Genomic DNA, 56,196 nt, shown 5'->3' with positions numbered 1-56,196 from the left:
CCAGCGCACCACTGGACAAGAAGCGATCCCGCAGCCCGATGCAAGATCGGCAATGCCGCACCTGTTTTTTACCCAACGGCTTTTTTACCCAACGGCGGAACTACAGCGGAGGGGCCGCGTTAACCCTCAGAAGGATAAGGCAGGACAGAAGCAGATGACCACAGCGCTTCCCTTTTTGCTCGCCCTCGCTGCCGTTGTTACAGCAATAGCGGTGCCGAAGCTTATCACGCGCGACATGCCGGTTCGAGTGGAACGGCAAAGATCACGCAGAACGCGCGTGAACAGGCACCCGTAAACGAAGGAGCCTCCGTTGAAGGGCGTACTTGCTTGGCTGATCGGTATTCCGATCCCCCTCATCATCATCCTCTATCTCGTTAACGTTTTCTGAGTGACCGAAGTGAATGTTGAGCCGCGCCTTTCCAAAAGGCGCGGCTTCTTCCTTCTTGCACAGCGCGTGGCTTTCCTCAGATGTGCAGCGCGTGGCCGAGCGCGCGAAGACAGGCCTCCTGCAGACCCTCGCCCTGCGTGGGATGGGCGTGAACCGTTCCCGCCACATCCTCCAGCAGCGCCCCCATCTCGATGGCCAGACCAAAGGCCGCCGCCAGTTCCGAAACGTCATGCCCCACCGCCTGGATCCCGAGGATCAGGTGATCGGACTTGCGGGCCACCACGCGGATGAAACCGTCGTCGCGCTCAACGGTCATGGCACGGGCATTTGCGGCGAAGGGAAAGCTCGCGATCAGCGTGGCGATGCCCTGCGCCTCCGCCTCCTCTGGCGAAAGACCGGCGGTCACCACCTCCGGGTCGGTGAAACACACGGCGGGAATCACCCGCTTGTCCCAGACGCGCCGCTCCCCCGCGACGATCTCGGCCACCATCTCCCCCTGTGCCATCGCACGATGGGCGAGCATCGGCTCCCCCGTCACATCGCCGATCGCATGGATCCCCCGCATGGACGTCCGGCACCCGTCATCCACCGCGAGGAACCGGCCGTTCCGGGTGAGCGACAGTTCCTCCAGCCCCCACCCCTCCAGTTGCGGCTTCCGCCCGACGGTCACCAGCACCTTCTCCGCCGCGATCTGCTCCACCTCGCGGTCGGTCTCCACGGTGAGTTGGCCGTTGCCGAACACCCGCGCCTTCGCCCCGGTGAGCACCCGGACGCCAAGCGCCTGCAACCGCTGCGCCACGGGCCTTGTAAGGTCCGCGTCGTAAAGCGGCAGGATGCGGTCGGCCATCTCCACCACCGTGACCTGCGACCCCAGCTTGGCGAAGGCCGTGCCGAGTTCGAGGCCGATATATCCGCCCCCCACCACCGCCAGCGTCCGTGGGATATCCGTGAGCGACAGCGCCTCGGTGGAGGAGATGACATCCCCGCCAAAGGGCAGGAAGGGCAGTTCCACCGGCACGGAGCCGGTCGCGATCACCACGGTTTCCGCGGTGATGGTGTGGCTCTCGCCCTCCGCCGTGGTCACCGTCACGGTCTTGCCATCCACGAAACGCGCGGTGCCCTCGATCAGCCGCGCCTTGGCCTTCTTCAGCAAAGCCCCGACGCCGCCGTTCAGCCGCTCCACTATGCCGTCCTTCCACGCCACCGTGCGGGAAAGGTCGATGGCGGGGTCGGCGGCGGTGATGCCCAACGTCCCCTCCGCCGCGAAGGTCCGCAGGCGGGCGAACTCCTCCGCCGCGTGGATCAGCGCCTTGGACGGGATGCAGCCGATGTTGAGACAGGTGCCCCCCGGCTTGCGCGGATCGACGATGATCGTGTCCACCCCCAGTTGCCCGGCGCGGATCGCGCAGACATAGCCCCCCGGGCCTGCCCCGATCACGAGCAGCTTGCAGGTCAGTTCGGCCATGTCATTCCTCCACGAAAATCATCGCAGGCGTTTCCAGCAGCGTCTTCAGCCGCTGAACGAAGACCGCCGCGTCCCATCCGTCGATCACCCGGTGATCGAAGGAGCAGGAAATGTTCATCATCTTGCGGGGCACGAATTCCGTCCCGTCCCAGAAAGGCCGGATCTGCATCCGGTTGACCCCGACGATGGCGACTTCCGGGTGGTTGATGATCGGTGTGGTCGCGATGGCCCCGAGCGGGCCAAGCGAGGTGACGGTGATGGTGGAACCGGAAAGCTCCTCCCGCGTGGCGCTGCCGTCGCGCGCGGCCTCCGCCAGCCGCAGCAGCTCCCCCGCCGCCTCGCGCAGTGTCAGCGCCTCCGCATGACGCACCACCGGAACCATCAGCCCGTTCGGCGTCTGGGTGGCGATGCCGATATGCACGCCGCCGAACTGCCGCACGACGCCCGCCTCGTCATCATAGAGCGCGTTCAGCGCGGGCTGCTCCCGCACCGCCCGCACGATGGCCTTCATGAGGAACGGCAGAAGGGTCAGCTTGGCCGCGCCCCTGCCTTCGGCGTTGAGCTTGGCGCGCAGGTCCTCCAGCCCGGTGACATCGACCTCCTCGATGATGCTGATATGGGGGATGTTGCGCTTGGCGAGCTGCATACGCTCCGCGATCCTGCGGCGCAGGCCGACGACTTTCACCTCCGTGACGGAGCCGTCGCGGCGATGGGCGGGGCGGCCCTCGGGCGCGCCCGCCTCTACATGCGCGGTCAGATCGTCATGGGTGATCCGCCCCGCTGGCCCGGAACCGCGCACGAAGCGCAGATCGACCCCCGCCTCCCGCGCCCGCTGACGGACGGAGGGCGTGGCGAGCGGCCGCTCCCCCTCCGGCCGGAGAGCGGCGGCGGGCGCAGGGCGCCCCTGCCCCCGGGGTTCGGGCCTTGCAGCCGCGCGCGAAGCCTCGCCGTTTTTGGCAGTCGGGGAATTGGCGACCGGGGATTTGGTGGCGGAGGATTCGGTGGCGGAGGATTCGGCAGTGGATTCGGCGGCCCCTTCGGCGGGCACACCCGCGCGCGGGGCTTCGTCCGCCCCGCTCCCTCCTTCCGCTGCTTTCGCCGCCCGCATCGGCGGCTCCGCATCGGCGGAGATGTTCCCCTCTCCTTCCACTTCCAGCCGGATCAGTTCCGCCTTCACGGCGATGCTGTCGCCCACCTCTCCGCCCAGCCAGACCACCTTGCCGGAAGCGGGAGAGGGGATTTCCACCGTCGCCTTGTCCGTCATCACGGCGGCGAGCGGCTGATCCTCCTGCACGATGTCTCCGGGTGTCACGTGCCATTCCACAAGCTCGGCCTCGGCGATGCCTTCGCCGATGTCGGGCATCCTGATCGACAGGGTTCCCATGCTCACGCCTCCATGATGCTTGTGAGCGCCGCGCCGACCCGCGCAGGCCCGGGGAAATAGCTCCACTCATGCACATGCGGATAGGGCGTGTCCCAGCCCGCCACCCGCCGCACGGGAGCCTCCAGATGGTAGAAACACTCCTGCTGGACCAGCGCCGCCAGTTCCGCCCCGAAGCCGGAGGTGAGCGTGGCCTCATGCACGATCACGCAACGCCCGGTCTTGCGCACGGAGGCCGTCACCGCCTCCAGATCAAGCGGGAGCAGCGTGCGCAGGTCGATCACTTCGGCATCCACACCCGTCTCCTCCGCCGCGGCTTCCGCCACATGGACCATGGTTCCATAGGTCAGCACCGTCACGGCGGAGCCTTCCCGCCGGATGGCGGCCTTGCCCAAGGGAACGGTGTAGTGGCCGGGCTCCACCTCTCCGAAGGGATGGTTCTTCCACGATGCGACCGGGCGTTCATGATGACCGTCGAACGGGCCGTTGTAGAGCCGCTTCGGCTCCATGAAGATCACCGGATCGGGATCCTCGATGGCGGACAGCAGCAGCCCCTTGGCGTCCTGCGGGTTGGACGGCACGACGACCTTCAGCCCCGTCACATGGGTGAACAGCGCCTCCGGCGACTGGGAATGCGTCTGCCCGCCGAAGATGCCGCCGCCCGTGGGCATGCGGATCACCATGGGGCAGGTGAATTCCCCGTTGGAGCGGTAGCGCAGCCGCGCGGCCTCCGACACGATCTGGTCATAGGCGGGATAGACGTAATCCGCGAACTGGATCTCCACCACCGGGCGAAGCCCATAGGCCGCCATGCCGATCCCCGCCCCGACGATGCCGGATTCGTTGATCGGCGTATCGAAACAGCGCGTCGGCCCGTATTTCTTCTGCAGGCCGGAGGTCACACGGAAGACCCCGCCGAAATATCCGGCATCCTCGCCGAACACGATCACGCGGTTGTCGCGGCCCATCGCCACGTCGAGCGCGTCGCGCAGCGCCTCGATCATCGTCATGCGCGCCATGGCTCAGTACCCCGCTTCCTGCCGCTGGCGCATCAGGTGCGGCGGCATCGTCTCGTATACGTCCTCGAACATCTCGCGCACGGAGGGGCGGTGGCCGGAATGCAGCGTGCCGATGGCCTCGGCCTCCTTCTGCGCGGCAACGACCTCGGCCATGATCTCCGCTTCCGCCTGGGCGTGACGCTCGTCGGACCAGATGCCTTTCAGGATCATGTGGTTCTTCAGCCGCAGGATGGGGTCGCCCAGCGGCCAGGCGGAGCTTTCCTCCGCCGGGCGGTAGGCGGAGGGATCGTCGGAGGTGGAATGCGCCCCCTGCCGGTAGGTGACATATTCCACCATCGTCGGCCCGAGGTTCCGCCGCGCCCGCTCCGCCGCCCAGCGCGCGACGGAAAGCACCGCGAGATAGTCGTTGCCATCCACCCGGAGAGAGGGAATGCCGAACCCCAGCCCCCGCGCGGCGAAGGTGCCCGACCCGCCCCGCGCGATACCCTGGAAGGTGGAGATGGCCCACTGGTTGTTCACCACGTTCAGGATCACCGGCGCCTTGTAGGTGGAGGCAAAGACCAGCGCCGCGTGGAAGTCGCTCTCCGCCGTGGAGCCATCGCCGATCCAGGCCGCGGCGATCTTGCGGTCGTTCATGATGGCCGAAGCCATCGCCCAGCCCACCGCCTGAATATACTGCGTCGCAAGGTTGCCGGAGATGGAGAAGAACCCCTGCGGCTTGTCCGAATACATCACCGGCATCTGCCGGCCGCGCATCGGATCCTCCGCGTTGGAATAGATCTGGTTCATCATCGTGCGGAGCGAATAGTCGCCCGCGATCAGCAATCCCGCCTGCCGGTAGGTGGGAAAGTTCATGTCGCCGGGGTTCAGCGCCTTGCGGAAGGCGCAGGACACCGCCTCCTCCCCCAGATGCTGCATGTAGAAGGAGGTTTTCTGCTGGCGCTGCGCCGTCAGCATCCGGGCGTCGAAGGCGCGCAGGATCATCATGTGCCTCAGCCCGTCGCGGAGCGCGTCATCGGACAGCTCGATGGCCCAGGGGCCGACCGCCTCCGCCTGCCGGTTCAGCACCCGGATGATGGTAAAGGCCATGTCCCGCATATCCTCGGGGTTCTCATCGATCGCGGGGCGGCGGACCGTGCCCGCGCGGGGGATCGTCACATGGCTGAAGTCCGGCTTGTCTCCCGGCCGGACCTCCGGGGCGGGAACGTGCAGGCTGAGCGGCGGCAGGTCGTCCATGGCGTCTCCTCAAGGCGCGGTCGCGCGGTATGGGAAGGGTTGGCCACGGCGTGCCGGGCGGCTCCTCTCCGCCCCCTCTCCCCGGTATGAGGATAATGCCGAGCGGCCAAAAGGAAATTCCGATCCTTGCGCATGGCGATTTTGTGTCAGAAGCTTCTTTCACGATCTGCGCCAATCCCGGCAGCATCTTTGGACACCATGCCCGAACCCAGCCGCATCCTTGATCGAATCGACCGCCGGATCCTCCGCGCCCTTCAGGGGAACGGCCGCCTGACCAATGCCCAGCTCGCAGACGAGATAGGCCTCTCGCCCAGCCCCTGCTGGCAGCGCACCCGGCGGCTGGAGGCAGAGGGCTACATCCGGGGCTATACCGCCGTGCTGGATCAGGAACGGCTCGGCATGGCGGAGACGGTCATCATCGAAGTCATGCTCGACCGCCATGATGACACCGCACTCGAAGCCTTCGGCAAGGCGATGGTCGCTCTGCCCGAGGTGCTGGAGGTCTATCTCACCACCGGCGAATATGACTATTTCATCAAGGTCGCCGCCAATGGCACGCGGGGATACGAGGACTTCCTCCGCCAGAAGCTGTTCCGCGTGCCGGGCATCCGCCATGCCCGGTCGAGCTTCACGCTACGTTGCCTCAAGCGGAGCCAGTCCGTCGTGCCGGAGATCTGAGCATTCATCGCGCGGAAAGGAAAAGAGCGTAAGCCGTGTCGAAAGCGCATGGGGAAGGCGCAAGGGGCGAAGGAGTTTGGGAAAAGTCTCGACGCTGGGCGAAACTGCACCATCTGTCGCGCGCCCGCCCTGGGTCAGTGGCGGAGGAGGAGCGCTGACGGAAACGGCGGCGGGAGACCGGCAACCGCCAAGCCGGTATCGGTACGCCCTCCCCCTCCGCACCGGGACCGGATCGCACAAGCGTGCTTGTCAGACAGGAACAGGACTATGGCCGGTCTCTTATTTTTCTGCGACAAGATGACCCGTATCCGGGCTGCCAAGAGCGGGTCTCAATGACCGAAAAGAATATGGAAATGCCGCGTCCCTCGCCTGAAAAGACGGGCGTTGCGAAGCTAGCCGTCCGACTGCTGGAGCCGCGGGTGGCGGGGCCGCTGATCGGCGCGGTCATCGCCGTCATCGCAACCGTGGTGATCTACAAGATCAGCGACGAGCTTCGGCTGGACGACATCAAGGCCGCCATCACGGGCACGCCCCGGATCGCGCTGGCGGAGGCTCTGGGCTTCACGGTGCTGAGCTTCTGCGCCCTCGGGCTCTACGACGTTCTGGCCTCGCGGCGCGTCGCGCCGGACAGGGTGCCCGTCCGGCTCGCGGCCTTTGCGGGCGCGGTGGCCTATGCGATCTCCAACGCCATCGGCTTTCACGTCGTGGTGGGCAGTTCGATCCGCTACCGCATCTATCAGGCGGCGGGGCTGGATGCTTCCGATGTGGGGCGCATCGTCGGCATATCCTTTCTGAGCTTCACTGCCGGGATCGGTGCGGTGATCGGACTGGCGCTGCTGCTCGACCCGGACGGCATTCCCTTCCTTCAGATCGTCTCGCCCATGGCGGACCGGGTCATCGGCGGGGTCATCGTCGCGGCGATCCTGGCCGCCCTCCTGTGGCTCTCTCGCAACCCGCGGGAGGTCATGCTGTTCAACTGGCGCCTGCCGCTGCCCTCCGCCCGGAACGCGACGGCCCAGATCCTCGTCGCCGCCGCCGATATCGCCGCCGCCGCCGCCGCGCTCTATGTGCTGCTGCCCGGCGATGTCACGCAGGGCTACGCGATGTTCCTGATCCTGTTCGTCGTGGCGCTGGTCATAGGCACGGTCAGCCACGCGCCCGGCGGCCTCGGCGTGTTCGAGGCGACGGTGCTGCTGGGGCTCGGCGCGGGCAACCGGCCGGATGTGGTGGCTGCGCTCGTTCTGTTCCGGGTGATCTACTACTTCCTGCCTCTGGCAATCGCCGGGATCGCCTTTCTGGGCTTCGAGGGCTACCGGGCGCGCCATGCCGTCCGGGCGGTAGCGGGGCGGGTCAGCCCTGTCGTGCAGCGGATCGTGCCGCCTCTGGCGGGAACGGCAACGCTGGTCGGCGGCTGCATCCTCCTGCTGTCCGGCAACGTCCCCGCTCTCGCCGATCGGGTGGGTCTGCTGAGCGGGCTGATACCGCTTCCCTTTGCGGAAGCCTCACACCTGATGGCAAGCGTCGCGGGCCTGTTCCTCATCGTCATCTCCCGCGGCCTGTTCAGGCGGATTGCCCGCGCCCGCCTGCTGGCGCTCTGCCTGCTCTGCGCAGGGGCGGTGTTTTCTCTCGCCAAGGGATTGGACTGGGAGGAGGCGAGCGGCCTGCTCGCCGCCGCCCTCTTGCTCGCTATGTTTCCGGGCGCCTTCTACCGGCGCGGGCGGATGCGATCCTTCCGGCTGACGCCCACCTGGCTCGCCCTGCTGATCGTCATCATCGCCTTCTTCACGCTGATCGGGCTGCTGGCCTACCGCCACGTGGATTACGAAAACAATCTCTGGTGGAGCTTCGACTGGGACGGGGACGCCTCGCGCTTCCTGCGGGCGACGCTGGCGCTCGTCATCATCACCGGGGCGCTCACCATCGACAGCTGGCTGAACCGGCCCACCGGGAGGCAGGTTTCCGGCCCGGTGGAGATCCCCGATGCCGTCCGGCGCATCCTGAAGACCACGTCCGCCACCCAGCCCAACGTGGCGCTGCTGGGGGACAAGTCCTTCATGGTTTCCGCCGACGAAACCGCCTTCCTGATGTATGGCGAGCAGGGCAACAGCTGGATCGCGCTCGGCGATCCGGTGGGCGATGCGGAAGCGGGTCGCCGGCTGATCTGGCGCTTTGCCGAGGCCGCCGATCGCAACGGCATGCGGGCCATCCACTATTCCGTCACCCCGGAATGGCTGGCCGTGTATCTGGAGCTTGGTCTCGCCCTCCTGAAGACGGGAGAGGTCGCGCGGGTGGACCTGCACAGCTTCTCGCTGGAAGGGCCCTCGCGGCAGGACTTCCGCTATGCCGACAAGCGCGCCACCCGTGAGGGGCTGGAATTCTCCGTCATCCCCGCGGCGGAGGTTCCTGCCGCTCTGGAGGATCTCCGCGGCGTGTCGGATGCCTGGCTGGAGACGAAGCATGGTGCGGAAAAGGGCTTCTCCCTCGGCCGGTTCGATGACGACTACATCAAGGAATTCGACATCGCCGTACTCCGCAAGGAGGGGGCCATCGTCGCCTTTGCCAATCTCTGGCGGTCCGGCGACAATCTGAACGAACTGTCGATCGACCTCATGCGTTACCGGCCCGGCGTGTCCAAGGTCATCATGGACGCGCTCTTCGCCCGGCTGCTGCTCTACGGAAAGGCGGAGGGCTATCGCTGGTTCAACCTTGGCGCGGCGCCTCTTGCGGGGCTGGCCGATCATCCGCTGGCCTCGACATGGAACCGGCTCGGCACCTTCATCTACCGGCGGGGCGACGAGTTCTACAATTTCGAGGGGTTGCGCGCCTTCAAGCAGAAGTTCGGGCCGGTCTGGACGTCGCAGTACCTCGCCTGTCCCGGCGGCTTCGCCATGCCGCAGGCGCTGATGGATGTGACGGCGCTGATCTCCGGCAATCCGATACGGGTGTTGAAACGATGACATATGCAAAATCTGTGCTGACGGCCCTTGTGGCGCTGCTCGCCATGACGCCCGTTCACGGTCAGGATGCGCCCCCCACGGTGAGCGCGGAGGGTTTGACCGACGTCCCGTTCCACATGCCGGCCCCCCTGCCGCAGGATGGGCCGAAAGCGGTCGTCGTCTATTTCTCCGACGCGGCGGGCTGGCAGGCGGCGGATGACCGGATGGTCGCGGCACTGACGGCAGAGGGGTCCATGGTCCTTGCGGTGGATTATGCCCGTCACATGCAGGAACTCGCGGCAGAGGAGGGCGACTGCCTGCCGGTGGACGGCGCGATCAGCGATCTGGCCCAGACGGCGGAGCGGCAGGCGGGGCTTCAGACCTACCTCCCGCCGATCCTCGCGGGGCGCGGCGCGGGGGCGGCGTTCGCCTATGCCGCCGTGGCGGAGGCGCCTGTCGCCTCCTTTGCCGCGGCGGTGGGCAGCGGCTTCGACGGCAAAACCGCCCTGCCCCGCCCGATATGCCGCCCGGATGACCTGCCCGCGCCCGGCCCCATGGGTTTCGACCCCGCCGTGCAGCGGACCGCGCATCTCTTTGCGCCGGAGGCAGTGCTCTCCGCCGTCGAAGAGGCCGCTTCCGGGCAGGAGGAGGTGACGGTGGAGGAGCTGGACACCGATGCGCCGGAGGCGCAGGTCGCCGCCGCCGTGAGCGACATCGCGGATTCGGTGAAGCCGTTCGGTGACCTGCCGGCTGTTGATGTTCCGGCGACCGGCGGCAAACCACGTGCGCTTGCCATCGTGATCTCCGGGGATGGCGGATGGCGCGACCTGGACAAGTCGGTGGCCGACTGGCTCGCCCAGCATGACGTTCACGCCGTGGGGCTGGACGCCCTGCGCTACTTCTGGTCCCAGCGGACGCCGGAGGAACTGGCCCGCGACCTTGCCACGATCGCCGCAAAGGCGGATCCCACGGGCAAGCTGCCGGTTGGGCTGATCGGCTATTCCTTCGGCGCCGATACGCTGCCCTTCGCCTGGCCCCTGCTGCCGCAGCCGCTCCGCGACCGGACGCGTCTCATCGGGCTGCTGGCACCCGGCCCCTCCACCTCGTTCCAGGTGACGGTGGGCGGCTGGCTCGGGCTCGACAGCACCGGCTACGACGTGCCGGCTGCCATCGCCGCGCTGCCGGCGGACAGGACGATCTGCGTTTCCGGCGACGAGGAGGAAGATACCGCCTGCAACGATCCGCGCCTTGCCGGCTTCGGCAAGATACAGACGACGGGCGGGCACCATTTCGACGGCGATTATGATGCGCTGGCCGCCAAGCTGATGGCAAAGCTGCTACCCTGATGACCCGCCGCCGGAGCCTGCCAGCATGCAAGGTTTCCGTCGCGAAGGCGGCGGTCCTTGGACTGCTGTTTCTCTGCCTCGTCCTCTTCGCGGCCCCTTCCGCAGAGGCTCGCACCCTGCGCGTCGTGGCCTTTGGCGACAGCCTGATGCAGAGCTTCGGCCTCCCCGCGCGGCAGAGCCTGCCGGTGCAGCTCGAAGCGTGGCTGCGGGCGCGCGGCTGGGATGTGCGGGTGGAGAACGCCGGCGTCGCGGGCGACACCACGCGCGGCGGGCGCGCGCGGCTCGACAGGGCCCTCCGTCCGAGACCCGATGCAATGATCGTGAGCCTAGGCGGCAACGATGCCTTCCGCGGCGTGCCCTATGACACCGCCGCGGCCAATCTGACGGCGATCATGGGAGAGATCCGGGTGCGCGCCATCCCGGCGCTGCTGGTCGGCGTGGAGATCCCCGGCATCCATGCCCCGGCGCTCCGCTACAATCGCCTGTGGTCAGAGGTCGCCGCCGCGCAGGACGTGCCGCTCTATCCCAATTTCTACCTCGGCATCCTCCGCCACCTCTCCACCCCGTTCGAGGCGCCCCGCTACCTGCTGGACGGCATCCATCCGAATGCGGAGGGCGTGGCACTGGTGGTGGAGGCGCTCGGCCCCGCCGTGGAGGCAATCCTGCCGCGCTGAAAGCGCCTCCGGGCAGCCGCTTTGCCACTCATGGTCCAGCGTCAGCGAAGCAGGCAGAGCACAGCGTCCGGTTGACAGCGGTGGGGCGCAGGCGTCAGGTGCCGCGCGAAACGGCGGGGGACATCGCATGGCACTGATCGACGCTCTTCGGGACATCACCGGCCCGGCCAACGTACTGACCGGCGACGAAACGGCACGCTACAGCCACGACTGGACGGGCAAATACGTCTGGACGCCGCTCGCCGTCGTGCGTCCGGCCAGCAGGGAGGAGGTGGCCGCCATCCTGCGGCTCTGCGCCGCGGCGGGTGTCCCGGTGGTGCCGACCGGCGGCGGCACGGGGCTGAATGGCGGCACCTTCGCGGAGGGCGGGGTCATGCTCTCGCTCGAACGGATGAACCGCATCCGCGAGATCCGCCCCGCCTCCCGCATCGCCGTAGTCGAGGCGGGCGTCGTCCTCTCGGCCATCCATGACGCGGCGGCGGAGCATGATCTGGCCTTCCCGCTGACCTTCGGCGCGCGCGGCTCGGCTCAGGTGGGCGGCTTTCTCTCCACCAATGCGGGCGGCTCGAACGTGGTGCGGTTCGGCAATACCCGCGCGCTCGTTCTGGGTGTGGAGGTGGTGCTGGCGGACGGGCGCGTGCTCGACCTCATGTCGGAACTGCGCAAGGACAACACCGGCTACGACCTGCGCGACCTGTTCATCGGGGCGGAGGGCACGCTCGGCGTCATCACGGCGGCGGTGCTGAAGCTGGTGCCCGCCGCCCGCGCCCATGCGACGGCGATGGTCGCGGTGCCGGGCCTTGCCGTGGCGCTCGACCTGCTCAACCGGTTGCAGGGGGAGACGGGCGGCGCGGTCGAGGCGTTCGAATACCTGCCCGCCGCCTATATGGAGCGGCTCGCCCGGCATCGCCCCGACCTGAAGGAACCCTTCGCCACGCGCTACCCCTCCACCCTGCTCATCGAGATCGGCGTGACCGCCCCGCATGAGGCGGAGCCGCTCGCCGACGGCTCGCTTCCGGTGGTGACACGGCTGGAGGATACGCTTGCCATGGCGATGGCGCGGGGTGAGGTGCTGGATGCCACGCTGGCCCGGACGGAGGCACAGCGGGCGGAGATGTGGGCGGTGCGGGAGGCCGCGGCGGAGATCACATTCGCGCAGAAGCCGCATGTCGATACCGACATCTCCCTGCCGCTCGACAGGATGCAGGACTTCCTCACCGCGATGACCGCGCGGCTCCATGCGCTCGATCCGGGCGCGGATGAGCTGGCCATCGCGCATCTGGGCGACGGAAACTTCCATTACACCGCCTTCCCCACACGCGATGACGCTCCCCTGCTCGCCGCGCTGCGCAACGCTGTGGCGGAAGAGGCAGTGCGGCTGGGCGGCAGTTTCTCCGCCGAACACGGGATCGGCCTGTCCAAGCGGCCCACGATGGCGGCCCACAAGGATCCCGTAGCACTTGATGTCATGGCCCGGATCAAGGCCGCGCTGGACCCGCAGGGCCTGCTCAATCCCGGAAAGGTGCTGCCCTGACCTCAGGGCGTCTGCGCCCGGAGGCAGTCGCGCGGCTCCCGGCCCGCGGGAACGCGTGTCTCCGCCCCGCAGGCCGCGCAGCGAAAGACGCGCTCGGTCGCGGTGGCATGGGCGCGATCCTCCCGCCAGCGGCAATCGCGGGTGAGCGTGCTGCCCCGGCGCGTCCACCACAGACCAACGATCACGGCGAGCAGAAGGAAGGGGATGAAGAAGATCATGTCTTGCACATATGTCCGGCTGGATGCGGAGGGCTTACGCCTCCCTCTCCGGCGCGGCAACCGGCTGACTTGACTTCTGCCCCCGCGTCGCGTTCACGGTCGGCGGAGGAGAGCCGCCATGACCAAGAAGATACTTCGTGCCCTCGCCGGGGAACGGCAGGATGTTCCGCCCGTCTGGATGATGCGGCAGGCGGGGCGCTACCTGCCCGAATACCGCGCCACGCGGGCGAAGGCCGGGGATTTCCTGAACCTGTGCTACACCCCCGACCTCGCGGCGGAGGTGACGCTCCAGCCGATCCGGCGCTACGGCTTCGACGCGGCGATCCTGTTTGCCGATATCCTCTTGGTGCCGCAGGCGCTGGGGCTCGACCTGCGCTTCGTGCAGGGAGAGGGGCCGCGTCTTTCCACCGTGACCGATGCGGCGGGGGTCGCGGCGCTCCGCCCGGCCGGAGCGGTGCATGAGACGGTCTCCCCCGTCTATGAGACGGTGCGCCTCGTGGCGCGCGCGCTGCCGCCGGAAGTGACGCTCATCGGCTTCGCCGGGGCGCCCTGGACGGTGGCCACCTACATGGTCGCCGGGCGCGGCACCCCGGATCAGGGGCCGGCCCATGCGATGATCGCGCGCGACCGGACGGCCTTCGCCGCGCTGATCGACCGGATTTCGGAGGCGACGGTCCTTTACCTTTCCGCCCAGATCGAGGCCGGTGCGGAGGTCGTCAAGCTGTTCGACAGCTGGGCCGGGTCGCTGAAGGGCGCGGATTTCGAGCAATTCGCCGTCGCCCCCGCCCGGCGCATCATCGCCGCGCTGAAGGAGCGCCATCCCGGCGTGCCGATCATCGCCTTCCCGCGGGAGGCAGGGGAGCGCTATGCGGGCTTTGCGCGGGCGACGGGGGCTGACTGCGTCGCGCTGGACAATTCGGTCGATGCCGAATGGGCCGCGCGGGCCGTGCAGGGGGATGGCTGCGTGCAGGGCAACCTCGCCCCTCACCACCTTGTCACCGGGGGGCCTGACCTCGTGGCGGAGACGCGGCGGATCGTACGCGCGTTCTCTCAGGGGCCGCATATCTTCAACCTCGGTCACGGGATCACGCCCGACGCCGATCCCGATAACGTCAGCCGGATGCTGGAGGCGATCCGGGGCTGAAGCGCCTCCCTCCGGCGCGGTGGCGCCTCGGCGCGGCCTGACGCCCTTGGGTTTCGCCGGCTGGCACCTCAGGGCTTCGGTCAGGGTTTGGGCGGGCTGACAGCGGGTTCGGGATAGGCGGTGGGCAACCACTGGCGGTCGATGAACAGCAGCGCATCGACGATGGTCTGCTGCCAGAGCGACCATGTATGCGCGCCATCGGTGATGCGCAGCTCGGAAGTCCGCTTCGCCGCCTGCAGCGTCTCATGCAGGTCCACCGCGCCGCGCCACAGACGGTAGCCGTCATCGTCGCCGCAGGTGATATAGGTGACGGGCAGCGGCTTCTCCGAGGCGACAGCGCCCTCGATCAGCGTGAACACATTCAGCCGGTTGAACCGCTCCGCATCGAAGGGTCGGCCGAAAGCCCCGTCGAAGTGATCGCCCACCGACGGCAGCGCAAGGGCGGAAGTCGGGTTCTTCAGGAAGGCCGATTCCTGCACCACCTGCAATTCCTCCGGCGTGTCGTCGAGATTGGGCGCGGTCACATTCTGCCAGATCGCGCCCGACAGGCTCGCCGCGACGACGTAGAGATCGTTGTGGCTGTAGGCGAGGCGGAGCGCCCCGAACCCACCCATGGAAAGCCCCGCGATGCCCCGGCCCTCCCTGTCCTTGCGGACGGGATAGCGCGCCTCCACGGCGAGCCGCAGGTCATGCGTGACGGCGGTCTCGTAATCCCCCGGCCCGCCGAGCGTCGCGCTGTCCACATACCAGCTGTTCCCGGCATCCGGCATGACGACGAGGAGCGGATCGATCCGCCCCTCCCCGATCAGCCGGTCAAGCGTCGGCTCGATATTCCCCAGATCGCGCCAGCTGTTCTGGTTTCCGCCATGGCCATGCAGCAGGTAGAGCACGGGCCAGCCGTTCGGCGGCGGGTCACCGTCAGGCACATAGACATTCGCGGGGATGTCGCGGTGCAGCGCGGAGCTGGTGAAGGTCTCGGGGCGCAGATCGGCCCGGAGCGGGGTGGCAAGGGTCAGCAGCAGGGCGGCAAGCAGGCGCAGGGTCATCTTGTCTCCAGTCGGCAGGGGCTGACCGGAAGGCTAATGATCCTGCGCGAAAACGCCAGTCCGCTCCCGCCCCTGCGGCGGAACGGCGCCCGTTCAGGGCGTGACTTCCACCTCGACCCCGAGCGCGCGGGCGACGGTGAAGATGTCCTTGTCCCCCCGCCCGGACAGGTTGACGACGATCAGGTGATCCTTCGGCAGATCGGGCGCGATCTTGATGGCATGGGCGAGCGCGTGGCTCGATTCCAGTGCCGGAATGATGCCCTCATAGCTGCACAGATCCTGAAAGGCGGAGAGCGCCTCCGCATCGGTGATGGAGACATATTCGACCCGGCCCGTATCGTGCAGCCAGGCGTGCTCCGGCCCGATGCCGGGATAGTCGAGACCGGCAGAGATGGAGAAACCTTCAAGGATCTGCCCGTCGGCATCCTGCAGCAGATAGGTCCGGTTGCCATGCAGCACGCCCGGACGCCCGCCGGTGAGCGAGGCGCAATGCTCCATCCGTTCATCCACGCCCTTGCCGCCGGCCTCGACGCCGATGATCCGCACGGAAGGATCGTCGAGGAACGGGTGGAAGATGCCCATGGCGTTCGACCCGCCGCCGATGGCCGCGATGATCGTGTCGGGCAGCCGCCCTTCCTGCGCCTCCATCTGGGCGCGGGTCTCATTGCCGATGATGTTCTGGAAATCGCGCACCATGGCCGGATAGGGATGCGGCCCCGCGACCGTGCCGATGCAATAGAACGTGTCGCGCACATTGGTCACCCAGTCGCGCATCGCATCGTTCATCGCATCCTTCAGCGTGCCGCGCCCAGAGGTGACGGCAACGACCTCTGCCCCCAGAAGCCGCATGCGGAACACGTTGGGGGCCTGACGCTGCACGTCATGCGCGCCCATATAGACGATGCACTTCAGCCCGAACTTGGCACAGACCGTGGCAGTGGCGACACCGTGCTGACCCGCGCCGGTTTCCGCGATGATCCGGGTCTTGCCCATGCGCCGGGCAAGCAGGATCTGGCCCAGCACGTTGTTGATCTTGTGCGCGCCGGTATGGTTCAGCTCTTCGCGCTTGAGGTAGATCTTTGCACCCCCCAGCGTCTCCGACAGACGTTCGGCGTAGTAGAGCGGCGAGGGGCGGCCGACGTAATGGGTCCAGAGATCGTTCATCTCCGCCCAGAACTCCGGATCGTGCTTGGCCCGCTCGTATTCCGCCTCAAGCGACAGGATCAGAGGCATCAGCGTCTCCGAGACGAAACGTCCGCCGTAATTGCCGAACCTTCCGTTCTCGTCCGGTCCGGTCCTGTAGCTGTTGCTCCCGCCTTGCATCGCGCGCCTCCCGTCAGGTCAGATCGCGTTTATAACCTATGTGGGATGGGGTAAAGCCAAGCCTGTCGTAGAAGGCATGCGCCCGGCTGCGGCTTTTATGTGTGGTGAGCTGCAAAATCCCCGCCCCGGCCGCGCGCGCCCGGGCCTCCGCATCCGCCACGAGCAATGCGCCCACCCCCTGCGAGCGCAGCTCCGCCGCCACGCGCACCGCTTCCAGCGTGGCACGCGTCCGGCCCGCATTGGACAGACCCGGCATGATCGCCAGCTGATAGGTCGCGACGACGCGCCCCTGCCGTTCGCCAACGATCAGATGCATGTCCGCCGAAGCGGCGATCCGGGCAAAGGCGGCCTCATAGGGCGCAAGCGTCGCGGATTCCCGCGCCGCGCCAAGCGGATCATCCGCCAGCAGCGCCACGATGGCGGGCACATCCTCCAGCCGCGCGGGGCGGAAGGTCACGCTCACAACTGCGTCGCCCGGATGAAGGCACGGATCAGATCGGGATCCTTCACGCCCGGCGCGCTTTCGGTGCCGGAGGAGACATCGACCTGCGCAGCCCCCGTGACGCGCAGCGCATCGGCCACGTTCGCGGGCGTCAGCCCCCCTGCCAGCATCCACGGCACCGGCCAGCGCAGGTTCCACAAAAGACCCCAGTCGAAGGCCACGCCGTTGCCGCCGGGCAGCGCCGCATCCTTCGGGGCCTTGGCATCGACGAGGATCTGGTCGGCCACCGGCCAGTAATCGGCAAGCCGCGCGATATCCTCCGGTCCGGCGATGCCGACAGCCTTCATCACCGGCAATCCGTAGCGCTGACGGATCTCGGCCACCCGCGCCGGTGTTTCCCGGCCATGCAGTTGCAGCATGTCGAGCGGCACATCCGCCAGGATGGCGTCCAGCAGCGCGTCATCCGCATCGACGACAAGTCCGACCTTGGCCAGACCGGCAGGAGCCTCCGCCGCCAGCATCCGCGCCTCGGCGATGCTGAGGGCGCGCGGAGAGCGCGGAAAGAAGACAAGGCCCGCATAGGCGGCGCCCGCCTCTGCGGCTGCCGCAACATGGGCGGGCTCGCGCAGGCCGCAGACCTTCACGCGCACAGATTTGGGGGGGATGCGAAGACGTGTCATCAGCCGCGGTTCTACCGCTTGCCGTTGCCAGTCTCAAGTAGGGCGACGATCTCGTCCTTCTTGCCGTTGGGGCGTCCGGTCTCCCGCCGGAGCTGAACGACTTCCTGCTCCAGCTTCGCGGCTTCCTTCGATTTCACGCGGGCACGTTTGCGGTGTCCATGCTCCCGGAACCATTCCCAGACGAAGCCGACAAGAACCCCGATCGTGATGCCCCCCAGCAGGATGACGAACATCGGCAGTTGCACCGCCCAGCTTCCGCCGAACGTCTGCGCGGCGGACACTGGCAGGAAGCGGAATACCACCGGATCGCGGTTCGCGACGGCAATGACGACAAGCACGATGCCCAGCACCGCGATCAATCCGTAACGGAAATAGCGCATCAGTCCTCAGTACCTTCCTTCCCGTTCAGCCGGTCACGCAGAAGCTTGCCGGCCTTGAAGAATGGCACTGCCTTCTCCTCGACTTCAACCGATTCTCCGGTGCGGGGATTGCGGCCAACGCGCGCGTCCCGCTGCTTGACGGAGAAGGCTCCGAAACCCCGGAGTTCCACCCGGTCGCCCCGCGCCATCGCCTCTATGATCTCTTCAAAGATCGTGTTGACGATACGCTCCACATCCCGCTGAAACAGGTGCGGGTTCTCTTCGGAAATCTTCTGGATGAGTTCCGACCGGATCATCCGTCCCCCCGTTTCACAAATATCGCGACTATTCCATCGGGACTATACGGTCTTTCGCAAGCGCGAGAAACAGGAAACCATTGGAAAGACGGGAGAAACCGGAAACATCCGGGCCGATATCCGCCTATTGAGTGATCGTGCGGAAATTTCGACACGGAATGAGCGAGTAAATCAACTCAGGCACGAAAACGGCCAACAATTTTTGCAAAGAAAAGCGCCCACCCCGAGGGGTGGACGCCCAAATCACTTGCAACCTGAAAAGGCTCAGCTGCGATCCTTGAGCGCGGCGCCCAGAATATCGCCCAGAGACGCGCCCGAGTCGGAGGAACCGTACTGCTCCACGGCTTCCTTTTCCTCGGCGATTTCGCGCGCCTTGATCGACAGGCCCAGACGACGGGTCTTGGAGTCGACGTTGGTCACGCGCGCATCGACATGATCGCCGACCTGGAAGCGCTCGGGGCGCTGCTCGGCGCGGTCACGCGACAGGTCGGAACGACGGATGAAGGCTTTCATGCCGTTGTACTCGACCTCGATGCCGCCATCCTCGATCGCGGTGACGTTGACCGTCACGATCGAGCCGCGCTTCACGCCGTCGATCGCCTCGGAGAAGGTGTCGTCGCCAAGCGCCTTGATGGAGAGCGAGATGCGCTCCTTGTCGATATCGACTTCCGTCACCGCCGCGCGGACGACATCGCCCTTGCGGTAGTTCTGGATGGCATCCTCGCCCCGCTGATCCCAGGAGAGATCGGAGAGGTGGACCATGCCGTCGATGTCGTTGTCGAGACCCACGAACAGACCGAATTCGGTGATGTTCTTGACCTCGCCCTCGATCTGCGTGCCGACGGGATGCGTTTCCGCGAAGACTTCCCACGGGTTGCGCATGGTTTGCTTGAGGCCGAGCGACACGCGGCGTTTCGCGCTGTCGATCTCCAGCACCATGACGTCCACTTCCTGCGAGGTGGAGACGATCTTGCCGGGGTGGACGTTCTTCTTGGTCCAGGACATCTCGGACACGTGGACCAGACCCTCGACACCCGGCTCCAGCTCGACGAATGCGCCGTAGTCGGTGATGTTGGTCACGCGGCCCTTGTGGACGGTGCCGATGGCGTATTTCCGCTCGACCGCATCCCACGGATCGTCCTGGAGCTGCTTCATGCCCAGGGAGATACGGTGGGTTTCCTTGTTGATCTTGATGACCTGGACCTTCACGGTCTCACCGATCGCCAGGATCTCGGACGGGTGGTTCACGCGGCGCCACGCCATGTCGGTGACGTGCAGCAGGCCGTCCACACCACCCAGATCGACGAAGGCGCCGTATTCGGTGATGTTCTTGACAACGCCGTCCACCACATCGCCTTCGGTGAGCTTGCCGATGACTTCGGCGCGCTGCTCGGCGCGGGACTCTTCAAGGATGGCACGGCGGGAAACGACGATGTTGCCCCGGCGGCGGTCCATCTTGAGGATCTGGAACGGCTGCTTCATGCCCATGAGCGGGCCGGCATCGCGCACGGGGCGGACATCGACCTGGCTTCCCGGAAGGAAGGCCACCGCACCGCCGAGATCGACGGTGAAGCCGCCCTTGACGCGGCCGAAGATGACGCCATCGACGCGCTGTTCGGCGGCGTAGGCTTTCTCCAGACGATCCCAGGCTTCCTCACGACGGGCTTTCTCGCGGCTGATGACCGCTTCGCCACGGGCGTTCTCGACGCGGTCGAGATAAACCTCGACCTCATCGCCCACGGCGATTTCCGGAGCCTCGCCAGGGGCTGCGAATTCTTTCAGATCGACGCGGCCTTCCATCTTGTAGCCCACGTCGATGATGGCCTGGCCCGCCTCGATGGCGATGACCTTGCCGCGGACGACGGAGCCCTCTTGGGGCGTGTCGATGGCGAGGCTGTCGTTAAGGAGGGCCTCGAACTCCTCCATGGTCGCTTTAGCGCACATAAATAAACAGTTTCCTTTGCATGTTATACGGGCCTGGCGGTTGGCTCCGCCGGTCTTTGTGTGGTGTCAGGTGGTATGACGTGGCGTCTTATGCAAGAATGGGGCGAAAGATCACTTCCGCCCTTTCCACTTCGACTCGATTGCCGCAATCGCCCTGCTGACGGCCGCGTCTATAGCGAGATCCGACGTATCGAGCAAGACTGCATCTTCCGCGGGCCTGAGCGGAGCGGTCGTCCGCTCGCTGTCGCGCCGGTCGCGGGCCAGCACATCGGCCAGCACATCCGCATAGTCGCGCCCTTCCTCGGCCTGCCGCCGCCGCGCGCGAACCTCCGGCGAGGCGGTGACATAGAGCTTCACTTCCGCCTCCGGGCAGATCACCGTCCCGATGTCGCGCCCGTCCAGCACGGCGCCTCCGTCCCGCCGCGCGAAGCGGCGCTGAAAGGCCACCAGCGCCGCACGCACCTCTGGAATCGCGGCGACGCGGCTGGCCGCATCCGCGATCTGCGGCTGGCGAAGATCGCCTTCCAGATCATCCGGCCCCAGCGTCTCTGCGGCGGCAACCGCATCCTCCCCGGCCAGCATCCGACGCCCGACCGCCCGGTAGAGCAGCCCGGTGTCCAGATGAGCGAGACCGAAACGCTCCGCGACCGCACGGGAGATGGTGCCCTTGCCGGCAGCCGCTGGCCCGTCGATCGCGACGGTAAAGAAGAAAGACGTCATTCCGTGGCGCATTCCATGAGGATTTCGAGGGGCACCACCTCCAGCGTTGCCGCATGGCAGGCGGCAAGGCGGATGCGCGGTGCGGCACCCTCCTCCCAGGCCTGAAGGAACCGGCCCGCGCAGAGACACCACTTGTCCCCCGGTTGCAGGCCGGGAAAGCCGTATTCCGGCCGTGGCGTGGAGAGGTCATTGCCGAGATATTTGGAGAGCGCGAGAAACTCCGCCGTCATCACGGCACAGACGGAGTGACGCCCGCCGTCCGCCGGTCCGGTATCGCAGCAGCCGTTCCGCCAGAAGCCGGTCATCGGACGGGTGGAACAGGTCTCCAGCGGCTCGCCCAGCACGTTGATCGACGGCAGCCGTCCGCTCTCACTCATCAGCGCGATCCCGGGAGCAGGCGGCGCAGCCGCTCGAAGGGACTGGCAGAGGGCTCCGGCGGGGCTGGCTTCGCGGCTTCAGGCGTCGCGGTCTGCGCTGCGGGTGCCCGTTTGGCCGCCGGTTCGGGCGAAAGCGCCGTCATGAAGCGGGAGGAGTTGCCCTCCGCCAGGTCCGGCGCGCCGCGTTCCACCCCGATCAGCACCTCCTCCAGCCAGGGCGCATCGGCCTTGGCGAAATCGGAGAGCACGTAGCCCGCCACCTTCTCCTTGTCGCCGGGATGGCCGATCCCCAGCCGCACGCGCGCATAGGCCTCGCCGATATGCTGGTGCATGGAGCGCAGACCGTTGTGCCCGGCATGGCCGCCGCCCGCCTTCATCCGCACCTTGCCGGGCGGCAGGTCGAGCTCGTCGTGGAACACCACGATCTCCTGCGGCGTCAGTTTGTAGAAGCGCATGGCCTCCCCCACCGACTGGCCGGAGAGGTTCATGAATGTCTCCGGCTTCAGCAGCACGACCTTCTCGTCGCCCAGACGCCCTTCGGTGATCTGGCCCTGAAATTTCTGCCGCCATGGCGCGAAACCATGGCTGGCGGCAATCCGGTCCACCGCCATGAAGCCGATATTGTGACGGTTTCCGGCATAACGCGATCCGGGATTTCCGAGACCCACGAAAAGTTTCACTGGCGTATCCTCCGGCTGGCCTTCACCTTAGCCGCGCCGCCCCGCCAGCGCAACGCGCCCGCCAGCCCCGCGGCTCCACAGCACGAGGATCTGACGACACATGTACCTGACGATGAATCGCTTCCGCATCAAGCCCGGCTCCGAAACGGTGTTTGAGGAAATCTGGAAAAGCCGCGACAGCCGCCTGAAGGAAGTGCCGGGCTTCATCGCCTTCCACCTGATGCGGGGACCGTCGAAGGAGGATCACACGCTCTATGCCTCCCACACCACCTGGGAATCGGAAGAGGCCTTCCAGGACTGGACCCGGTCGGAGCAGTTCCGCCATGCCCATACGGGCGCGGGCGGACATGCGGATATCTATCTTGGCCGGCCAGAGCTTGAGACCTTCACCGCCGTGCTGGCCGGTTGAGCCGCTCGCCAGCGGTAACGCCGGACCCGTGGAGCAAGGCTCCGCGAGGCGCGGGGGAATGGCGGGCAGCGCCCGCCTGAGCCCGCGCCTTCCCCCCGCGCATGTCGCGCATGTGGAGTGCGCCGCCCGCAGGTCGCCCTCACCCGGAGACCGGCCTGCTCCAGCGACCGGATGTCCAGCGAACACACATACGACCCGCCTTGACCGACCGGAACAGCGGGCCCGCCCTGCGGCGCCAAAGGAAGCCCTGCGGCGCCAAAGGAAAAGGGGCACCGGTTCCCCGATGCCCCTTCCCGAAGGTCGGCCCTTTGCGGGCCGGCTGCACGTCAGAGGCTCACGCCTCTTCCGCGGCAGCCTCCTCATTCTCTTCCGAACGCAGGCCCGACGGCGCGGAGATGTTCGCCACCACGAAATTCCGGTCGATCGTCGGCTTCACGCCGGCGGGGAGCGGGATGTCGTTGATGTGGATCACGTCGCCGATGTTGCTGCCCGACAGGTCCACGGTGATGTGGTCAGGAATGTCACCGGCGGTGACTTCCAGTTCCACTTCGGGACGCACGATGACCAGCGTGCCGCCGCGCTTGAGGCCCGGGGACGTTTCGTGATTCTCGAAGTTCACGTGGATGAACAGGTTGATGCGGCTGTTGCGGTGCAGGCGCATGAAATCGACATGCGTCGGCAGGTCCTTCACCACGTCGCGCTGAACGCCGCGGCAGATGACGCGCACGTCTTCCTGGCCTTCGACCTTCAGGTTGAAGAGCGTCGACATGAAGCGCCCGGCTTTCAGGTGCTTCAGCAGGTAGTTGTAGTTGAGGTTCAGCGCGAGCGGCTCTTTGCCGTCGCCATAAACGATACCGGGTACGTTGCCCTCACGACGAGCTTGACGAGCGGCCCCCTTGCCTGTCCCCGTCCGCACCTCGGCCTGAAGATTCGGGATCTCACCAGCCATAGGATACTCCATTGGTTAAATGCGGCCGCCCATCCTCCAAGGGTGCATGGACGGTCCAAGGTGGCGCCTCTACACGCAGCGGGCCTTTCAGACAAGCACAATCGCCCCTGTCAGGCCCATTCCCCCTCGAAATTCGCGGGCACGTAGAGATTGTGGCGCCCGAGATTCTTCACATCCCGCTCGCCGCAGAGCGCCATGGAGATGTCGAGTTCCCGGTGAATGACGTCGAGCGCGGTCTTGACCCCCTGCTCCCCCATCGCGCCGAGCCCATAGACGAAGGCCCGCCCGACGAACACGCCCTTCGCGCCGAGCGCCACCGCCTTCAGCACGTCCTGTCCCGAACGCACGCCCCCATCCATATAGACCTCCGTCCGGTCGCCCACCGCACGCAGGATCGGCGGCAGCCGCCGGATGGAGGACAGCGCGCCATCGAGCTGCCGCCCGCCATGGTTGGACACGATGATCCCGTCGGCCCCGAAATCGGCGGCGCGCTTCGCATCCTCCTCGTCCAGAACGCCCTTCAGGATGATCTTGCCGCCCCAGAGATCGCGGATCCGCTGGATCTTCTCCCAGTCGAGCTTCGGATCGAACTGCTCCGCCGTCCAGGAGGACAGGGAGGAGACATCGCTCACGTTCTTGGCATGTCCCACGATATTGCCGAAGGTGCGCCGCTTGGTCTGCAGCATCTCCATCCCCCACTGCACCTTCGTGGCGAGGTTCAGGATATTGGCGGGCGTCATCTTCGGCGGGGCGGACAGGCCGTTCTTCAGATCCTTGTGCCGCTGGCCGAGGATCTGCAGATCCAGCGTGATCACAAGGGCAGAACAATTCGCCTTCTTCGCCCGTTCGATCAGCCCCTCCAGAAACTCCGTGTCCCGCATGACGTAGAGCTGAAACCAGAAGGGTTTCACCGTATGGGCGGCGACATCCTCGATGGAGCAGATCGACATGGTGGAGAGGGTGAAAGGCACGCCGAACGTCTCTGCCGCCCGCGCGGCCTTGATCTCCCCGTCCGCGCGCTGCATCCCCGTCAGCCCGACGGGCGCCAGCGCCACCGGCATGGCGACGGGCTGGCCCAGCATCTCGGAGGCCGTCGTCCGCCCCTCCATGTTCACGGCAACCTTCTGGCGCAGGCGGATATCGGCGAAATCGGAGGAGTTCTCGCGGAAGGTCTGCTCGGTCCAGCTTCCCGATTCCGCATAATCGTAGAACATCTTGGGCGTGCGCCGCTTGTAGAGCCGCTTCAGGTCGTCGATCGAGGTAATCACGGTCATGTCAGTCTCCGGGATGGCTTCCTTTTCCTAGGGCCCGGAGGCCCGGGTTTCAACGTCTGTGGGCGCTTGGAACCCGAAGCGGGGCCTCCATGCCGGGCCGGCATTCGCTTTCCCGCCCGCTTTTCGCCGCAGCCACCTTCCCCGCGACCCACCATCCGGGCAGCAGAATGACCGGGAGGCCTAATGCTCCGCGCTCAGCCGCTGCACATGTAAAGTGCGCCTCCCACCGCCACGACAGTGACTGCCGCGCCCGCAAGCGCCACCGGGCCGCCGACGGTCGCCGCCAGCGCCGCGCCAGCCCCCTGAAGGGCGCTGGCGACATGGGCCGCCGTGCCCGACAGCACCACCGCGCCCGCCTGCTGAGCCAGCGCACCGAGCAGGCCCGGCGGTGATTGCTCCGGCGCGGCAGGTTCCTCCACCCGGATGCCCAGACCGGACACCGCCATGACCTCCCCCGCCGTCGCCTTCACCCCCCGGCAGATCAGGCCCGGCTTCCGGCAGCGGCCATACCCATCCCGCGCGCCGGTGGCGAAGCCCGTGTATTGCTCCGCCTCCGCATCCCAGACGGCGCAGAACACGCCCCGCTCCGTATCGTCGAGATCGGGCGTGAGCTGGCGGAGCACGATGAGGCCGGGACAGGTCGCCCCCTTGGCGAACCAGCCCTCCCGGTAGGAGGACCAGACCTCCTCCTCATCATCGAAGGTGAGCGCCACGGGCTCTCCGTTCACCCGCGTCTCGCAGGTGCGCAAGGCGGCATGGGCGGGGAGCGACGACAGCAACAGCAGGAGAAGAACGGCAGCGAATCGGAACATGGGGGAAAACGCCGGTTTTTCCGCTACATACCACAGCAGAGACGCTGCGGCAGGCCCTGCTTTCCCGTCATTCGCACAGCGGGTGGCTTGACTTTCGGGCCGCTTTGGACCATCTTCCGCCGATCCGTTCCGCTGCCGCGTGAGCAGGCCCGGCCAATGTGCCGCCCGGACGGATGAGATTTTCCCGGTTCCCATATCACGCAGGGGCGCCGCGTCCAGACGGCCCGCCGGTATCCGCCGGAGGGTGAGGCCTCGGACGCCACTCTTGCCAGCCGGCACCCGCGCTCCCCGCGGGGGCCTGACCGATGACGCGCGTCCGCGCCCGTTGCCCCGAAAGGCACAGATGACCCAGTTCGATACTCTCGGCCTCGACAAGAGGCTGCTCACCACCCTTGCCAAGCAGGGGCTTACCCAACCCACCCCGATCCAGTCGGGGGCCATTCCGCATGCCATGCAGGGCCGCGACGTTATGGGCCTCGCCCAGACCGGCACCGGCAAGACGGCGGCCTTCGGCCTGCCGATCCTGCACCGGCTCCTGAACATGGGCAAACCGCCCGCGCCCATGACGGTGCGCGCCCTGATCCTCGCCCCCACGCGGGAGCTCGTGAACCAGATCGCGGAGAACCTTGAACTCTACGCCGGCACCTCGCCCATCCGGGTGCAGCGCATCATGGGCGGCTCCTCGCTCCATGCGCAGGCGACCCGTCTGCGCCGCGGCACGGATATCCTCGTCGCGACGCCCGGCCGCCTGATCGACCTTCTGGAGCGGGAGGCGCTGACGCTGGAGCACACGGGCTATCTCGTGCTGGACGAGGCGGACCAGATGCTGGACCTCGGCTTCATCCACGCGCTGCGCAAGATCGCCCGTCACCTGCCGGTGCGCCGGCAGACGCTGCTGTTCTCGGCCACCATGCCGAAGCAGATGGAAGAGCTGGCCCAGACCTACCTGCGCGATCCGGTGCGGGTGGAGGTTTCGCCCCCCGGCAAGGCCGCCGACAAGATCGACCAGTCAGTCTATTTCGTGAATCAGGGCGACAAGGCGACGCTGCTGAAATCGCAGCTCGACAGCCATCCGGGTGAAATGGCGCTGGTCTTTTCCCGCACCAAGCATGGCGCGGAGAAGCTGATGAAGCATCTCGACGCCTCCGGCTATGCGGCCGGATCCATCCATGGCAACAAGAGCCAGAACCACCGGGAACGCACGCTGAAAGCCTTCCGGGACGGCGAGCTGAAGGTGCTGGTCGCCACGGATGTCGCGGCGCGCGGCATCGACATTCCGGGCGTGCGTCATGTCTATAACTACGACATGCCGAACGTGCCGGAGAACTATGTCCACCGCATCGGCCGCACGGCGCGGGCCGGGGCTGACGGGCGGGCCGTGGCTTTCTGCGCTCCTGCCGAGATCTCCGAACTGCGCGCGATCGAAAAGGTGATGAAGATCGCCATTCCCGTCGCAGGCGGCGAACCGCCCGTGGGCGAACCGCAGAAGCGGGCACAGGGCAGGCCGCAGGGAGGGGACCGTCGCGGGGGACCGGGGCGCAACCACGGCAACAGCAACGGCAACGGCCGTCCGGCGCGGCGTCCTTCGCGCCGCCCGAAGCGGGAACAGCGGGCCACCGCGGGGGCATGATCCCCTGGCGCGGCGCTGGGGGCCAATGTCTCCGCGCCGCGCAGCGCATCTGTTTCCGTGCCGCGCCTTTGTCAGGCCGCTGAAAGAGTCGGGCATTGGGCTTATGTTGAGAGCCAGGAAATCGGTACGGTCGAGAGCCAGAACTTGCGGTTTCTCAGACGATCTCCCCACAATGCGGGAACATCTCCGCCTCAGGGCAATCCCGGAATGCATTTTCAGCAGCCTGTCATGGCTTCGCGGCCGAGGGGCAGCGGGGCCACTACCCTATCCGCGGGGTCTCCTGCCCCGTGGGGCTGGACGTCATCAGGGGGGTGCTCCCCGCTGCATCTGCATGCCGGCCCGGAGTGTCGGCATGGCCCTGCTGCCCGCGACCAGGCGATCCTCACCCCGTAAATCCGCACTGAAAATCTGATGGCCAAGCTCTTTCTGCATTACTCGACCATGAACGCGGGCAAGTCCACCGCGTTGCTGCAGGCCGCGCATAACTACCGCGAACGGGGGATGGAGGTGTTGCTCCTCACCTCCGCCGTGGATGACAGGGCCGGCCCGGGGCGGATCGCGTCCCGCATCGGCATTTCCTCCGCCGCCGAATGCTTCTTGCCGGAGGACGATCTTTTCCACAGGATCGCGGAGCGCGCGCCCCTCGCCTGCGTCTTTGTCGATGAGGCACAGTTCCTGACGACACCGCAGGCCTGGCAACTGGCCCGCGCGGTGGACGATCTGGACATACCCGTGATGTGCTACGGCCTCCGCACCGATTTCCGGGGCGATCTGTTCCCCGGTTCCGCGGCGCTTCTGGCACTGGCGGATGAGATCCGGGAGGTCCGCACCGTCTGTCACTGCGGGCGCAAGGCGACCATGGTGGTGCGGCTCGGCCCGGATGGGGCGGCGCTGCGCGAAGGTTCGCAGGTGCAGATCGGCGGCAACGAGAGCTACGTCTCCCTCTGCCGCCGCCACTGGCGCGCCGCGATGGGGGACTGACGCCCGCGCGGCCGGAGAGCGAGGGCCTTCCCCCGCATGGCATTGGGCGCAGCCTCAGCCACCCTGACCCGGCCTAACACCCCTGCCCTAACACCCCGCGAATGCAGAGCCCCAAAAGCAAAGGGCCGCGCCGGGGAGGCGCAGCCCTTCACAAAGCACAAGATACGAAAGAACTCAGTTCTTGGCGTAGAATTCGACGACGAGGTTCGGTTCCATGCGGACCGGATACGGCACATCGCCCAGCTGGGGCGTGCGCACGAAGGTCGCGGTCAGCTTGGAGTTGTCGACTTCGAGGTAGTCCGGCACATCACGCTCGGTCAGCTGAACAGCTTCCAGAACGATGGCAAGTTGCTTGGACTTGTCGCGAACCGCGATCACGTCGCCTTCCTTCACACGGTAGGAGGCGATGTTCACCCGCTGGCCGTTCACGGTCACATGGCCGTGGTTGACGAACTGGCGGGCGGCAAACACGGTCGGAACGAACTTCGCGCGATAGACGACGGCGTCGAGACGACGCTCCAGCAGGCCCACCAAGTTTTCGCCGGTATCGCCACGGACGCGCTCGGCTTCCGCGTAGATACGACGGAACTGCTTCTCGGTCAGGTCGCCGTAGTAGCCCTTCAGCTTCTGCTTGGCGCGCAGCTGCGTACCGAAGTCGGAGAGCTTGTTCTTGCGACGCTGGCCGTGCTGGCCGGGGCCGTATTCGCGCTTGTTCACCGGGGACTTCGGACGGCCCCAGATGTTTTCGCCCATGCGGCGGTCGATCTTGTACTTGGCAGAGGTGCGTTTGGTCACCGCTGATCTCCTTCGATAGGGCCGGAAGGCCGTGAAGGGCGTTGTCCTTTCCCTTGCGGGCGACAGGATTCCCCTCGCGGGGTCCACCAACACCAATGATTCCGCACCCCTGAGGGGGCCGGACGCGGCGGCATATATCGCGGCGCCCGGTCTGTCAATGCGGGGGCAGTCGATTCATCCGGCCCTACCAGCGATACGCTGCGAAAAACCCGGCCGCGCGAAACCCCCGGCCGGGGAGGGAGTGTGCCTCACCCCGCCGAGGCCGCCTCCAGCGAAGCGATATCGAATTTCACCATCCGCATCATCGCTTCCGCCGTGCGCCTTGCGGCTTCCTTGTCCGGTTGGGACATCAGTTCGATCAGGCGACGGGGCACGACCTGCCAGGAAAGCCCCCAGCGGTCGCGGATCCAGCCGCATTCGACCGGCGTTCCTCCACCATCGGCGATGGCGGACCACAGCCTGTCCACCTCCGCCTGATCGTCGCAGAGCAGCGTGATGGAAAAGGCAGGGGTGAACGGCTCGCCATCCCCCGCTTCCATCGCCTGATACCGCTGATCGCCCAGATGAAAGGTCGCCACGCGCACGCTGCCCGCTGGTCCGGCGGGACTGTCGGCGGCCATGGTCCATTGGGTGTCGATGCCCGAGCCGGGAATGAGCGACGTGTAGAACGTCAGCGCGGCATCCATGCCGTTCGCGAACCAGAGGGTCTGCACCACCTCCATCACACGCCCCCCTTCGGGCCGACCAGTCCGAACGCCGCGCCCTCCGGGTCGCTGGCCACGACGATCCAGTCGCCGCCCGGCACCTCCACCGGGCCGACCCGCACCTTGCCCCCGGCGGCCGTCAGCCGCGCCACGGCCGCCGCCACATCATCCACGCCGAAGTAGAACAGCCACGCGGGCGGCGGCGCGGAAGCGTCACCGTTCATCACCGCGCCGAGCACCGTTTCACCCTGCTGGATGAAGCGGTAATCGCCCTGCTCGGGGGAGATGGGCATGCCGCCTCCCGCCGTCCAGCCGAACAGCGCCCCGTAGAAACCAAGGGCCGCCGTCTGATCGGAGGTGGTGAGTTCGTTCCAGCGGCAATGGCCCGGACTGTCCTCGAAAGCATGGCTTTCCCAGCCGTCCTGAAGGGACATGAGGGCGAACATTGCCCCCTGCGGATCGGTGAGGACCGCCAGACGCCCCGCCGCAGGATTGTCCATCGGTCCGGCCAGCACCTTGCCGCCCGCCGCCGCCGTCGATGCGGCGGCGGCATCCACATCCCCGACGGCAGTGTAGGACAGCCAGCCGACCGGCATCTCCGCCGTCGCCGGGAACAGACCGCCCACCATGTCCTCCCCGGCCAGCAGCAGGCGGTAGCCGGGGCGGCCCGCATCCGAGTCCCGGATGGTCCAGCCCAGCAGCGCCCCATAAAAGGCCGCTGCCCGCTCCGGCGCGCGCGTCAGCAGTTCATACCACACCGGGTCGCCATGACGGTTCGCCATGGTCAGGCCACGGTGTCGAGGATGACCTCGAAACCGCCGAACACCATGCGCTTGCCGTCAAAGGGCATGTTCTTTCCCATCTCCTCCATGCGGGGATCGGACATCATCTTTTCAAAGGCGGAATCCCTGACGGAGCGGGACGGGAATTCCATCCAGCTGAATACCACGTCCTCCCCCTCCTCCGCCTTGACCGCGCGGCGGAAGTCGGTCCACTTACCCTCCTTCACGTCGTCGCCCCACGCCTCCACGATGCGGGTCGCGCCGAACTGGCGCAGCAAGGCCGCGCCTTCCTCCGCGTGCTTGCGATAATCCTCCCGCCGGTCGGCGGGGACGGCCAGAATGAAACCTTCGACATAGGACATGACATCTCCTCCCTGAAGAATCGCTTCCCTTGACTTATTGAGTTGATATCAACATAACAACGTCATGTCAAAGAAAGTTCCGTTCCAGACCACGCTCGCCGTCCACGACAGTTGCCTTTGCCTGCATGTGCAGCGCGCGGCCCGCCGCCTTGCGCGGCGGTTTGACGATGCGCTCCGGCCCTTCGGGCTGTCCAACGGGCAGTTCTCCCTGCTGATGGCGCTGAACCAGCCCGAACCGCCGACGCTGGGCCGTGTGGCGGAGATCCTCGCCATGGACCGCACGACGCTTACCGCGGCGTTGAAGCCGCTGGAGCGGGACGGTCTGGCGACCAGCACTCCCGATGCGAAGGACAAACGGCAGCGGCGGCTCGCGCTGACCGAAGCGGGCCATGCACGGCTGCTCGCGGCGCTCCCCGTCTGGCACCGCATCCATGCGGAGCTGACATCGGCGCTGGCCGAGGAGGACGACCGTCTGCGCAGCCTGCTTGCCGCGCTCTAACAGGCTGCTGAAAACGTTCGGAAGTGTCGTTTCCATGCTCTGGAAATCGGGAAATCAGCCCGGAATATGTAGATTTCCGGCTGACCTTTACCAGAGCGCGAACGATCTCCGCTCCAACGCGGAGCCGAAAATCTTTTTCAGCGGCCTGCTAACCCGTGGAGAGGGCAAGGTCGATGCGGTGGCCCGGCGCGAAGAACTGCCGGACATGGGTGATGACCGCCGCCTCCCGCCGGGTGGAGCGTTCGACGACCAGCAGCGCCGCCCCTGCCGCCGCGCCCAGATGTCTGGCCACCTCCTCCTCCGCCGCTTCTGCGGAGATGCGCATGTCGCCCGCGCTGAAGGGGGTGTTCTCCACCAGCCATTCATTGGCGCTGACGCGCTCCAGATCGACGGCAAGAATCTCGGGCACGGCAGCGGGGTTGATCCAGCGGTCCTCGAACACATGCGGCGCATCATCCGCGAGATGCAGGGAGCGGAGATGCAGGAGCGCGCGCGCCGGATCGAGCCCGAGCCGCAGGGCCAGCGCCGCCGGTGGCGGCTCCGTCCTGCGGGATATCAGCCGATAGCCATAGGCCGCGCCGCTTTCCTCCACATCGCGGTGAAGGACGGGTATCTCGAGCTGCGCCCGGCCCGCGGGGGCCGCGGCGACGCGGGTGCCCGCGCGGCGGCGGCGTTCCAGCACGCCCGCCGCAGCAAGGTCGCGGAGCGCGCGGTTCACCGTCGCCCGCGCGCAGCCGAACTCCACGGCGAGATCGGCCTCGTTCGGGATGGAGGTGCCGGGTGGCCAGTCACGGGCGCGGATGCGGCGAAGCACTTCGTCGCGGATCGCCTGCCACGAGGCGCCGGAGCGTATCTGGGCGACGGTCAGAGCCGCGCCCTCAGCCGGGCCAGCGTCTCTCGGTAGCGGGCGGCGATCCGGTCCCGCGAAACATGCCGCCCCTCCGTCACCACATGCCGCCCGGCGGACCAGACATCGCTCACCATCCGGTCATCGCCCGCGAAGATGTAGCTGTCGAGGATCACATCCCCCCGCCGTCCATCCAGATCGACCGCCCCGCCGTCCAGCGCCACGAGATCCGCCCAGAGACCAGGCGCGATGCCGCCCGCGGCGCGGCCCGCCGCCTGGGCACCGCCCTTGACCGCGCCCTCGAACAGCACCCGGCCCGTGGACCGCTTCTGCTCCGCCAGCACCGCGCGGGCGCGGTCGCGCAGCCGCTGGGAATACTCCAGCGTGCGAAGCTCCTCCGCCAGCGCGATGCGGACGTTGGAGTCGGAGCCGACACCGAAGGCGCCGCCCGCGTCCAGAAACCGCCGCCCGTCGAAGATCCCGTCGCCGAGGTTCGACTCCGTGATCGGGCAGAGACCCGCCACCGCCCCGGAGCGCGCCATCGCCTCCGTCTCCGCCGGTTCCATCTGCGTGGCATGGATCAGGCACCAGCGCTCATCGACAGCGGCATTGTCGAGCAGCCAGCGCACCGGGCGGGCGCCGCGATGGGCCAGCACCTCCTCCACCTCTGCCACCTGCTCGGCCACATGGATATGTACCGGCCCATCGGGCGCGAGCGGTAGAACGGCCGCCAGCCCCTCCGGGTCCGCGGCGCGGAGGGAATGCGGCGCGATGCCGATCCGCGCATCGCCGGGCAGCGTCGCCACCGCCTGCGCAGCGGCGGCATGCAGCACCGCGAAACTGTCGGGCGTGTTGAAGAACCGCATCTGCCCCGGGCCCAGCGGGCGCCGGTCGCAGCCGCCATACTGGTAGAACACCGGCAGCAGGGTAAGCCCGATGCCGGTATCGGCCGCTGCCGCCACGATCCGGGCCGACATCTCTGCGGGATCGGCGTAGGGCGCGCCGTTGGGCGCATTGTGGAGGTAGTGGAACTCCGCGACGGCGGCATAGCCCGCCTCCAGCATCTCCACCTGCACGAGCGCGGCAATGGCTTCCACATCTTCCGGCGTCAGATGGTCGAGGAAGCGATACATCAGCCCCCGCCACGTCCAGAAACTGTCCTTCGGATCGGGGCCACGCCGTTCGGTCAGCCCCGCCATCGCGCGTTGAAACGCATGCGAGTGCAGGTTGACCGGCGCGGGCAGCAGGATCGGATGGCGCTCGCCCTCCGCCTCCGTCCCGCAGGTCACGGAGAGGATGCGGCCCTCCGCAATCTCGATCCGCACGCCGTCGCGCCAGCCCTCCGGCGTCAAGGCGGTTTCGGCCCATAGAATGGTCATGGCAGTGTCTCCAGCCGGATGAGCAGAACTTCCGCACCCTCCGGCAAATGCAGCGTCTCGTCTCGGTCGGGTATCAGAGTGTCGAACCGGGCGACATCAATCCCGTTCACGGTGAACGCAGTCAGGGCAAAAAGAAGCATGTGGCGCGCCCCCGGCAAACCGCCGGAATCGCTCACCGGCAGGTCGCCAGCGCCCCGTGCAGTGGAAGCGGGCTGACCGGTGCCCGCCCGCAGGCCGGGAACCAACGCGGGGTTGAGGACCACGGTGGGGTTGGGAACCACGGCAGGGTTGAGGACCATGGCGGGCCCGGTCTGCCGTGTCACCTCGTGAGAGACCCTGCCCCGGCGCGTCATGACGTTCAGGTCCGTCACCTCACCCGCCAGCAGGCGGGAAGCGGCGGGCACGTCGCCCGGAAAGGCGAAGGGCACGCCGGGCGTCAGCCGCGCCTCCCGCCCGGCCACGGTAAGGACGATCCCCGCGCCGGTCAGAACCGTCAGCGTCCTGTCCACGCCGGGAAAGGTCGAGAACGCGCCATCCTCCGCCACCGTCGCCATGGAGAGCCGCCAGTCGAACTCCCCCGTCTCCGGCGCACGCGCGATCTCCCGGGTGAGGCCACCGCCATTCTTCCACGGCTGGGTCACGTAATCCCCGGCGGAAAGATGCCTCATGCCTTGCCCTCCAGCCCGGCGGAGGCCGCGTCCGAAGCCCCCGGCACCCGCATCTCGAACGTCTCGCTGATGGCGGCGTAATCGTAATAGCCCATGCGGGCGAGCGGGCGGATGCGGGGATAGTCGAGCTTCCCCTCCGGGGTCAGGACGCTGTCCTTCACGTGGATGCGGACCACCTCGCCATAGACCACCTCCACCCAGCCGTGGCTGGAATTGCCGCGCAGGCGGTGGGTGGAAAGGTAGCGGCATTCGAAATGCGCGGGACTTTCCGCAACACGGGGGCCGGGGGCCTCCACGCAGGGTTCTGGGGTGACACCGGCGCGGAGGAACTCGTCATCCCCGTCGGGCCATTCGGCGGCGGAGATGTTCACCGCCTCCCGCAGCTCCCATGTCGCCATGTTCCAGACGAACCAGCCCGTCTCCTCGGCGTTCACCACCGAATGCTTGCGGCGGCCGTCCGAATACTGGTTGGCCGCAAACATCACCATCGGCGGGTCGAAGGTCAGGTTCTGCCACTGGCTGTAGGGTGCGAGGTTCGCCACCCCCGATCGCGAGACGGTGGAGATCCAGCCGATGGGGCGCGGCACCGTGCAGGCCTTGAAAGGCGAGAACGGCAGCGGGCAGGCCTCGCGTCCGGGGGCGTAGTCCATCTCAGTTCCCCAGAATGCCGGGCAGGCGCAGCCCGTGTTCCGTGGCGCAGTCGATGGCGATGTCGTAGCCGGCATCGGCGTGGCGCATCACACCCGTGGCCGGGTCGTTCCACAGCACCCGCTCGATCCGGCGCGCGGCATCCTCCGTCCCGTCGCAGCAGATGACCATGCCCGCATGCTGGCTGAAGCCCATGCCCACGCCGCCGCCATGATGCAGCGACACCCAGGTCGCGCCGGAGGCGGTGTTCAGCAGGGCATTGAGCAGTGGCCAGTCAGACACGGTGTCTGACCCGTCGCGCATCGCCTCCGTCTCCCGGTTGGGGCTGGCGACGGAGCCGGAGTCGAGGTGATCCCGCCCGATCACCACCGGGGCCTTCAGCTCGCCGTTGGCCACCATCTCGTTGAAGGCAAGGCCCAGCCGGTGCCGGTCGCCCAGCCCCACCCAGCAGATCCGCGCGGGCAGACCCTGAAACGCGATCCGGTCCGCCGCCATGTCCAGCCAGTTGTGCAGATGCGGGTTGTCCGGGATCAGCTCCTTCACCTTGGCATCGGTTTTCGCGATATCCTCCGGGTCGCCCGACAGCGCCGCCCAGCGGAACGGCCCGATGCCGCGGCAGAACAGCGGCCGGATGCAGGCGGGCACGAAGCCGGGGAAGGCGAAGGCGCGCTCGAACCCTTCTTCCAGCGCCATCTGGCGGATGTTGTTGCCGTAATCCACCGTGGGCACGCCCGCGTCGTGGAAGCCCACCATCGCCTCCACATGCCGCCGCATGGAGGCGCGGGCCGCGCGGTTCACCGCTTCCGGGTCGCTCTCCTGCTTTGCGCGCCATTCGGCGACGCCCCAGCCCTCGGGCAGGTAGCCGTGCACCGGATCATGGGCAGAGGTCTGATCCGTCACGATGTCCGGGCGGATGCCGCGTTTCAGGAGCTCGGGGAAGATCTCGGCGGCATTGCCCACCAGACCCACGGATTTCGCCTCCCCCGCCTTCGTCCAGCGGTCGATCTTTTCCAGCGCCTCGTCCAGCGTATGGGCCTTTTCATCGACGTAACGGGTGCGCAGGCGGAAATCGATGCGGCTTTCGTCGCATTCCACCGCCAGACAGCAGGCGCCCGCCATCACGGCGGCCAGCGGCTGCGCGCCGCCCATGCCGCCCAGGCCACCGGTCAGCACCCATTTTCCCTTGAGATCGCCGTTGTAATGCTGGCGGCCCAGTTCCACGAAGGTCTCGTAGGTGCCCTGCACGATGCCCTGCGCGCCGATGTAGATCCAAGACCCGGCCGTCATCTGGCCGTACATCATCAGGCCCTTGCGATCGAGTTCGTTGAAATGCTCCCAGTTCGCCCAATGCGGCACGATGTTGGAATTGGCGATCAGCACGCGCGGCGCGTCCTTGTGGGTGCGGAACACGCCCACCGGCTTGCCGGATTGCACCAGCAGCGTCTCGTCGTCGTTGAGCGTCTTCAGCGTCGCGACGATCCGGTCGAAATCGGCCCATGTCCGGGCCGCCCGCCCGATGCCGCCATAGACCACAAGGTCATGCGGGCGCTCCGCCACGTCGGGGTGGAGGTTGTTCATCAGCATCCGCAGCGGTGCTTCGGTGAGCCAGCTTTTCGCGTTCAGTTCCGTGCCGGTCGGCGGGAAGATGTCGCGCTGGTTGTGGCGGGGATCGGCGTTCATGGCGTTATTCCTTGCGGGCAAGCGCAGCCGCAAGCGCGGCGAGGCGGTGGAGGATCAGGGAAAGATGCGGGCGGAGCCGCGCGGCCTTCGTCTCGTCATAGGCGAAGGGTTGGCCTTCGGTGGAAAGGTGGGTGGATTGGGCAAGCTCCATCTGTATCGCGTGGATGCCCTCAAGGGGCCGCCCGTAGTGGCGCGTCGTCCAGCCGCCCTTGAAGCGCCCGTTAAGGACATGCGTATAGCCCTCCGCCGCGGTGGTGACGCCGGTCAAGGCCTCCGCCACCTGCGGTGCGCAGGTCGTGCCGTTGTTGGTGCCCACGTTGAAATCGGGGAGCGTACCCTCGAACAGGAAGGGGATGCGGCTGCGGATCGAATGGCAGTCATAGAGGATCGCCACGCCATGCCTTGCCCGCACCCGCTCCACCTGCGCGGCCAGTGCCGCGTGATAGGGCGCATGGAAGGCCAGCCGCCGCCGCTCCACCTCCGCCGCATCGGGCGTCTCCGCCCAGATCGGGTTGCCGTCGAAATCGGTGAGCGGCACGAGGCCGGTAGTGTTCTGCCCGGGATACAGGCTCTCCCCCGACGGATCGCGGTTCGCGTCGATCACGTAGCGGTGGAACCGCGCCCGGACCGTGGTGACGCCGGGCAGCAGGTCCGCATAGAGCCGCTCGATGTGCCAGTCCGTATCGTCCAGCCCCCGGCCCCGCTCGTTCAGCGTCTTTGCCACGTCATTCGGCACCCATGTGCCGGTATGCGGCAGGCCCAGAATGACCGGCCCCTCCCCTTCGGAAACCTCGAATACCTGCATTGTCATCCTTCCAATCCGGCCTCCAGTCTGGGCAGCATGTCGGCGACCGGCGCGGTCAGCGCGCAGCGGGCCACCAGCGCCGCCGCTGCCGCCAGATCGGGGGCCATGTAGCGGTCCTGCGTCAGGGTCGGCACCACGCCGCGCACCACGGCCATCACCCTGCCAAGGCCCGGGCTGGTCGCCAGCGGCGCACGGAATTCGATGCCCTGCGTGGCGGTCAGCGCCTCTATCCCCAGAATGGCGTTTAGGTTCTCCACCATCCGCAGCAGCGGCCGCGCGCCGTGGCAGGCCATGGAGACGTGATCCTCCTGATTGGCCGATGTGGGCGTCGAATCGACCGAGGCCGGGTGGGTCATCTGCTTGTTTTCGCTCATCAAGGCGGCGGAGGTGACCTCTGCGATCATCAGCCCGGAGTTCAGCCCCGGCTCCGCCGCCAGAAACGCGGGCAGCCCGAAAGACAGCGCCGGATCCACCAGAAGCGCGATCCGCCGCTGGGCGATCGCCCCGATCTCCGACACGGCCAGCGCGAGGATGTCGGCGGCGAAGGCCACCGGCTCCGCATGGAAATTGCCGCCGGAGACCACGCTGTCATCGGTCAGCACCAGCGGGTTATCCGTCACCGCATTCGCCTCCACCTCCAGCGTGCGGCCCACTTGCCGGATCAGGTCGAGCGCCGCGCCGTCCACCTGCGGCTGGCAGCGGATGCAGTAGGGATCCTGCACGCGGGTATCGCCCTCCAGATGGCTTTCGCGGATCGCCGAGCCGTCCAGCAGCGCGGCGAGCGCCGCGCCCGCGTCGATCTGGCCGCGATGGCCGCGCAGGCGGTGGATTTCCGGGTGGAAGGGCGCGGACGACCCCATCGCCGCATCGGTGGAGAGCGCGCCCGTCACCAGCGCCGCCTGCGCCGCCCGATGCGCGCCGAACAGCCCGGCCAGCGCCAGAGCGGTGGAAACCTGCGTACCGTTGATGAGGGCCAACCCCTCCTTGGCGGCCAGAACCACGGGGGACAGGCCCGCCTGCATCAGCGCATCGCGGCCCGGAAGACGGGTGCCGCCGACGACGGCCTCCCCCTCGCCCATCATCACGGCGGCCATATGGGCGAGCGGCGCCAGGTCACCCGACGCGCCCACCGACCCCTGTCCCGGAATGACCGGCACGACCCCCCGCGCCAGCATCTCCTCCAGAAGCGCCGTCACCGCCGGCCGCACGCCGGAGGCACCCCGCCCCAGCGACACGAGCTTCAGCGCCAGGATCAGCCGCACCACCGGTTCGGGCAGCTGCTCCCCCACGCCGCAGCAATGCGACAGGATCAGGTTGCGCTGGAGCGTCGCGGTATCGGCGGCCCCGATGCGGATGGAGGCGAGCTTGCCAAAGCCGGTGTTCACGCCATAGACGGCCTCGTTCCCCGCAGCGATGGCGGCGATGCGCGCCGCGGCCCGCGCGATCCCCGGCGCAGTCGCCGGGTCCAGCCGCGCGGCAGCGCCGTCGCGATATATGCGTTCAAGCTGGGCAAGCGTCACCTGCCCCGGTGTCAGCGTGATCGTCATTCGGCAAATCCGCGATAGACCCGCTGATGCGCGGGATTGAAGCCCAGCCAGTAGACCAGTTCCGCAGGCGACCCGATCTGCCACAGGGTGAAGTCGGCGCTCTTGCCCGCCTCCAGCGTGCCCGTCTCCGCCAGAAGGCCAAGCGCGCGCGCGCCCTCCCGCGTGACCCCGGCCAGACATTCCGCCACCGTCAGGCGGAACAGCGTGGCGCCAAGGTTCATCGTCAGCAGCAGGGAGGTGAGCGGGGAGCTTCCGGGGTTGCAGTCGGTGGCAAGCGCGATGGGCACGCCCGCCTCGCGCAGACCGGCAACGGGGGGCATCTGCGCCTCCCGGATCGCATAGGTCGCACCGGGCAGCAGCACGGCGACCGTCCCCGCCGCCTCCATCGCCGCAATGCCCGTGGCGTCGAGATATTCCAGATGGTCGCAGGACAGCGCGCCATATCCCGCCGCGAAGGCACTGCCGCCGGAATCCGACAGCTGCTCCGCATGGAGTTTCACCGGCAGGCCGAGCGCCCGCGCCCTCTCGAAGAGCGGGCGAAGCTCCTCCGTGGTGAAGGCGATCCGCTCGCAGAACCCGTCCACCGCGTCGATCAGCCCCTCCTCATGCCCCTGTTCCAGCCCGGGGATGGCGACCTCCCGGATGTAGTCGGCATTCCGGCCGCGGTAATCCGGCGGCACGGCATGGGCGGCGAGCCATGTCGTCCTGACCCGCACACTCCGCATCCTGCCCAGACGACGGGCGACGCGCAGCATCCGGAGTTCGGCCCCGATGTTCAGCCCGTAGCCAGACTTGATCTCGACGGTGGAGGTGCCCTCCGCCAGCATGGCGTCCAGCCGGGGGAGGCTTTCGGCCAGCAGGCGATCCTCCTCCGCCGCATTCACCGCGGCGACGGAGGAGAGGATGCCGCCCCCCGCCCGGGCGATATCCTCGTAGCTCGCCCCGGCCAGGCGCATCTCGAACTCCCGCGCGCGGTTGCCGGCAAAGACCAGATGCGTGTGGCAATCTACGAAGGAGGGCAGGATCCACGCCCCGGCGCAATCCGTGACGGAAAGATCATCCAGACCCTCCGGCAGCCCCGCCTCCGGCCCGGCATAGATGATCCGCCCGTCCCGCACCGCCACCGCGCCCTGCTCCACCGGAGCGGCGCCTTCGACCATCGTCAGGAGGCGGGCATTGCGCCACAGACCGGAGCCGTTGCCGCCTGCGCCGTCAGAAAAGAGTTCCATGTCGCTCTCCGTCCGATTCGCCTAATATGTATGTACATATTAGCACCTATTTTCCCGCCCGCTTCCACATGTTTTGAAGAATGGCCCGTCGCGCGATACGCCATGGTGCCATTTTCGCCGCACTGCCCCGCCTGCCTCGGCGGGGAACTGCCGTCCGTCTTTCAGGGCGTCATGGCTGCTGGTGGCGGCTGGCCGGATTTCTCCCGGCCCACCGTCAATGCGCGGCTGCCGCGATCGCCTCGCCCCGGATTTCCTCCGTCAGCTTCAGCCGGATCTGCGAGAATTCGGGCGAGGATTTAAGCGTGTAGTCCCGCGGATGGCCGAACGGCACCGGCGTGATCGACTTGATCCGCCCCGGACGCGCGCTCATCGTCACCACGCGGGAGGCCATGAAGACCGCTTCCTCGATGTCGTGGGTCACGAAGATCACCGTCTTCTGTTCCCGCTCCCATATCCCCAGCAGCAGCTCCTGCATCAGGCTCCGGGTCTGGTTGTCCAGCGCGCCGAAGGGCTCGTCCAGCAGCAGGACGCGCGGTTGGTTGGCCAGCGCCCGCGCGATGGCGCAGCGCTGCTGCATGCCGCCCGACAGGTGGCGCGGCCAGTGCTCCTCGAACCCGCGCAGGCCCACCCGGTCGATGTAGCTCTCCACGATGTCCTTCTGCTCGCCCGCCGACACGCCCTTCTCCCGCAGGCCGAAGGCGATGTTCTGGCGCACCGTCAGCCAGGGGAACAGCGTATAGGACTGAAACACCATCCCCCGCTCCGCGCCCGGACCCTTCACCGGCCTGCCGTCCAGCGTGATCGTCCCGGCGGTGGGCGTGTCCAGCCCCGCCACCATGCGCAGCAGCGTGGACTTGCCGCAGCCGGAGGGGCCGAGGATGGTGACGAAATCGTTCTCCTCCAGCGTCAGGTCGGTGGGTTGCAGGGCGAGCACCGGCTGGCCGCCCCGGACGCCGGGAAAGGTGCGCGTGACGCCGCGGATCTCCAGAAGGCTCATGCGTATCTCCAGGCGAAAAGGCGCAGGTTCAGGCGGCGGAAGGCAAGGTCGGTGATCAAGCCGATCACCCCGATGACGATGATGCCGAAGATCATCTGCCCCGTCGCCATCAGGCTTTGTGCGTTGATGATCATGTAGCCGATGCCCGACGATGCGCCGATCAGCTCCGCCACGATCACATAGGTCCAGGCCCAGCCGAGCACGAGCCGCAGCGTCTCGGCGATCTCGGGTGCGGCGGAGGGTAGAATCACCCGGCGCAGGATGCCGTTCTGGCGCGCGCCGAGCGTATAGGCGGCCTCCACCAGATCCTTGCGCGTGCCCGCCACGATCACCGCGATCATCAGGATGAGCTGGAACACCGAGCCGATGAAGATGACGAGCAGCTTCTGCATTTCGCCGATCCCCGCCCAGAGGATGAGCAGCGGCACGAAGGCCGAGGCCGGCAGGTAGCGCGCAAAGGACACGAACGGCTCGAACAAAGCCTCTATCGGCTTGTAGGCACCCATGGCGATGCCCAGCGGCACCGCCACCACCGTCGCCATGGCGAAGCCGCCGAAGACCCGCCAGGCCGTCATGCCGATATCCGTCAGGAAGCCGCGTTCCGTGAGCAGCCACCAGCCGTCCTTGAGCATCTGCACCGGGCTGGCGAGGAAGGTGGGCGAGACGTAACCCGTGAGCGTGACCCCCGCCCAGAGGGCGAAGAACAGGATGAAGAAGATGATCCCCAGCACCATGCGCAGGCGCGGGCTTATCGGTTCGAGCGGTTTCATGAGCGTTCCGGCGGCCTTCCCGGTTGTTGGTCCGAACAGGCCATCGGCTGTCGGCTGTCATTGCAGGCGGGCGGAGGCAGCGCCCCCGCCCGGTCGTTGCGTTACTGAATGAACTGCGTGTCGATCAGCGCGGCCACGTCAGGCTCGGACTTCAGCAGGCCCATCTCCACCATCAGCTTCCCGGCCTTGCCCGCGAAATCGAGGTATTCGCCCGCGAAGAAGGTCTTGGCCGCCGCCAGATCCTGCCATTCGAGATACTGGGCCGAGCCCTTGAACTGCTCCGCCGTCTGATTCACGTCGGCGCCCATGATGCCGAAGGCCTTCTCCGGCTCCGCCTTGATGAGGTCGAGCGCCTCCTGATAGCTTTTCGCCAGCGCCTTTGCGGCCTCCGGGTTCTTCGACAGGAAATCGGGGGTGCAGCCGAAGGTATCCATCACGGCGGGGTAGTCGATCGTCGTAGCGATGATCTTGCCCGCATCCTTTGCCTCCCGCACGGAGGAGAGATAGGGCTCATAGGTCATCGCCGCGTCGTTCTGCCCGGCGATGAAGGCCTGCGCCGCCGGTCCCGGCTCCAGGTTCACCACGCGCACGTCCGACATCTTCAGCCCGTTTTCATTGAGGATCCAGGCGAGGAAGAAATAGGGCGAGGTGCCGGGGGCCGAAGCGGCGATCGTCTTGCCCTTCAGGTCGGAGATCTTCTCGACATTGCCGCGCACCACCATCCCGTCCGCGCCATGCGATTTGTCGAGCTGGAAGATCTGCTTGGCAGGCACGCCGTTCGCGCTCCACACCAGCCAGGTTTCCACCGTGGTCGCCGCGCAATGAATGTCACCCGACGCCATGGCGAGGCCCCGGCTGGCCTGCGGGATCTTCTTCAGCGACACGTCGAGCCCGTTCTTCTCGAAGATCCCCGCTTCCTTGGCAAGCGTGAGGGGTGCGAACCCCGTCCAGCCGGAAAGCCCGACCGTAACGGGAGTGGCAGCGCCTGCCGCGCTGGAGATGAGACCCAGCGCGAAAGCGCCGAGAAGCGTTCTGACAGTCATCTTTTTCACCCTGTTCAGTAGTCTTTTGCCTAGCAGGACGCCTGAAAGCTGCTTTTGTCTATACAAATTCACCAGAAGATCGCGGAAAAATGGGGCATCGCCCAATAATTACGCATGTGTGCCCAGTCGGCTCGCGTCCGGCTCACCAGGGGGGACCAATACGAGCCAAGTGGCAATGCGACTGCGCGGCTACTTGCGGGTATTCCCGGGACTCGACAGGATGGCAGCACCGGCATCGCCCGGCGGAGGACGGCGCGCGACGGAGGCCCCACGGGGACGCGCGTTACGAGGAGGAAGACATGACCGACGATACCCGTGCCGGCGCGCTCGCCCGGCGCAACACGATCTACGACGCGTTCCGCCGCTCGGCCCGCCGGAACAGCGAAAGGCTCGCCCTGAGTTTCGGCACCCGGCGCTGGAGCTATGACGAGCTGCTGCGCGCGGTGGACGCGACCGCGGGCGCGCTGGTCGCCGCCGGATTGTCGCGCGGGGAACGGGTCGCAGCGTTCGGGCGCAATTCCGATGCCTACCTCATCCTCTGGCTTGCCTGCGCGCGGGCGGGGCTGGTTCATGTTCCCGTGAACTATGCGCTGACCGCGCCGGAGCTGGATTACCTGCTCCGCCAGTCCGGTGCCACGGCGGTGTTCCATGATCCGGCGCTGGCGCCGCTGGCCACGGAGATCGCGAAAGCGGCGGGCATCCAGCTCGTTGGAACGCTGCACGGCGGCTATGGATTCGACGTATTGACAGCCGCCTCCGGCCCGTCGGATCCGCGGCTCGACCTGCTGCCGGTGGATGAGAACGACCTCGTTCAGCTCCTCTACACCTCGGGAACCACGGCCGCCCCGAAGGGCGCGATGATGACCCATCGGGCGCTGCTGTCGGAATACATGGCCTGCGCGCTGGAGCTCGACCTCAAGCGGGAGGATCGGGCGCTGGCGGCACTGCCGCTCTACCATTCGGCGCAGATGCATGTGTTCACCATGCCGCAACTCCTGCTCGGGGCCTCCACCCTGCTGATCGAGACGCCCGCAGCCGAGACGGTCCTGCGGTTGTGCGAGGAGGAGGCCATCACCTCCTTCTTCGCGCCGCCGACCGTGTGGATCAGCCTGCTTCGCCACCCTGATTTCGACAAGCGGAACCTTTCCAGCCTTGCCAAGCTCTATTACGGAGCCTCGATCATGCCGGTGCCAGTCCTGCAGGAACTGCGCGCGCGGCTGCCGGGATCGGGGGCCTACAACTGCTATGGCCAGAGCGAGATCGCACCGCTTGCCACCGTCCTGCGACCGGAGGACCACGACACTCGTCCCGCCTCTGCCGGCAAACCCGCGATGACGGTCGAGACCCGCGTGGTGGACGAAGCCATGAACGACGTGCCCCCCGGCACCCATGGCGAAATCGTGCATCGCTCGCCCCAGCTCCTGATCGGCTACTGGGACAAGCCGGAGGCGACGGAGGAAGCCTTTGCGGGCGGCTGGTTCCACAGCGGCGACATCGGCTATTTCGACGACGAAGGGTTTCTCTATGTCGTTGACCGGGTGAAGGATGTCATCAAGACCGGCGGCACCATGGTGGCGAGCCGCGAGGTGGAGGAGGCGATCTTCAAGCACCCCGCCATCTCCGAAGTCGCGGTGGTCGGCCTGCCGCACGAACGGTGGATCGAGGCGGTGACGGCCATCGTCGTCTTCCGCCCCGGCATGACGGCGACAGAGGAGGAGCTGATCGACTTCTGCCGCTCCCGTCTGGCGCCGTTCAAACTGCCCAAGCGCGTCGTCGTGCGCGCGGACATCCCCCGGAACAGCGCGGGCAAGCTGCTCAAGCGGGAACTCCGCAACGAATATGCCGGGCTGAACGCGGAGACGGCGGAGTGACGGCGGGCCGGAAGGGAGTCCCGCCCGGCGGGCCCTCATCTTCCGGTCAGACCATATGGCGATAGCCTTTTCGCATTCCCGTGCTACTCCTTCCTACAGCGCGCGCGGAGGATCGCATGGAAGGTGAAACGGCCAGCCACGGCTTTGACATGCTTCAGGTCGTGGCTCTGCTTGCCGGGGCGGTCATTGCCGTGCCGCTGTTCAAACGCCTGGGCCTCGGCTCGGTGCTGGGCTATCTCGCGGCCGGGCTTGTCGTCGGCCCTTATGGGCTGGCGCTGTTCCACGATCCGCAGGCGATCATTCACGTGGCGGAGCTTGGGGTCGTCATCTTCCTGTTCGTCATCGGGCTGGAGATGCAGCCCTCCCGCCTCTGGTCGATGCGCGGGGACATCTTCGGACTTGGCGCGACGCAGGTTCTGGTCTGCATCGCGCTTCTGACCTGCGTCGGGCTGTCGCTCAGGTATTCGCTGGCGGAAAGCTTCGTGGCGGGGACGGGCTTCGTGCTCACCTCCACTGCCATCGTGATGCAGATGCTGGAGGAGCGGCGGCAACTGGGCCTTCCCTGCGGGCGCAGGATCGTGGCTGTGCTGCTGCTGGAGGATCTCGCGATCGTCCCGCTTCTTGCCATCGTCGCCTTCATCGCCCCCGGCGGAGGGGAGGAGGTGACGCTGGCGCACCGGCTCACCTCCATCCTGACGGGTCTGGCGGCCATCGGCGCGCTGGTCGTGGCGGGATTGTGGCTGCTAGATCCGCTTTTCTCGCTGCTCGCGCGCTCCAGGGCGCGGGAGGTGATGACGGCGGCGGCGCTGCTGGTCGTGCTCGGCGCGGCGCTCGTCATGGAATGGGCGGGCCTGTCCATGGCGATGGGCGCATTTCTGGCCGGTGTGCTGCTCTCCGAATCCTCGTTCCGGCATCAGCTTGAGGCGGATGTGGAGCCGTTCCGCGGCATTCTGCTCGGGCTGTTCTTCCTCGGCGTCGGGATGGCGCTGGATCTCAATGTGATCGCCGCGAATATCGGCCTGATCGCCATCTGCGTTGCGGGATACATGATCCTGAAGATGGCGGGCATCTATGCCGTGGCCCGGCTGTTCCGCGCCAGCAACCGTGAAGCGTTCGAGCGTGCGGTGCTCATGGCGCAGGGCGGGGAGTTTGCCTTCGTCCTTTATGCCGCCGCAACGAGCGCAGGGATCTTCACCGGAGAGGAAAACGCCATCCTCACCGCGATGATCATCGTCTCCATGGTGCTGACGCCGATCCTCATCATCATCCACGATCGCCTGACCCCCCCCGAAACCCCTTCGATGGAAGGCGTTGAAGCAGTCAGCAATCAGCGCGCCAGCGTCCTTCTGGTCGGCTTTGGCCGCTTCGGTCAGATCGCCAGCCAGCCGCTTCTGGGTCAGCTCTGTACGATCACCATCATCGACATCGACCCCGATGCGATCCGCAGCGCGGCGGAATACGGCTTCAAGGTGCATTACGGTGACGGCTCGCGACTCGATATCCTGCATGCGGCGGGTGCGGGCGAGGCAAAGCTCGTCCTCATCGCGATGGACGACAAGACGGCAGCGGTGAAGGCGGTAGAGCTGATGAAATCGGAGTTTCCGCATGTACCCGTGCTTGCCCGTGCCTGGGACCGGGAACATGTGCTGGAACTCGTCCATGCCGGGGTGGACTGGCAGATCCGCGAAACCATGGAATCCGCCTTCGTGATGGCGGAGGAGGCGCTCCGCCGCATGGACAACGACGAGGACACGATCCGCGATCTCGTCGCCAGTATCCGGCAGCGCGATAAGGAACGGCTGGAGCAGGAGATCAGCGGCGGGATCTTTGCCGGGCGTGATCTGCTGATCGGCAACATGAAACAGAATTGACGCGTTCGGCCCCTCACCCGCGTTGCGCGTTCATCGCCGCGCGCTAGTCTCCCTCCAAGGGAAGTGGGAGATGCCGGATGTATGTGGACGGTTTCGTCGTCCCGGTCAAAAAGAGCCGGATGGAGGACTACCGCAAGCTCGCCGATCTGGCCGGATCGCTCTGGACGGAACATGGCGCGCTGAGCGTGGTGGAGGCAAAGGGCGATGATATCGCCTCGGGGCCCTTCACCTCCTTTCCGCAGGCGGTGCTGCTGGCCGATGACGAGGTGGTGTTCTTCTCATGGATCACCTTCCGCGACAGGGCGCATCGCCACGCCGTCAATGAAAAGGTCATGTCAGATCCGCGCCTGTCGTCAGACGCGGAAGACCCGCCCTTCAGCATGGACAGGATGATCTATGGCGGCTTCGAGGTGGTCGTCCGCCGGCCCTGACCACCCGCTCGCCCCCCGACGTCCGCCCTGTCCCTGCCCTTCGCAGCGCGCAAAAGGGAATTCGCAGAAATCTTCGTTTTTGGTCTTGCGGGTCCGAGCACGGTTGGATAAATGACCCTCACCCAGAAGGAAGCGGGCGTAGCTCAGGGGTAGAGCACAACCTTGCCAAGGTTGGGGTCGTGGGTTCGAATCCCATCGCCCGCTCCAATTTTTCTCCGTCAAGTCGATCAGAAAACTCCCCTCCGGGGGAGCTTTGTCATGTCCGGCCGCTTATGCTGTACTGCTTCGGCGGGAAAGGTTTCGGGAACCGGCATCTCCCCCGGCTACGGGCGGGATCACAGGATCCCGCGCCGAAGAACGAAAAAGAGCCGCAAGAACGGAAACAGCACCGTTCCGTCCGGCTCCTGCGGATAGAACGGAGAGATTGCTGCTTCATAGGCCGCGATAAAATCCGCCTGCTCGGTCGCCGTCAGCCTGTCCAGCACCGGCCGCATCGCCGTGGAACTGGTGAACAGCCGCACCGGGTGCCCCTCCGCCGAGTGTTGCAGCCGCTGGACGTATTCGGTTTCCCAAGCGTTGATCTCCCCCTCCGGCTCCAAGAGCCGGACATAATCGGTCGCGGGGCGGAGCGTCGTGCGGAATGCGTCCGGGCTGCCGAACCGGTCCGGGTAACGCGCGGCGGCGACTTCCCGGATCAGCCGATGCGAGGGGGCAGCCTCCTGCCGCGGCATCTGCACTGCCAGAACGCCATAAGGCTCCAGCAGCGCGACGAGGTGCGGCATCAGCGTGTCGTGGTCCGGCAGCCATTGCAGCAGCGCGTTGGAAAAGATGAGGACGGGCGGTGTGTCCGGTCGCCAGGTGGCGGCATCCGCCTCGATCACATCGGCATAGATGCCCGTCTCCGCGGCCTTGGCCAGCATGGCGGGCGAACTGTCCACGCCGATGATCCGCCGCCCCGGAAAGCGGGCAGCAAGCGCGGGCCCCGCCGCCCCGCTACCGCAGCCAAGGTCGATCACATCGCCTTCGGGCAGGCGCGGCACCTGCGCCATCAGGTCCAGTGCAGGCCGCAGCCGCAGATCGGCAAACCGGTGGTAAAGCTCGGGATTCCAGTCGTTCACAGCCAGCCCCTTTTCCTGAAATACAGATATGGCGCGACGGAAGAGACGATCATCAGCACGATCACCACGTAATACGCGCCCTCCCAGTGCAACTCCGGCATGAAATCGAAGTTCATCCCATAGATGGACGCGATCAGCGTCGGCGGCATGAATACCAGCGACATGACGGAGAAGATCTTGATGATGCCCGTCTGTTCGATGTTGATCTTGCCAAGGGTCGAATCGAGCAGGAAGGTGATGCGCCGGGCCTGCCGCTCCACGTGATCCGACACGGATTGAAGGTCGCGCCCCAGCGTCTTCAGCCGGAGTTTCGCGTCCCTCTTCGCATCCATCTTCGGCAGCGTACTCATCGCCGTCACCACGCGGTTCAGCGTGACGATGGAGGCCATGATCTTGCCGTTCAGATCCTCGGCCCGCCCGATACGCTCCACCAGCATGTCGAGCGTCTCGTCCGGGGCGCCATCGTCGGGAAGCGAATCGAACAGCCGGGCTCCGATGAGGTCCAGCCCCGTGCCCGCCTCCTCCGCGATATCGGCAAGACGGTCAACGATGGCCTCGAACAGACCGAGCAACACGCTGTTGCCATTGGCGCAGGGCGCATCGCCGCGCTCCGCCCAGTTGGTGTACATCTGAAAGGAGCGGGGTTCGTGGTAACGGACCGTCACCAGATGCGCGCCGACCAGAATGAAGGTGACCGGCATCGACAGGAACACGTCCTGTTGCGCGGGGTCGCCGGTTCCCTGTGCCGGCCGCGAAAGCACGTTTGCCGTCATGAACAGCGCCCCGTCCTCATGATAGAAGCGGGAGGAGGCCTCGATCTCGTTCATGTCGGCCCGCGTCGGGATGGAGATGCCGAGCGCCGCTTCGAGCGACTGCTCCTCCTCACGCGTCGGTTGGTACAAGTCTATCCAGACCGCAGCCTCGACCGGAAGCGGCACGGCAGGATCTATGTCGAGCGGTTTGAGCTGGCCCGCCGTCTGACCGAAAAGTTTGATCATGGCCTCCTCCTGGGAGCTGGAGACAAGAAAACGCCCCGGAGCGGCCATGGCTCCGGGGCGCTTATGATCTGGCTCAAACCGCGCGCCGCTTCAAGGTCAGGCGGAGGGTTCCGGTTCAAGACCCGACGGTTTCGGCCGGGGCGTCTTCGGGATCGCCGTCAGGCTGGGCGGCAGTCCGCTCGGCGGTGCGTCGTCATCATTGCCGCGGCTGAGGGGCTCGCCCGCGATGACCTTGCGGATTTCGTCCCCCGTGAGGGTTTCGTATTCCAGAAGGCCCTGTGCAAGCCGATGCAGATCCTCGTTCTTCTCGGTCAGGATCGTGCGGGCACGGTCGAAGCCCTCGTCAACGATACGGCGGACTTCCGCGTCGATCTTCTCCTGCGTCTCGGGCGAATGGGTTGTGCCGCCCGAGTAATTGCCGAGATAGCTCTGCTGTTCGTTGGCGTAGTCGATATTGCCGAGCTGATCCGACATGCCGAACTGCGTCACCATCGCGCGCGCGATTCGCGACGCCTGCTGAATGTCGGAGGTCGCGCCAGAGGTGACGTTTTCCCGACCGAAGATCAGCTCCTCCGCCACCTTGCCGCCCATCGCCATGGCGATCTTCGACTTGTACTTCGTCATGGTGACGGAGAGCGTATCCCGCTCCGGCAGCGACAGCACCAGCCCCAGCGCGCGACCGCGCGGGATGATCGTCGCCTTGTGGATCGGGTCGTGCTGCGGCACGTTCAGGCCGACGATGGCATGGCCGGCCTCGTGATAGGCGGTCAGCTTCTTCTCGTCCTCGGTCATGACCATGGAGCGGCGTTCCGCGCCCATCATCACCTTGTCCTTGGCGTTCTCGAAGTCCTCCATCGTCACGAACCGCCGGCCCACACGGGCAGCCATCAGCGCGGCCTCGTTGACGAGGTTGGCGAGATCGGCACCCGAGAAGCCGGGCGTCCCCCGAGCGATGATGCGCAGGTCCACGTCGGGGCCGAGCGGCACCTTGCGGGCATGGACGGAGAGGATCTTCTCCCGTCCCTTGATGTCCGGGTTCGGCACCTGGATCTGGCGGTCGAAGCGGCCGGGGCGCAGCAGTGCCGGGTCCAGCACGTCGGGCCGGTTGGTGGCCGCGACGATGATGATGCCCTCGTTCGCCTCGAACCCGTCCATTTCCACCAGAAGCTGGTTCAGCGTCTGTTCGCGTTCGTCGTTACCACCGCCGTAGCCCACGCCACGCGAGCGGCCGACCGCGTCGATCTCGTCGATGAAGACGATGCAGGGCGCGTTCTTCTTTGCCTGCTCGAACATGTCGCGCACGCGGGACGCACCCACACCCACGAACATCTCGACGAAGTCGGAGCCGGAGATGGTGAAGAACGGCACGCCCGCCTCCCCCGCGATGGCGCGGGCGAGCAGCGTCTTGCCGGTGCCGGGCGGGCCGACGAGCAGGGCGCCTTTGGGGATCTTGCCGCCGAGACGGGAGAACTTCTGCGGGTTCCGCAGGAATTCCACGATCTCCTCCAGCTCTTCCTTGGCCTCGTCGATGCCGGCAACGTCGTCAAAGGTCACGCGGCCATGCTTTTCCGTCAGCAGCTTCGCGCGCGACTTGCCGAAACCCATCGCGCCGCCGCGTCCGCCACCCTGCATCCGGTTCATGAAGAAGATCCAGATACCGATCAGCACGAGGAACGGCAGCCACAGCGACAGAAGCGACAGGAAGCCCGATTGCTCCTGCGGCTCCACCTTCACGCTGACGTTCTTGGCGATCAGCTTGTCGGCGACATTCGCGCCCTGCGGCTGAATGGTGACATATTGCTGACCGTCCTTGTCGCGGAACAGGATCCGCTCACCGTCGATGGTGACGTTGCTGATGCCGCCGTTGTCGATCTGCTCGATGAAATCCGAATAGGCCACCGTGCGGGAGGCCATGGTGGACTGGCCGCCGCTGAACAGGTTGAACAGCGCCAGGATCAGAAGGAACAGGACGACCCAGAACGCAATGTTGCGCGCGTTACCCACGAGATACTCCCCTTGATACGCGCCAACCCGGGAAAAGTCCGGGCTCACGCGCTGCTACCCCCTAAGATAGAGAATACGGGGGGAGGTTCAATGCGGGATGAGGGAGGAATGGAACGCGTCCGCTCCGCCCAGCAGTTCCGCGCGCCACGCGCCACCGGGTTCCAGCACCGGCACGGCGATGAGTCGCTGGCCCTGCCAGAGGGCGGGTTGGGCGAGGAGCGTGCGGCGCGGCAGGCCGCTTTCCCGCCAGCGGGGCCGTTGTGACAGGCCGCCGGGCCCCAGCGCCCCGATTTCCAACTCATCGCAATCGGGGCCAAAAAGCCGCCAGCGATGATCCCAGACGCCCGGCGCGGCGCAGCGCAGCCCCAGAACCGCCTGCGGCTCACGCCCGATTCGTGCGACACCGTGCCGCTCCGTCACAAGGCATCCGTGCAGCGTGCCGCCCGTCCCCCTTGCGAGATCCGCCGAGAGCCGGTCCAGCGCCGCCCGGCGAGGGCGGTATTCCGCCGACGACACCCAGCAAAGCGCGGCCGAAAGCAGGCGCGCGCGAATCTCCACCGGTTCCGCCGCCAGCCCCGCGAGATCGACGAGCACATCCCCCGCCTCCACCCGAAGGAGCCGCCGCGCCGCAAGCGCCGCCTGAACCGCAAGCGCATCCCGCGCCTCGGCGAGCCGCGCGGCCGTGTCCGAGAGCCGCTCCACCGTCAGGCCGAGCGCGCCGAGCGCCGGGAGCGCCTGACGCATGCGCACACGATCATAGCGCGGATCGGCATTGCTGGGATCTTCGGCCCAGCCGATGCCCTGCCGCCGCAGCAGCTCCCGCAGCGCCTCGCGGCGCACGCGGAGCAGCGGGCGGAGCCAGAGCAGCCCCGCCTCCCGCCGCGCCTCCCGCATGGCCGACAACCCATCGACGCCGGAACCGCGGGCAAGGCGCAAGAGAAAGGTCTCCGCCTGATCATCGGCGGTATGCGCGATGAGGACCGCCCCCAGCCCCCGCTCCCCCGCCCATGCGGAGAGCAGGCGACGGCGGGCGCGGCGGGCGGCATCCTGCAGGTTGCCGCGCCCATCCCAGCCCCGCCAGTGAAGGGTGTCATGCGAAAGACCAAGCCGCGCCGCGAAAGCCGCGACGTCCGCCGCCTCCGCCGCCGCCTGCGGGCGCAATCCGTGATCGACCGTAGCGAGGTGCAGGGCCACGCCCCGCTCCCGCGCCCAGCGATGCGCGATCCAGGTCAGCGCCATGGAATCGCCGCCGCCCGAGACGGCAAGCCCCAGAGAGGGCATAGGGGAGGAGGATTGCGCCGGAAGAAGCCTTGCCATCGCACCGGCAAAGGCCTCCTCTGGCGTCAGTTGCATCCGAGCTTCTGCAAGGCCGTGGTCGCCTGGGCCACGGCAGGCGTATCGGGATAGAGCACGGAAACCTGCGACAGCGTGGTGCAGGCATCGTTGGTCTGACCCAGATCGCCGAGGCTGGTGCCAAGCTTCAGCAGCGATTCCGACGCCCGCTCACCGCGCGGCCAGCCGGAATAGCTCTCCAGATAGGCCTTGGCGGCGCCGAGCGTATCGCCATCCGCGGCGAGCGCCTCGCCGCGGTAGTAATGTGCCTCGCCCGTCAGTGCGCCCGCCGGGTAGGATTCGGCAAAGGTGGTGAAGAGACCCGCGGCGGTGCGAAAGTCACGTTGATCGAGCACCGCCCGGGCCCGATCGAAATCCGCCTGCTCGCCCACGGCCTTCTGCGCCGCTGCGGAAGCGGGCGCGGGGGTGGATGCCCTGGGCGCGTTCTGCGAGGGGGCCGCCCCCCCGCCGCCCAGCGGGGCCGCGGCCCCGGCTGCCGTGGGGTCGCCCCCCTCCAGCTCCGTCAGCCGGAACTCAAGGTCGCCGATGCGGTTCGCCGCATCGTCGGCCACCTTGCCGATACGGTGGCCAAGCTCCTCCGTCCGATTGGTCAGGCGCTGAAGCTCCGCCTCGATGAGGTCGAGCCGCTGGAGGGTCGTGCCGCTGATCCGCGGCCCGCCCTGTCCGGCAGAGGCGATCATCTCCGAGCGGAGGGACTGAACCTCCGAGGACAGGCTGTTCACCTCCTTGCGGATATCGGCCAGCGTCTCCTGCCGGTTCTGCGCTCCCGCGGCGATCGGAAGCGCCAGACCCGTGCAGAGGACGATAAGACGCAGACTGAGCATCACTGTCGCCTCAGCTTCCCGCGCCGGAGGCGAGGACGGTCACGGCACGACGGTTCTGCGCAAAGCAGCTTTCATCGGGGCAGGTTGCGACGGGGCGTTCCTTGCCATAGCTCACCGTCCGCATCCGGCTGGGCGCGATGCCTTGGGAGATCAGGTATTCCTGCACCGCATTCGCCCGCCGCGCGCCAAGCGCGAGGTTGTATTCCCGCGTGCCCTGTTCGTCGGCATGGCCCTCGATTGTGATGCGGTATTCGGGATTGGTGGCAAGCCAGCGCGCCTGCCCGTCCAGGATCGTGCGGGCCTGCGGCGAAACCGTGGACTGATCGACGAGGAACAGCACCCGATCCCCGACCGTCTGGTTGAAATAGGCGATGGAGCGCGGATTGGACGCATCCCCGATACCGGATGTCCCGATGCCGTCGGCCCCATAGCCGCCCGCACCGCCAGCGCCGCCGACACCCCCGGCCCCGCCTGCACCGTAGCCGCCCGCGCCGGTCGCGTATTTGTCCGGGTTGTTACATGCGGCAAGCCCGAGGCCCGCCACCAGAAGAAGTGCTGTCGTTGCGAATTTCATTTCTGTCCCCGTCCTCGCTTGAGGCTGTTTAACATGCCGCAGCCGTTGTGGAAACGCCGCGCGGCCCGGTGTCCGTTCACGTTCGCGCCTGCCCGCCCGCGGCGGACCGGCGGGCCGTCATTTCATCAGCGGCGACCAGGCCGGGTCGGAGGCGGAGCCGTTCACCGGCACCCGCTTCAGGTTCCGGCCCGAAATGTCCACGGAGAACAGCTGCGACTGGCCACCGGCCCCCGCGCCTTCACGGGTGAACATGATGACACGCCCGTTCGGCGACCATGTCGGACCCTCATCGAGATAGGAGGCGGTGAGCAGCCGCTCCTCCGACCCGTCGGTGCGCATCACACCGATATGGAAGCGGCCCGCGTTCTGCTTGGTAAAGGCGATGAGATCGCCGCGCGGCGACCAGACCGGCGTGCCGTAGCGCCCCTCGCCAAAGGAAATCCGCCGTGCCTCGCCGCCGTTCGCGCCCATGATGTAAAGCTGCTGCGAGCCGGAGCGGTCGCTCTCGAACACGATCTGCCGCCCGTCGGGCGAGAAGCTGGGCGCGGTTTCGATGGCGGGGGTGGAGGTGAGCTGGGTCCGCCGCCCCGACGCGATGTCGAGCGCGTAGATATCCGTGTTCCCCCCCTGCGAGAGCGAGAAGATCACCCGCTGGCTATCGGGCGAGAAGCGCGGCGCGAAGGTCATCGTGCCCGGCTGATCGTCGAGCGCGCGGCGGCTGCCGCTGGCCACGTCCATGATGTAGATGCGCGGAAAGCCGGATTCGTAGGAGGTGTAGAGCACCCTGTCGCCCGAGGGCGAGAAGCGGGGCGCGAGCACGATGGCCCGCCCGTCGGACAGGAAGCCCATGCTGGCCCCATCGTAATCCGCGACGGCAAGCCGCTTGACCCGCGCGTCCTTCGGCCCGCTTTCGGAGACGAACAACACCCGGCTGTCGAAATACGGCCCCTCGCCGGTGATGCGGGAATAGACCTGATCGGCGACCTTGTGCGCCATCCGCCGCCAGCCCTGCTGGCTCCCTGTGAACTGAAGCCCCTCGCCCAGCGGCTGGCCCGAGAACACGTCGAACAGGCGGAATTTCACCGTGACGCGCCCGCCCTCGACCGATACGGCCCCGGTGATGAGCGCCTGCGCGTTGATCGCCTTCCAGTCCTGATACTGCACCGGGCTGTCGAAGGAGGTCACGCGCGAGATATAGGCGGAGGGCGGGATCTCCCGGAACAGCCCCGTTCCCACCAGATCCGCCGCCACGACGCGGGAGATGTCGGCGGCAAGCTGCTGCGCGCCGCCGTTCGCCGCGATGAACGGCGGGATGGCGAAGGGCAGAGGTTCGATCACCCCATCGGTGATCTCGATCCTCAGCGGCCCGTTCTGCGCCGGGGCAACCGTCGCGGTCGCGGCGAGGCAGGCGAGCGCGATCGCCGTCGCGCCAAGGGCTGTCCGCAGCACTTTCATTTGATCCTCATGCTCTCCGGGTTGAACACCATCTCGATGTCCCGCCACTGTTCGTATTTCTCGGCCGGCAGCGGAAAGCCCTTGGCTCCGCAGCGGAGGATGGCCCGGCGCGCGGCCTCATAGGCCTGCCGCGCCGCGGTCTCCGAACCGCCCTCATACCCGATCATGCGCACGGAGCCGCCCTCCGGGATGCCGCTCTGCGCCATTTTTACGCCGAGTGTGACCGTGACGTTCTGCGCCTCGGAGGAGAGCGAGCCGACGTTCCAGCAGGACTGCACCGCGACGCGAAGCGCATCCTTCTCCCCGGAGGTCATGGGCGGGCCGGAAGGCGCGGTGCCCCGCCCTCCGGTGCCACTCCCCGACGCGCTGGAGGCGCCGCCCGCAACGGCGGCGGCCACGGCATCGGCGATCGCATCGGAAGCGGCGGGCTTCGGGGCCTCCGCTTTCCTGGGCTCTTTCGGCGCTTCCTTCTTCGGCGGTTCGCGGGCGGGTTCCGCGGGCTTCGGCGGTTCCTTCCTGGTTTCCTTCGGCGCATCCGGCTTGGAGACGGGTTTCGGCGGCTGCGGCTTCTTCTCCGGCTCGACCGCGGCGGTTTCCACCGGTTTCATCTCGGGCTTCGGCTTCTCCGGCCGGTTCCGGGGGGGCGCTGCCGAGGCGGGGGCGGCGGGTTTCGGGGCCGCGGCTTCCTCCGCGACCTCTGTCGCCTCCGTCACGACACGGGTTGTCGCCTCCTCGGGTGCGGTGGCCTCCTGTGCTTCCTTCGCCTCCTTGGGAGGCGCGGGCGCATCGGCGCGCACGGCCTCCTGCCGCGTCTCGGCGGTCTTGGCTTCGGGGGGCGGCGCTTCGGTCGGCGTGGGGGCCACGCGGCTCACCGGACGCTGCTTCGGCCGCTCGGACACTTTCGGCGCGGGCGGCGTTTCCTGCGCCGGGGGCCGGTCCGAGATCGGGGAGCCGAGCACCACCACCCCTTCCGGCGCCGT

At 67.1% G+C, this 56,196-nt stretch carries 54 protein-coding genes and 1 tRNA gene; 14 read left to right on the top strand and 41 right to left on the bottom strand.

Annotated elements, in window-relative coordinates:
- Positions 1-464 precede the first annotated feature (464 nt).
- From lpdA to RT513_RS13840, 4 genes are read right to left on the bottom strand one after another with little or no spacing between them, the layout of a single operon-like run.
- Entirely contained in the window at positions 465-1,853 is a 1,389-nt protein-coding gene (gene lpdA, locus RT513_RS13855; RefSeq protein WP_290687957.1) for a dihydrolipoyl dehydrogenase, read from the bottom strand.
- A 1-nt stretch (position 1,854) separates the two neighbouring features.
- Positions 1,855-3,237, bottom strand: coding sequence for a dihydrolipoamide acetyltransferase family protein (locus RT513_RS13850; RefSeq protein WP_313534116.1), 1,383 nt, complete (start codon positions 3,235-3,237; stop codon positions 1,855-1,857).
- Positions 3,238-3,239: 2 nt separating this feature from the next.
- Positions 3,240-4,253: an alpha-ketoacid dehydrogenase subunit beta gene (locus RT513_RS13845; RefSeq protein ID WP_035707527.1), complete on the bottom strand. Its 1,014-nt coding sequence runs from the start codon at positions 4,251-4,253 to the stop codon at positions 3,240-3,242.
- 3 nt (positions 4,254-4,256) lie between these two features.
- Positions 4,257-5,489: a 3-methyl-2-oxobutanoate dehydrogenase (2-methylpropanoyl-transferring) subunit alpha gene (locus RT513_RS13840; protein WP_088216726.1), complete on the bottom strand. Its 1,233-nt coding sequence runs from the start codon at positions 5,487-5,489 to the stop codon at positions 4,257-4,259.
- A gap of 198 nt (positions 5,490-5,687) precedes the next feature.
- Between RT513_RS13840 and RT513_RS13835 the strand changes: the two genes are divergently transcribed.
- The 5 genes from RT513_RS13835 to RT513_RS13815 all read left to right on the top strand — a co-directional run bounded on the left by RT513_RS13835 (position 5,688) and on the right by RT513_RS13815 (position 12,657).
- Positions 5,688-6,167, top strand: a complete 480-nt coding sequence (locus RT513_RS13835) for an Lrp/AsnC family transcriptional regulator (RefSeq protein ID WP_088216725.1) — start codon at positions 5,688-5,690, stop codon at positions 6,165-6,167.
- A gap of 347 nt (positions 6,168-6,514) precedes the next feature.
- A complete protein-coding gene (mprF, locus tag RT513_RS13830; protein ID WP_313534114.1) occupies positions 6,515-9,124 on the top strand; it encodes a bifunctional lysylphosphatidylglycerol flippase/synthetase MprF in 2,610 nt (869 codons plus the stop codon).
- Positions 9,125-9,138: 14 nt separating this feature from the next.
- The gene (locus RT513_RS13825) at positions 9,139-10,449 is read left to right on the top strand and encodes a virulence factor family protein (protein ID WP_313534113.1); all 1,311 of its coding nucleotides are present in this window, start codon (positions 9,139-9,141) and stop codon (positions 10,447-10,449) included.
- Complete coding sequence (locus RT513_RS13820; protein WP_290688036.1) at positions 10,449-11,123, top strand: arylesterase; 675 nt, start codon at positions 10,449-10,451, stop codon at positions 11,121-11,123. The genes RT513_RS13825 and RT513_RS13820 overlap by 1 nt, the downstream gene beginning before the upstream one ends.
- A 127-nt stretch (positions 11,124-11,250) precedes the next feature.
- Positions 11,251-12,657, top strand: coding sequence for an FAD-binding oxidoreductase (locus tag RT513_RS13815; RefSeq protein ID WP_290688034.1), 1,407 nt, complete (start codon positions 11,251-11,253; stop codon positions 12,655-12,657).
- A 2-nt stretch (positions 12,658-12,659) separates the two neighbouring features.
- Here RT513_RS13815 and RT513_RS13810 read toward each other — a convergent pair whose 3' ends face one another.
- Positions 12,660-12,875 carry a hypothetical protein gene (locus tag RT513_RS13810; protein WP_256947394.1) on the bottom strand — a complete coding sequence of 72 codons (216 nt, stop codon included), beginning with the start codon at positions 12,873-12,875 and terminating at the stop codon, positions 12,660-12,662.
- Between the two features lie 118 nt (positions 12,876-12,993).
- Here RT513_RS13810 and hemE point away from each other — a divergent pair, with 118 nt between their 5' ends.
- Positions 12,994-14,019 carry a uroporphyrinogen decarboxylase gene (gene hemE, locus RT513_RS13805; protein ID WP_290688031.1) on the top strand — a complete coding sequence of 342 codons (1,026 nt, stop codon included), beginning with the start codon at positions 12,994-12,996 and terminating at the stop codon, positions 14,017-14,019.
- Positions 14,020-14,099: 80 nt separating this feature from the next.
- On the opposite strand, the gene RT513_RS13800 is transcribed toward hemE, so the two are convergent.
- From RT513_RS13800 to pth, 10 genes are all read right to left on the bottom strand, one after another.
- The gene (locus tag RT513_RS13800) at positions 14,100-15,065 is read right to left on the bottom strand and encodes an alpha/beta hydrolase (RefSeq protein WP_290688029.1); all 966 of its coding nucleotides are present in this window, start codon (positions 15,063-15,065) and stop codon (positions 14,100-14,102) included.
- A 93-nt stretch (positions 15,066-15,158) separates the two neighbouring features.
- Positions 15,159-16,388 carry a tryptophan synthase subunit beta gene (trpB, locus tag RT513_RS13795; RefSeq protein WP_290688027.1) on the bottom strand — a complete coding sequence of 410 codons (1,230 nt, stop codon included), beginning with the start codon at positions 16,386-16,388 and terminating at the stop codon, positions 15,159-15,161.
- A 13-nt stretch (positions 16,389-16,401) separates the two neighbouring features.
- Positions 16,402-16,845: a GNAT family N-acetyltransferase gene (locus tag RT513_RS13790; protein ID WP_256947395.1), complete on the bottom strand. Its 444-nt coding sequence runs from the start codon at positions 16,843-16,845 to the stop codon at positions 16,402-16,404.
- A 2-nt stretch (positions 16,846-16,847) separates the two neighbouring features.
- Complete coding sequence (locus RT513_RS13785) at positions 16,848-17,510, bottom strand: phosphoribosylanthranilate isomerase (protein WP_088216717.1); 663 nt, start codon at positions 17,508-17,510, stop codon at positions 16,848-16,850.
- Between the two features lie 11 nt (positions 17,511-17,521).
- Positions 17,522-17,890 (bottom strand): lipopolysaccharide assembly LapA domain-containing protein, encoded by a 369-nt coding sequence (locus RT513_RS13780; protein ID WP_290688024.1) that lies wholly within the window; start codon positions 17,888-17,890, stop codon positions 17,522-17,524.
- Positions 17,890-18,186, bottom strand: a complete 297-nt coding sequence (ihfB, locus tag RT513_RS13775; RefSeq protein WP_035707499.1) for an integration host factor subunit beta — start codon at positions 18,184-18,186, stop codon at positions 17,890-17,892. The genes RT513_RS13780 and ihfB overlap by 1 nt, the downstream gene beginning before the upstream one ends.
- A 264-nt stretch (positions 18,187-18,450) precedes the next feature.
- On the bottom strand, positions 18,451-20,130 hold the full coding sequence (gene rpsA, locus RT513_RS13770) for a 30S ribosomal protein S1 (protein WP_290688018.1): 1,680 nt from the start codon (positions 20,128-20,130) through the stop codon (positions 18,451-18,453).
- A gap of 111 nt (positions 20,131-20,241) precedes the next feature.
- The gene (locus RT513_RS13765; RefSeq protein ID WP_290688016.1) at positions 20,242-20,850 is read right to left on the bottom strand and encodes a d(CMP) kinase; all 609 of its coding nucleotides are present in this window, start codon (positions 20,848-20,850) and stop codon (positions 20,242-20,244) included.
- Positions 20,847-21,227 carry a DUF2237 family protein gene (locus RT513_RS13760; RefSeq protein WP_088216713.1) on the bottom strand — a complete coding sequence of 127 codons (381 nt, stop codon included), beginning with the start codon at positions 21,225-21,227 and terminating at the stop codon, positions 20,847-20,849. The genes RT513_RS13765 and RT513_RS13760 overlap by 4 nt, the downstream gene beginning before the upstream one ends.
- Positions 21,227-21,907, bottom strand: coding sequence for an aminoacyl-tRNA hydrolase (gene pth / locus RT513_RS13755; protein WP_290688013.1), 681 nt, complete (start codon positions 21,905-21,907; stop codon positions 21,227-21,229). The genes RT513_RS13760 and pth overlap by 1 nt, the downstream gene beginning before the upstream one ends.
- 100 nt (positions 21,908-22,007) lie before the next feature.
- Between pth and RT513_RS13750 the strand changes: the two genes are divergently transcribed.
- On the top strand, positions 22,008-22,316 hold the full coding sequence (locus RT513_RS13750; RefSeq protein ID WP_290688012.1) for an antibiotic biosynthesis monooxygenase: 309 nt from the start codon (positions 22,008-22,010) through the stop codon (positions 22,314-22,316).
- A 334-nt stretch (positions 22,317-22,650) separates the two neighbouring features.
- On the opposite strand, the gene RT513_RS13745 is transcribed toward RT513_RS13750, so the two are convergent.
- The 3 genes from RT513_RS13745 to RT513_RS13735 all read right to left on the bottom strand — a co-directional run bounded on the left by RT513_RS13745 (position 22,651) and on the right by RT513_RS13735 (position 25,351).
- Positions 22,651-23,265, bottom strand: a complete 615-nt coding sequence (locus RT513_RS13745; RefSeq protein ID WP_088216710.1) for a 50S ribosomal protein L25/general stress protein Ctc — start codon at positions 23,263-23,265, stop codon at positions 22,651-22,653.
- A 110-nt stretch (positions 23,266-23,375) separates the two neighbouring features.
- Positions 23,376-24,539 carry an alpha-hydroxy acid oxidase gene (locus RT513_RS13740; protein ID WP_088216709.1) on the bottom strand — a complete coding sequence of 388 codons (1,164 nt, stop codon included), beginning with the start codon at positions 24,537-24,539 and terminating at the stop codon, positions 23,376-23,378.
- A 194-nt stretch (positions 24,540-24,733) separates the two neighbouring features.
- Positions 24,734-25,351 (bottom strand): hypothetical protein, encoded by a 618-nt coding sequence (locus RT513_RS13735; RefSeq protein WP_290688009.1) that lies wholly within the window; start codon positions 25,349-25,351, stop codon positions 24,734-24,736.
- Between the two features lie 343 nt (positions 25,352-25,694).
- Between RT513_RS13735 and RT513_RS13730 the strand changes: the two genes are divergently transcribed.
- Positions 25,695-26,981, top strand: coding sequence for a DEAD/DEAH box helicase (locus tag RT513_RS13730; protein WP_088216707.1), 1,287 nt, complete (start codon positions 25,695-25,697; stop codon positions 26,979-26,981).
- 411 nt (positions 26,982-27,392) lie between these two features.
- Positions 27,393-27,962: a thymidine kinase gene (locus RT513_RS13725; protein ID WP_290688006.1), complete on the top strand. Its 570-nt coding sequence runs from the start codon at positions 27,393-27,395 to the stop codon at positions 27,960-27,962.
- 174 nt (positions 27,963-28,136) lie between these two features.
- Here the strand turns inward: RT513_RS13725 and rpsD are convergent, their stop codons facing one another.
- From rpsD to RT513_RS13705, 4 genes are all read right to left on the bottom strand, one after another.
- Positions 28,137-28,757 carry a 30S ribosomal protein S4 gene (rpsD, locus tag RT513_RS13720; protein WP_088216705.1) on the bottom strand — a complete coding sequence of 207 codons (621 nt, stop codon included), beginning with the start codon at positions 28,755-28,757 and terminating at the stop codon, positions 28,137-28,139.
- Positions 28,758-29,005: 248 nt separating this feature from the next.
- Positions 29,006-29,479, bottom strand: a complete 474-nt coding sequence (locus RT513_RS13715; RefSeq protein ID WP_290688003.1) for a VOC family protein — start codon at positions 29,477-29,479, stop codon at positions 29,006-29,008.
- Positions 29,479-30,243, bottom strand: coding sequence for a VOC family protein (locus RT513_RS13710; protein WP_290688001.1), 765 nt, complete (start codon positions 30,241-30,243; stop codon positions 29,479-29,481). The genes RT513_RS13715 and RT513_RS13710 overlap by 1 nt, the downstream gene beginning before the upstream one ends.
- A 2-nt stretch (positions 30,244-30,245) precedes the next feature.
- Complete coding sequence (locus RT513_RS13705) at positions 30,246-30,605, bottom strand: DUF1428 domain-containing protein (protein WP_088216702.1); 360 nt, start codon at positions 30,603-30,605, stop codon at positions 30,246-30,248.
- Between the two features lie 64 nt (positions 30,606-30,669).
- On the opposite strand from RT513_RS13705, the gene RT513_RS13700 reads away from it, so the two are divergent.
- Complete coding sequence (locus RT513_RS13700) at positions 30,670-31,104, top strand: MarR family winged helix-turn-helix transcriptional regulator (RefSeq protein WP_290687998.1); 435 nt, start codon at positions 30,670-30,672, stop codon at positions 31,102-31,104.
- 148 nt (positions 31,105-31,252) lie between these two features.
- On the opposite strand, the gene RT513_RS13695 is transcribed toward RT513_RS13700, so the two are convergent.
- From RT513_RS13695 to RT513_RS13645, 11 genes are all read right to left on the bottom strand, one after another.
- On the bottom strand, positions 31,253-31,930 hold the full coding sequence (locus RT513_RS13695; RefSeq protein ID WP_290688050.1) for a UTRA domain-containing protein: 678 nt from the start codon (positions 31,928-31,930) through the stop codon (positions 31,253-31,255).
- Between the two features lie 38 nt (positions 31,931-31,968).
- Positions 31,969-33,330 (bottom strand): formimidoylglutamate deiminase, encoded by a 1,362-nt coding sequence (locus RT513_RS13690; RefSeq protein ID WP_290687996.1) that lies wholly within the window; start codon positions 33,328-33,330, stop codon positions 31,969-31,971.
- Positions 33,327-33,998: a HutD family protein gene (locus tag RT513_RS13685; RefSeq protein WP_290687994.1), complete on the bottom strand. Its 672-nt coding sequence runs from the start codon at positions 33,996-33,998 to the stop codon at positions 33,327-33,329. The genes RT513_RS13690 and RT513_RS13685 overlap by 4 nt, the downstream gene beginning before the upstream one ends.
- Positions 33,995-34,648, bottom strand: a complete 654-nt coding sequence (locus RT513_RS13680) for a flavin reductase family protein (RefSeq protein ID WP_290687989.1) — start codon at positions 34,646-34,648, stop codon at positions 33,995-33,997. Before RT513_RS13680 ends, RT513_RS13685 begins: the two co-directional genes overlap by 4 nt.
- 1 nt (position 34,649) lies before the next feature.
- Positions 34,650-36,326 (bottom strand): urocanate hydratase, encoded by a 1,677-nt coding sequence (hutU, locus tag RT513_RS13675; protein WP_290687987.1) that lies wholly within the window; start codon positions 36,324-36,326, stop codon positions 34,650-34,652.
- Positions 36,327-36,330: 4 nt separating this feature from the next.
- Positions 36,331-37,131: an N-formylglutamate deformylase gene (gene hutG / locus RT513_RS13670; protein WP_290688048.1), complete on the bottom strand. Its 801-nt coding sequence runs from the start codon at positions 37,129-37,131 to the stop codon at positions 36,331-36,333.
- 2 nt (positions 37,132-37,133) lie between these two features.
- A complete protein-coding gene (gene hutH, locus RT513_RS13665) occupies positions 37,134-38,678 on the bottom strand; it encodes a histidine ammonia-lyase (RefSeq protein WP_290687985.1) in 1,545 nt (514 codons plus the stop codon).
- Positions 38,675-39,907, bottom strand: coding sequence for an imidazolonepropionase (gene hutI / locus RT513_RS13660; RefSeq protein ID WP_290687983.1), 1,233 nt, complete (start codon positions 39,905-39,907; stop codon positions 38,675-38,677). The genes hutH and hutI overlap by 4 nt, the downstream gene beginning before the upstream one ends.
- 214 nt (positions 39,908-40,121) lie before the next feature.
- Positions 40,122-40,904, bottom strand: coding sequence for an ABC transporter ATP-binding protein (locus tag RT513_RS13655; protein ID WP_088216692.1), 783 nt, complete (start codon positions 40,902-40,904; stop codon positions 40,122-40,124).
- Positions 40,901-41,674: an ABC transporter permease gene (locus tag RT513_RS13650; RefSeq protein ID WP_290687980.1), complete on the bottom strand. Its 774-nt coding sequence runs from the start codon at positions 41,672-41,674 to the stop codon at positions 40,901-40,903. The genes RT513_RS13655 and RT513_RS13650 overlap by 4 nt, the downstream gene beginning before the upstream one ends.
- Positions 41,675-41,775: 101 nt before the next feature.
- Complete coding sequence (locus RT513_RS13645) at positions 41,776-42,717, bottom strand: ABC transporter substrate-binding protein (RefSeq protein ID WP_290687978.1); 942 nt, start codon at positions 42,715-42,717, stop codon at positions 41,776-41,778.
- Between the two features lie 299 nt (positions 42,718-43,016).
- Between RT513_RS13645 and RT513_RS13640 the strand changes: the two genes are divergently transcribed.
- From RT513_RS13640 to RT513_RS13625, 4 genes are all read left to right on the top strand, one after another.
- Entirely contained in the window at positions 43,017-44,588 is a 1,572-nt protein-coding gene (locus RT513_RS13640) for a fatty acyl-CoA synthetase (protein ID WP_290687976.1), read from the top strand.
- Positions 44,589-44,704: 116 nt separating this feature from the next.
- A complete protein-coding gene (locus RT513_RS13635; protein ID WP_290687974.1) occupies positions 44,705-46,459 on the top strand; it encodes a monovalent cation:proton antiporter-2 (CPA2) family protein in 1,755 nt (584 codons plus the stop codon).
- A 77-nt stretch (positions 46,460-46,536) separates the two neighbouring features.
- The gene (locus RT513_RS13630) at positions 46,537-46,890 is read left to right on the top strand and encodes a DUF1428 domain-containing protein (RefSeq protein WP_290687972.1); all 354 of its coding nucleotides are present in this window, start codon (positions 46,537-46,539) and stop codon (positions 46,888-46,890) included.
- 132 nt (positions 46,891-47,022) lie between these two features.
- Positions 47,023-47,097: transfer RNA gene (locus RT513_RS13625), tRNA-Gly, on the top strand.
- Between the two features lie 128 nt (positions 47,098-47,225).
- Here the strand turns inward: RT513_RS13625 and RT513_RS13620 are convergent.
- The 8 genes from RT513_RS13620 to RT513_RS13585 all read right to left on the bottom strand — a co-directional run.
- Entirely contained in the window at positions 47,226-48,008 is a 783-nt protein-coding gene (locus RT513_RS13620) for a methyltransferase domain-containing protein (protein WP_313534112.1), read from the bottom strand.
- Positions 48,005-49,006, bottom strand: coding sequence for a magnesium transporter CorA family protein (locus tag RT513_RS13615; protein WP_179209256.1), 1,002 nt, complete (start codon positions 49,004-49,006; stop codon positions 48,005-48,007). The genes RT513_RS13620 and RT513_RS13615 overlap by 4 nt, the downstream gene beginning before the upstream one ends.
- A 96-nt stretch (positions 49,007-49,102) precedes the next feature.
- Complete coding sequence (gene ftsH, locus RT513_RS13610) at positions 49,103-51,010, bottom strand: ATP-dependent zinc metalloprotease FtsH (RefSeq protein ID WP_290687969.1); 1,908 nt, start codon at positions 51,008-51,010, stop codon at positions 49,103-49,105.
- Between the two features lie 87 nt (positions 51,011-51,097).
- Positions 51,098-52,363 (bottom strand): tRNA lysidine(34) synthetase TilS, encoded by a 1,266-nt coding sequence (gene tilS / locus RT513_RS13605; RefSeq protein WP_290687967.1) that lies wholly within the window; start codon positions 52,361-52,363, stop codon positions 51,098-51,100.
- Positions 52,354-53,187: a tol-pal system protein YbgF gene (gene ybgF, locus RT513_RS13600; protein WP_313534111.1), complete on the bottom strand. Its 834-nt coding sequence runs from the start codon at positions 53,185-53,187 to the stop codon at positions 52,354-52,356. Before ybgF ends, tilS begins: the two co-directional genes overlap by 10 nt.
- 10 nt (positions 53,188-53,197) lie before the next feature.
- Complete coding sequence (pal, locus tag RT513_RS13595; protein ID WP_088216683.1) at positions 53,198-53,761, bottom strand: peptidoglycan-associated lipoprotein Pal; 564 nt, start codon at positions 53,759-53,761, stop codon at positions 53,198-53,200.
- 117 nt (positions 53,762-53,878) lie between these two features.
- Entirely contained in the window at positions 53,879-55,216 is a 1,338-nt protein-coding gene (gene tolB / locus RT513_RS13590) for a Tol-Pal system beta propeller repeat protein TolB (protein ID WP_290687964.1), read from the bottom strand.
- The coding region (locus RT513_RS13585; protein ID WP_290687962.1) for a cell envelope biogenesis protein TolA at positions 55,213-56,196 on the bottom strand (984 nt) is incomplete at its 5' end. The genes RT513_RS13585 and tolB, both read right to left, overlap by 4 nt.

It is taken from the genome of Haematobacter sp. (assembly GCF_032102465.1).
Taxonomy (GTDB): domain Bacteria; phylum Pseudomonadota; class Alphaproteobacteria; order Rhodobacterales; family Rhodobacteraceae; genus Haematobacter.
This window is presented reverse-complemented; position numbering and strand designations above follow the sequence as displayed.

Excerpts from the sequence above, each read along its gene's own strand:
- RT513_RS13725 (WP_290688006.1), top strand. The coding sequence starts at position 27,393 with ATGGCCAAGCTCTTTCTGCATTACTCGACCATGAACGCGGGCAAGTCC.
- RT513_RS13700 (WP_290687998.1), top strand. The coding sequence starts at position 30,670 with ATGTCAAAGAAAGTTCCGTTCCAGACCACGCTCGCCGTCCACGACAGT.
- RT513_RS13640 (WP_290687976.1), top strand. The coding sequence starts at position 43,017 with ATGACCGACGATACCCGTGCCGGCGCGCTCGCCCGGCGCAACACGATC.
- RT513_RS13835 (WP_088216725.1), top strand. The coding sequence starts at position 5,688 with ATGCCCGAACCCAGCCGCATCCTTGATCGAATCGACCGCCGGATCCTC.
- RT513_RS13715 (WP_290688003.1), bottom strand. The coding sequence starts at position 29,479 with ATGGAGGTGGTGCAGACCCTCTGGTTCGCGAACGGCATGGATGCCGCG.
- RT513_RS13785 (WP_088216717.1), bottom strand. The coding sequence starts at position 17,510 with ATGACACGTCTTCGCATCCCCCCCAAATCTGTGCGCGTGAAGGTCTGC.
- RT513_RS13850 (WP_313534116.1), bottom strand. The coding sequence starts at position 3,237 with ATGGGAACCCTGTCGATCAGGATGCCCGACATCGGCGAAGGCATCGCC.
- trpB (WP_290688027.1), bottom strand. The coding sequence starts at position 16,388 with ATGCAAGGCGGGAGCAACAGCTACAGGACCGGACCGGACGAGAACGGA.
- ihfB (WP_035707499.1), bottom strand. The coding sequence starts at position 18,186 with ATGATCCGGTCGGAACTCATCCAGAAGATTTCCGAAGAGAACCCGCAC.
- RT513_RS13840 (WP_088216726.1), bottom strand. The coding sequence starts at position 5,489 with ATGGACGACCTGCCGCCGCTCAGCCTGCACGTTCCCGCCCCGGAGGTC.
- RT513_RS13815 (WP_290688034.1), top strand. The coding sequence starts at position 11,251 with ATGGCACTGATCGACGCTCTTCGGGACATCACCGGCCCGGCCAACGTA.
- lpdA (WP_290687957.1), bottom strand. The coding sequence starts at position 1,853 with ATGGCCGAACTGACCTGCAAGCTGCTCGTGATCGGGGCAGGCCCGGGG.
- RT513_RS13760 (WP_088216713.1), bottom strand. The coding sequence starts at position 21,227 with ATGAGTGAGAGCGGACGGCTGCCGTCGATCAACGTGCTGGGCGAGCCG.
- RT513_RS13780 (WP_290688024.1), bottom strand. The coding sequence starts at position 17,890 with ATGCGCTATTTCCGTTACGGATTGATCGCGGTGCTGGGCATCGTGCTT.
- RT513_RS13645 (WP_290687978.1), bottom strand. The coding sequence starts at position 42,717 with ATGACTGTCAGAACGCTTCTCGGCGCTTTCGCGCTGGGTCTCATCTCC.
- RT513_RS13615 (WP_179209256.1), bottom strand. The coding sequence starts at position 49,006 with ATGATCAAACTTTTCGGTCAGACGGCGGGCCAGCTCAAACCGCTCGAC.
- RT513_RS13650 (WP_290687980.1), bottom strand. The coding sequence starts at position 41,674 with ATGAAACCGCTCGAACCGATAAGCCCGCGCCTGCGCATGGTGCTGGGG.
- tolB (WP_290687964.1), bottom strand. The coding sequence starts at position 55,216 with ATGAAAGTGCTGCGGACAGCCCTTGGCGCGACGGCGATCGCGCTCGCC.
- RT513_RS13745 (WP_088216710.1), bottom strand. The coding sequence starts at position 23,265 with ATGGCTGGTGAGATCCCGAATCTTCAGGCCGAGGTGCGGACGGGGACA.
- RT513_RS13690 (WP_290687996.1), bottom strand. The coding sequence starts at position 33,330 with ATGACCATTCTATGGGCCGAAACCGCCTTGACGCCGGAGGGCTGGCGC.
- RT513_RS13655 (WP_088216692.1), bottom strand. The coding sequence starts at position 40,904 with ATGAGCCTTCTGGAGATCCGCGGCGTCACGCGCACCTTTCCCGGCGTC.
- rpsA (WP_290688018.1), bottom strand. The coding sequence starts at position 20,130 with ATGTGCGCTAAAGCGACCATGGAGGAGTTCGAGGCCCTCCTTAACGAC.
- hutU (WP_290687987.1), bottom strand. The coding sequence starts at position 36,326 with ATGAACGCCGATCCCCGCCACAACCAGCGCGACATCTTCCCGCCGACC.
- tilS (WP_290687967.1), bottom strand. The coding sequence starts at position 52,363 with ATGCAACTGACGCCAGAGGAGGCCTTTGCCGGTGCGATGGCAAGGCTT.
- ybgF (WP_313534111.1), bottom strand. The coding sequence starts at position 53,187 with ATGCTCAGTCTGCGTCTTATCGTCCTCTGCACGGGTCTGGCGCTTCCG.
- RT513_RS13635 (WP_290687974.1), top strand. The coding sequence starts at position 44,705 with ATGGAAGGTGAAACGGCCAGCCACGGCTTTGACATGCTTCAGGTCGTG.
- RT513_RS13845 (WP_035707527.1), bottom strand. The coding sequence starts at position 4,253 with ATGGCGCGCATGACGATGATCGAGGCGCTGCGCGACGCGCTCGACGTG.
- RT513_RS13705 (WP_088216702.1), bottom strand. The coding sequence starts at position 30,605 with ATGTCCTATGTCGAAGGTTTCATTCTGGCCGTCCCCGCCGACCGGCGG.
- RT513_RS13710 (WP_290688001.1), bottom strand. The coding sequence starts at position 30,243 with ATGGCGAACCGTCATGGCGACCCGGTGTGGTATGAACTGCTGACGCGC.
- RT513_RS13820 (WP_290688036.1), top strand. The coding sequence starts at position 10,449 with ATGACCCGCCGCCGGAGCCTGCCAGCATGCAAGGTTTCCGTCGCGAAG.
- RT513_RS13740 (WP_088216709.1), bottom strand. The coding sequence starts at position 24,539 with ATGACCGTGATTACCTCGATCGACGACCTGAAGCGGCTCTACAAGCGG.
- RT513_RS13810 (WP_256947394.1), bottom strand. The coding sequence starts at position 12,875 with ATGATCTTCTTCATCCCCTTCCTTCTGCTCGCCGTGATCGTTGGTCTG.
- RT513_RS13680 (WP_290687989.1), bottom strand. The coding sequence starts at position 34,648 with ATGGACTACGCCCCCGGACGCGAGGCCTGCCCGCTGCCGTTCTCGCCT.
- RT513_RS13735 (WP_290688009.1), bottom strand. The coding sequence starts at position 25,351 with ATGTTCCGATTCGCTGCCGTTCTTCTCCTGCTGTTGCTGTCGTCGCTC.
- mprF (WP_313534114.1), top strand. The coding sequence starts at position 6,515 with ATGGAAATGCCGCGTCCCTCGCCTGAAAAGACGGGCGTTGCGAAGCTA.
- hutI (WP_290687983.1), bottom strand. The coding sequence starts at position 39,907 with ATGGAACTCTTTTCTGACGGCGCAGGCGGCAACGGCTCCGGTCTGTGG.
- hemE (WP_290688031.1), top strand. The coding sequence starts at position 12,994 with ATGACCAAGAAGATACTTCGTGCCCTCGCCGGGGAACGGCAGGATGTT.
- RT513_RS13750 (WP_290688012.1), top strand. The coding sequence starts at position 22,008 with ATGTACCTGACGATGAATCGCTTCCGCATCAAGCCCGGCTCCGAAACG.
- RT513_RS13800 (WP_290688029.1), bottom strand. The coding sequence starts at position 15,065 with ATGACCCTGCGCCTGCTTGCCGCCCTGCTGCTGACCCTTGCCACCCCG.
- RT513_RS13630 (WP_290687972.1), top strand. The coding sequence starts at position 46,537 with ATGTATGTGGACGGTTTCGTCGTCCCGGTCAAAAAGAGCCGGATGGAG.
- hutH (WP_290687985.1), bottom strand. The coding sequence starts at position 38,678 with ATGACGATCACGCTGACACCGGGGCAGGTGACGCTTGCCCAGCTTGAA.
- hutG (WP_290688048.1), bottom strand. The coding sequence starts at position 37,131 with ATGCAGGTATTCGAGGTTTCCGAAGGGGAGGGGCCGGTCATTCTGGGC.
- RT513_RS13730 (WP_088216707.1), top strand. The coding sequence starts at position 25,695 with ATGACCCAGTTCGATACTCTCGGCCTCGACAAGAGGCTGCTCACCACC.
- RT513_RS13765 (WP_290688016.1), bottom strand. The coding sequence starts at position 20,850 with ATGACGTCTTTCTTCTTTACCGTCGCGATCGACGGGCCAGCGGCTGCC.
- RT513_RS13685 (WP_290687994.1), bottom strand. The coding sequence starts at position 33,998 with ATGAGGCATCTTTCCGCCGGGGATTACGTGACCCAGCCGTGGAAGAAT.
- pal (WP_088216683.1), bottom strand. The coding sequence starts at position 53,761 with ATGAAATTCGCAACGACAGCACTTCTTCTGGTGGCGGGCCTCGGGCTT.